This window comes from Herminiimonas sp. CN (assembly GCF_000622895.1).
GTDB lineage: Bacteria > Pseudomonadota > Gammaproteobacteria > Burkholderiales > Burkholderiaceae_D > AVCC01.
Window position 1 is genome coordinate 1 of record NZ_AVCC01000021.1, and the last position, 44,322, is coordinate 44,322.

Here is a 44,322-nt window from a genome sequence, read left to right on the forward strand (position 1 = left end):
ACGAGGCCGCTGGCTCGACACCAAGCATAAAAAAGACGAAACGGATCCGGAAAAACGCGCGGAACGGCTGTGGAGCAAGGCCGCCGCCGAGTCGATCGTCGCCGCCTGCCGCGGCAAGCAGGGCAGCGTCAGCGAAGAATCGAAGCCGACCACCTCGATGGCGCCGGCGCTGTTCGACCTGACCAGCCTGCAGCGCGAAGCCAACTCGCGCTTCGGCTTTTCGGCCAAGAACACGCTCGGACTGGCGCAGGCGCTGTACGAAAAGCACAAGGTGCTGACCTACCCGCGGACCGACTCGCGCCATTTGCCGGAAGATTATCTCGGCACCGTCAAGCAGGCGCTGGAAACCGTGTCGGAGAACCATAATTACCACCAGTTTGCCAAACAGATCCTGAACAAGGGCTGGGTCAAGCCGAACAAGCGGATTTTCGACAACAGCAAGATTTCGGATCACTTCGCGATCATCCCGACCACGCAAGCGCCGAAAAACCTGTCCGAGCCGGAACAGAAGCTGTACGACCTGGTCACCAAGCGCTTCATGGCGGTGTTCTTCCCGGCGGCCGAATTCCAGGTCACCACCCGCTATACTGAAGTCTCGGGCCACCAGTTCAAGACCGAAGGCAAGGTCATGACCAATCCCGGCTGGCTGGCGATCTACGGCAAGGAAACGGCCGAAAAAGACAGCGAAAATGCCGGCAATCTGGTGCCGGTGGCCAAGGGCGAAAAAGTCCTGACCGACAAGATTACGGCCAACGGGCTGGTCACCAAGCCGCCGGCGCGCTATACGGAAGCCACCTTGCTGTCGGCGATGGAAGGCGCCGGCAAGCTGCTCGACGACAATCTGCGCGAAGCGATGGCCGGCAAGGGCCTGGGCACGCCGGCCACGCGCGCGGCTATCATCGAAGGCTTGCTGACCGAGAAATACTTCCTGCGCGAAGGGCGCGAGATCATGCCGACCGCCAAGGCATTCCAGCTGATGACGCTGCTGCGCGGCCTCGGCGTGTCCGAGCTGACTTCGCCGGAGCTGACCGGCGAGTGGGAATACAAGCTGTCGCAAATCGAAAAAGGCCAGAAAAGCCGCGAAGAATTCATGCGCGAAATCGCCCAGATGACCCAGATCATCGTCAAGCGCGCGAAGGAATACGACAACGACACGATACCCGGCGACTACGCGACGCTGACTACGCCGTGCCCGCATTGCGGCGGCGTGGTGAAGGAAAATTACCGCCGCTTCGCCTGTACCAAATGCGAGTTTTCGATGAGCAAGACCCCCGGCAGCCGCCAGTTTGAGGTGGCCGAGGTCGAGGAACTGCTGAAGAACCGCACTATCGGCCCGCTGCAAGGCTTCCGCTCCAAGATGGGGCGCCCGTTCGCCGCCATCCTGCGCATTGTCCCGGATGAAGAGCACAAGAACCTGAAGATGGAATTCGACTTCGGCCAGAACGACGAGAGCGAAGATGGCGAAGGGGTCGATTTCAGCGGCCAGACGCCGCTCGGCGCCTGCCCGAAATGCGGCAGCGGCGTGTATGAAATGGGCCTCGGCTACGTTTGCGAAAAAACCGTCGCCAGGCCGAAAGCCTGCGATTTCCGCAGCGGCCGCATCATCTTGCAGCAGGAAATTCTGCCGGAGCAGATGGCCAAGCTGCTCAACGAAGGCAAGACCGACCTGTTGCCGGGCTTCATCTCGCAGCGCACCCGCCGCCCGTTCAAGGCTTTCCTGGTCAAGGGCAAGGACGGCAAGGTCAGCTTCGAGTTCGAGGAGCGCAAGGCCAAGGCGCCGGCCAAAGGCAAGGCGGCTGCAGGTGCGGACGCGGCTACGGCGGCAGATGCGGCGGATACGCAAACCGCGGCAACAATAAGGCCGGCAGCCAAGAAGGCCGCCGCCAAAAAAGCGCCGGCCAAGAAAGCCGCCGCCAAACCGGCGGTACGCAAGGCCGTTGCCAAGAAAACTGCTTAACGCGCAGTGTGCGCCGCTAGCGATGCATGGCGGGAGTATGGTAAGAAATTTGTAGTTTGCGTATGTATTTCTTGCGGTATTAAAAATACTCCTGATTTTTATTCAATTTTTGCCAATCGCCCGACACCATGCTCCACGACCCTGCTTCCCGCACTCCCGATCTGAAGGTGATCCTGATCGCCACCGGTCTGATTTTGACTCTGGCGATGGGGGTGCGGCACGGCTTCGGCTTCTGGCTGCAGCCGATCTCGCAGGCGCAGGGCTGGACCCGCGAAACCTTTTCGCTGGCAATTGCCTTGCAAAACCTGATGTGGGGCGTATTCGGGCCGTTCGCCGGCATGGCGGCGGACCGTTACGGCACCATGCGGGTGGTGCTGCTCGGGGCGCTGCTGTATGCGGCCGGCCTGGTCTGGATGGCGCTGGTGAGCGAACCGACCCTATTCGTGCTCGGTGCCGGCGTGTTGGTCGGGGGCGGCCTGGCCTGTACCGGCTTCGGCGCGGTCAGCGGCATCATCGCGCGCATCGCGCCGGCCGAGAAGCGTTCGTGGGCCTTCGGCATTTCGGGCGCGGCCAGTTCGTTCGGGCAATTCATGCTGATGCCGATCGAGCAGCGGATGATTTCCATCGCCGGCTGGCAAAACGCGTTCTATCTGGTGGCCGCGCTGTTGTTGCTGATAATGCTGCCGATGGCGCTGCGCCTGCGCGAACCGCGGCATGCTGCCGTCGACGAACACCAGCAAAGCATCACGGATGCGATCAGGGAGGCGTTCGCCTACCGGCCTTTCCTGTTGCTGGTGGCCGGCTATTTCGTCTGCGGCTTCCAGGTCGTGTTCATCGGCATGCATTTGCCGGCCTACCTGAAAGACAAGGGCATCCTGGACCCGAACGTGGCAGTGATTGCGCTGGCCCTGATCGGGCTGTTCAATATCTTCGGCTCGTTCGTGGCCGGCCATCTCGGCGGGCGGGTTCCCAAACGCTATTTGCTGTCCGGCATTTATGCCAGCCGCGCGCTTATCATCAGCCTGTTTCTGCTGGCGCCGCTGTCGCAATGGTCGGTGTATGTGTTTGCCAGCGCGATGGGATTTTTGTGGCTGTCGACGGTGCCGCTGACCAATGGCGTGATCGCCGGGATTTTCGGCGTGCGTTACCTGTCGATGCTGTCGGGCTTCGTGTTCTTCTCGCATCAGATCGGCAGTTTTCTGGGCGTCTGGCTGGGCGGCTATCTGTTTACGCTGCAGGGAAATTACAATACGGTCTGGATGATCACCATCGGGCTCGGGGTATTCGCCGCACTGGTCAACCTGCCGATCAACGAGCAAGCGATTGCGCGCAGCCGCGCCGCGCTGGCATGAGATGAAGCCGTTCCTCAAGCGCCTGCTGTTCGGACTCGCCGGCGCGCTGCTGCTGGCGCTGATCTTCGGTGCGTACCTGCAGCCGGACTTCGTGCTGGATCTGGCGAACCGGATTTATCTGTGTTTTTGATTTTGTTCATACAGAAGATTGGTATTTTTCAAGTGCCGCAAAATTCATGCGGTAAATACGGTATTTATTGACACACCCTTCAATATTGCAGGCATGGCCGGGCTGCCGGTGCACCGTTATTGTTCGACCAGCCGCAGATCGGCCAGCCAGGTACCGGCTGCTTTTGAGTCCGCCTCGCGTCCCGGTTCGCGCCATGGTTCGGCCAGCGCCGCACGTTCCCAATCGCGCATGCTGTCGTGTGCCAGCAAGCGCGCCAGATACGCCTGTGCCGCGCCGCTGGTCTGCAGGCCGTAAGTCTGGAAGCGGAATGCGACCGGCGCGAAGAAGGCGTCCACCGCAGTAAACTCCCGCCCCGCCAGATACGGCCCGCCGAAGCGCGCCAGCCCCTCTTCCCATAGTTCGCTCAAACGCGTAATGTCCGGCTGCAAGCCTGCTGCCGCCTGATTCACTTGCACCCGCACGCCGCAATTCATGCTGCAGACAGCGCGCAGCGCAGTAAACCCAGCATGCATTTCGGCACTGGCGCAGCGCGCCCAGGCGCGCGCCTGGGGATCGGCCGGCCACACGCCGAGATGGCGCTCGGCCAGATACTCGACGATGCCGAGCGACTCCCACACCGTGGTGGCACCATCGACCAGGCACGGCACCTTGCCGGTCGGCGAGAAGCTGCGGAAGTGTTCCCAGCTGGTGCCCGATATGCCGATCACATAGGGCATCAGCTGTTCGGTGAACGCAATTCCGAGCGTTTTCATCAATACCCACGGACGCAGCGACCACGCGGAATAATTCTTGTTGGCGATATAAAGCTGATACATGGGCTTCCTTCAGAACGTATTACGGGTTTGGACAGCGGTTAATGGCAGTTTGCCAGCCGCGCAGGGCGCGCCGTCGGGCGGCGCAGCAGCTTGCGCAGCCACGGCAGCGCATGAAATTTGGCCGGCTGGCGCGATTCGATGGTCAGCGCGCTATCGCCGTAGGCTTCCAGCAGCAGCACGCCGGCGTGCGGAAAGGATAGGCCGGCTCCGGGCATCAGCCAATAATCGTGACTATCGTTGCTGCGGGTGATCCACAGCATGCCTTGCCGGTTGGTCAGGCAGGCTCCCGCCGGCAGTTGCAGTTCAGTGACTGCGCCGGCGCGCATTTCCAACCGTTCTATGGAGAATTTACTTATCATATCGTTGTGGCGATCCATGATCTTGCTCCTTGAGGTAATGCCAGTTGAAGCGGCATGAAGTCATGATAGTGGGTGGCCGCAGTGCATTCCAGTGATACCTTTTCGCCAACCTGATAATAAAATTATCGTATGAGCCCAGCAGAAGCATTGCCGAGAATGCCAGCCTTGCCGGCCCTGCGCGCGTTCGAGAGCGCCGCGCGGCACAACAGTTTCAGCCGCGCCGCAGAAGAACTGCATCTGACCCACGGCGCGGTCGGCCATCAGGTGCGCGCGCTGGAAGAATCGCTCGGGGTGCAACTGTTTACCCGCGTCGGCCGCGGCCTGGCGCTGACGCCGGAAGGGCGGATGCTGGCCGAGCGGGTGCGCGCGGCCTGGCTCGAAATCGCCGCCGCGGCGCAGGACATCAGCCGTCGCGCCAATGCCGGCCAATTGACGATCAGCGTGATGCCGTCCTTCGCGGCGCGCTGGCTGGTGCCGCGCCTGGGGCGCTTCATCGAGCAGAATCCGGATATCCAGCTGGTGGTCCAGACCGCCGACCATCTGGTCGATTTTTCGCGCGAAGCGGTCGATATCGGCTTGCGCATGGGCAACGGCAACTGGCCGGAGCTGTGGTGCGAGCGCCTGTTCGGCGACATCTATTTCCCGGTTTGCGCGCCTGCTTTCAACCAGGGCAAGTTGCCTGAAGCAGCCAGTGAATTGCCGAGCCTGCCCTTGCTGAATTCGATGGGAGAGCCCTGGACGCCGTGGTTCGCGGCGGCCGGACTGGATGCGCCCGAGCCGCGCGGCGTGACTTACAGCGATTCGCACTCGCTGTTGCAGGCCGCCAAGGAAGGGCAGGGGATTGCGCTGGCGCGCCAAACCATGGTGGCCGACGACTTGCAACGGGGCGCGCTGGTGCGGCTGTTTGCGGTCAGCATCCCGAGTCCGGCTTCGTATTACCTGGTGTGCCCGCCGGCGCTGGCGCAAGCCGGCAAGGTGCAGCGCTTCCGGGCTTGGTTGCGGGAGGAGATCAAGGCGCAGGAACAAGAAACAGAATGACGCCGTCAGGCCGTCATATGTCGCGCTTGCCGCTGCGGTGCCGCATGTTCCGCCAGCTTGGCGGCGGCCTTGGCCGCTTTCGGCTTGGTGTGCGGCTGGTTGGCCTGTCCGGCATAATCGCTGGCCAGCGTCGCCGCAACGGTGGCGCCATCCTGCCCCTGCTCCAGCAGCCATTCACCGACCAGCGCGGCCAGTCGTTCCAGCGCGATGCGGTGGGTGGCGTCGGTTTTCGCGTAGATCCAGTCCGATAGCGCCATGAAGCGGGCGAACGGGCTGTATTCCAGAATCAGCGGCAGCGTATGGGCGAAGCGGCCGGAATTGGCCACCAGGTCCCAGTAGCGGGCGAAGCGCACCAGCCGCTGCATGGCGGCGAAGTCGATGCGGTCGGTGGCCAGGATGGTGTAGGGCGGCCGGGCGTCGAACACCATCTTGAAGGTTTCGGTATGGCGGATGATCGGGGTGCCGCGCAGGCGCTTCAGGATGCCGAACTGGATTTCGTGCGGCTGCAGCGCATGCAGCTGGTCGAAGCCGGCGGCGAAGCTGGCCATGTCCTCGCCCGGCAGGCCGGCGATCAGGTCGACATGCAGGTGGGCGTGCGAATGCTCGACCAGCCAGCGGATGTTGTCGGCCGCTTTCGCATTGTCCTGGCGGCGGCTGACCAGCGCCTGCACCTCGGGGTTGAAGCTCTGGATGCCGATCTCGAACTGCAGCGCGCCGGGCGGGAACTGCGCGATGCCGGCTTTCAGCGCATCCGGCAGGTGGTCCGGCACCAGCTCGAAGTGGGCGAACACCGGGTCTTGCGGGGCGGCCGCGATCTTGTCGAGGAAGAACTGCATGATCTTCAGGCTGGTCTTGATGTTCAGGTTGAAGGTGCGGTCGACGAACTTGAACAGCCGCGCGCCGCGCGCATGGAGCGACTCCAGCTCGGCCAGAAAGCGCTCCAGGTCGAACGGCCAGGCGGTCTTGTCCAGCGACGACAGGCAGAATTCGCACTTGAACGGGCAGCCGCGCGAGGCTTCCACGTACAGGATGCGGTGCTTCAGGTCGTGCTCCGAATACAGCGCGTACGGCAGCGCGATCTGATCCAGCGGCGGCTGCAGCCCGGCGTGGATCTTCATCAGCGGCTTGGGGCCGTTCAATACTTCGCGGCACAGCCTGGCAAAGCTGAGGTCGCCCCAGCCGGTGATCAGGTAATCGGCCGCCTGCACGATCGCCTGCTGCTGCGGCTCGTGCGACACCTCCGGCCCGCCCAGCATGATCACGATCTGCGGCGCGATCTGTTTCAGCATCGCCACTACGCGGGTGAGTTCCTCGACGTTCCAGATATACACGGCGAAACCGATGATGCGCGGCTGTTGCTGCAGCAGCTTTTCGACGATATCGGTGGTCTTGGCGCCGATCACGAATTCCTGCAGGCGGGTTTCCGGCTGCAGTTCGCCCATGTTGGCAAGCAGGTAGCGCAAGCCTAGCGAGGCGTGGGCGTAGCGGGCGTTCAGGGTCGACAGGATGATGGTCATGGCGGATGGTCCAATTGTGATTCCATTTAACTGTCATTCGTGCAACGGAATGAAGTTCGGTATTCCAGGCTCGGGGTGAGGCAATGGGTAACGCGCATGGTCGGCAGGCGAAATGCGTCAAGCCCGCATCATAACGGTTAAACAGCAAGGCGATACGCAATGCGCTACCATCCAGGTTAGCCGCAAGGCAATTGTCGCCGGCGGCTTTGCCTGCATATGCTGTTCCACTTCTGCGAAAGAATGATCCGATGAAACTGTATTTTTCTCCTGGCGCCTGTTCCCTCTCCCCCCGTATCGTGCTGCATGAAGCCGGCCTTGCGTTCGAGGCCGAAAAAGTCAACCTGAGCAAAAAAACTACTGCCGGCGGGCAAGATTACAGGAGCATCAATCCGAAGGGATCGGTGCCGGCGCTGCAACTGGACGACGGCCAGATCCTGACCGAAGGCCCGGCCATCGTGCAATACCTGGCCGACCTGGTGCCGGAAAAACAATTGGCGCCGGCAGCCGGCAGCATGGCGCGCTACCGTTTGATGGAGTGGCTGAATTTCATCGCCAGCGAACTGCACAAGGGTTTCAGCCCGCTGTTTAACCCGGAAGTGCCGGAACAGTCCAAGCAAATGGCGCGCGATGCGCTGGCAACCCGCTTCGAGATCGTGGCGCGCCAGCTGGCAAGCAGCGATTACTTGTTGGGCGCGCAATTCACGGTGGCCGATGCATACCTGTTTACGGTGCTGAACTGGGCTGGGTTCGTGCAGCTCGACATGAGCCGCTGGCCGGCTATTGCCGTCTTCCAGGCCCGCGTTGCGGCACGCCCGGCGGTGCATGCAGCGCTGCTGGAAGAGGACTTGATCAAGGCGTGATGCGGTTCCAGGCCGATTCCAAGCCGTTTTTCGCATCCGTAACCGACGTGAGGGCAGTTCGATCATGAAAAATTCGCAACGTATGCCTGCACTCTTCATCGGCCATGGCAGCCCGATGAATGCGCTGCAGAACAATCAATGCACCCAAAGCTGGCAGCGCCTGGGTGCTCGCCTCCCGCGCCCGCGGGCGATCCTGGCGGTGTCGGCGCACTGGACCACGCGCGGCACCGCGGTCACGGCGATGGCGGCGCCGCCGACGATCCACGATTTCGGCGGTTTTCCGCAGGCCTTGTTCGATATCGAATACCCGGCGGCCGGCGACCCAGTGCTGGCGGCGCGGGTGCGCGAACTGCTGGCGCCGCTTCCGGTGCAGCTGGACCAGTCCTGGGGCCTGGACCACGGCAGCTGGTCGGTGCTGTACAAGATGTATCCGGCGGCTGATGTGCCGGTGCTGCAGTTGAGCATCGACCTGACCCAGGATGCCGCGTTCCACCTCGATCTGGGCCGCCGGCTGGCGCTGTTGCGGGAGGAAGGCATGCTGATTCTCGGCAGCGGCAACCTGGTGCATAACCTGCGCGCGGTGGTCTGGGACGGCGCAGCGCCGGCCTTCGACTGGGCGCTGCGTTTCAACCGCACGATGCGCGACTGCCTGCTGGCCGACGACCGCGCGCAACTGCTGGCTGCCATGACGGATGGCCCGGATGCCCGGCTGGCGGTGCCGACCACCGAGCATTTCCTGCCGCTGCTGTACGCGCTCGGCAGCAAGCAGCCGGACGACACCGTGACGTTCTTCAACGATGTGGTCGAACTGGGCTCGATCGGCATGCTGTCGGCCGGGTTCGGCTTGCCGGCAGGGTTGGCGCTGGCCTGAATCCGGCGTAAAACTTTGCCGGGATACGGCCGATTCCGGCGGCCAGGCACTACACTGTCAGCCTGCCCGACTTTACCGATTGATCCGTCCCATGTCGCATCTGATTACCTTGTTGCGCGGCCGCGGCCGCGCGTTGCTGCTGCTGTGCGCTTTGGGCGCGGCTGCCGGCGCCGGATTTGCCGCCACCCCGGTCACCCAGCCTGCCGCTGCCGCGCCGGCGATCAAGCCGATTGCGGTGCCGAACATCGCCGCTGCCGCCGAGACTGCCGATGCGCTGCTGCGCGATATCGTCGCCGGCCTTGCGCCGACGCCGAAAGTGGCGGCCATCGACCGCGAACTGGGTTCTTTCGGGCGCGATTTCGATGCGACCGGAAAGGAAACCCGGCTGGCGCTGGGCGCGACCTACTCGCAGGAGCAGCTGCGCGAGCTCGATACCCGCTGGTTGTCGTTGCTGGCGCGGCTGGGCGCATGGGAAGAAACGCTGACCGGCCGCGCAGTCTTGCTCGAAAACAATTTGACCCAGCTCGACGGCCTGCAGCAGACCTGGCAGGCCACCCGCGACGCTGCGCGCGACAGCGGCGCGCCGGATGCGGTGCAGGCGCGGGTGCGCGCGGTGCAAACCGAGATCGAACGGGTGCAGCTGCTGGCGGACCAGGCGCGCTCCGAAATCCTGACGCTGCAAGCCCAGGTCAGCCGCTTCGAAGCGCGCGCGGCCGAGCAGCGGGCGCAACTCAAGCGCGCCACCGATGCCGCGCTGGAAAGCCTGCTGCTGCGCGACAGCGCGCCGATCTGGAGCGCCGAGCGCAGCGCCGGCGGCCAGATCGAGCGCCTGCAGGAATTCCGGCGGGCGATCCGCGCCAATCAGGAAACGATTGCGCAATACCTGCAGGCCAACCAGCCGAGCGGCGCATTTCTGCTGTTGCTGACGGTGCTGTTTACGGCCGGACTGTGGCGCATCCGCACCCAGGTGCGGCTGCGGACCCTGGCCGATCCCGCACTGGCCGGCACCGTATGGGTGTTCGAGCATCCGGGCGCGATCACGATCTTGCTGATGACCGTCGTCAGCCCGTGGGTGCTCAGATACGCGCCGCATGAGTTCAACCTGCTGTTGCTGGCGCTGGCGCTGCCGCCGACGATCGTGATCCTGCGCCGCCTGATCCACCGCAAGCTGGCGGCTTTCCTGTATGCGCTGCTGGTGCTGTACGTGGTCAACCGGCTGCGCGAAATGTTCGGCGCGGCGGTGCTGTGGGAGCGGCTGCTGTTCGAGCTGCAGCTGGCCGGCACGCTGCTGTTCCTGTTCTGGTTTTTGCGGCCGCGGCGGCTGGCGCAGATGCCGCCTGCGGTCAGCGCCGAGGCCGACTTCACATGGTCGCTGCGCATTGCGCGCGCGGCCACGCTGCTGTTTGCAGTGGCGCTGGCGGCGGAAGTGCTCGGCTATTCGCAGCTCGGCTACTTCCTGAATGCGGCCACGCTGAACGCGCTGTATGCGGGCGTGATTCTGTATGCGGCGCTGCGCGCGCTGGTCAGCCTGTCGACGCTGGCGCTGTACACCTGGCCGCTGCGTTCGCTGGCCATGGTGCGCCATTACAAGCCGTTGCTGGAACGCCGCCTGCAGCGCGCTGCGCACTGGCTGATTGTCGGCTGGTGGCTCGTCGCCGTGCTGGAACTGTTTGCCTTGCGCAAGCCGCTATTCGACTTCGTCCTCAAGACCCTGGCCAGCAAGAGCGCGATCGGTGCGCTGCATGTGTCGCTGGGCGACCTGCTGGCCTTCGGCGGCACCATCTGGGCCGCGTTCCTGCTGTCGCGGCTGGTGCGCTTCGTGCTCGAAGAAGATATTTTCCCGCGCATAGCGCTGGCGCGCGGCATCCCGTATGCGCTGTCGATGATGCTGCATTACCTGTTGCTGCTGACCGGCTTCATTCTGGCCATCGTCGCCACCGGCGTCGATCTGGACCGCTTCACGATCCTGATCAGCGCGTTCGGCGTCGGCGCCGGTTTCGGCCTGCAGGGCCTGGTCAACAATTTCATGTCCGGCCTGGTGCTGCTGTTCGAGCGCCCGATCAAGGTCGGCGACGCGATCGAAACCGGGCAACGCTCGGGCGAGATCAAGAGCATCGGGATTCGCGCCAGCATCCTGCGCACCTGGGACGGGGCCGAAGTGGTGGTGCCGAATGCGTCGCTGATTTCGAATGAGGTGGTCAACTGGACCTTGTCGGACCGCCAGCGCCGCATCGAAATTCCGCTCGGCGTCGCCTACGGCAGCGATCCGGAACAGGTGATCGCGCTGCTGATCGGGGTCGCCGCCGCGCATCCGGAAGTGCTGGCGCAGCCGGCGCCGGACGCCTTTTTCGAAGGCTTCGGCGCCGACGCGCTGAACTTCAGGCTGCGCTGCTGGGCCGGGCAGTACGACCGCACCGGCCCGATCCGCAGCCAGCTCTGCATCGCGGTCAGCAAGGCGCTGGCCGGCGCCGGCATCGAGCTGCCGTTCGCGCAACGCGACCTGCACCTGCGCAGCATGGACGAGCGCCTGCTGCAGCAGTTGCGCGGCGCGCTGCAAGAGCCGCCGCCATAACATCCTATACTTGGAGTATGCCTATTTTCATTGCGCTGTAGCATGTTTTTAAAGCGGCATGTAAAAATACAATATCCAGTATATTTCATCCCTGCGGCAGCGTCAGGAGCGCTTCCAGGCCGCCGTCTGGATGGTTGCGCAGCGTCAGGCTGCCGCCGTGCTGTTCGGCGATGTTGCGGGCGATGGTCAGGCCGAGGCCGGTACCGCCGCTCTGGCGCGAGCGCGAAGTTTCGATCCGGTAGAACGGCTCGAACACCCGCGCCAGCTGGTCGGGTGCAATGCCGGGGCCATGATCGCGGATGCGGATGGCGATTGTGCCGGCATCGCCGGCTTCAACCGCCACGCTGACCGCCGCCGACTGGCCGTACTTGACCGCGTTGTCGATCAGGTTGATCAGGCAGCGCCGCAGCGTGTTGGGGCGCGCCAGCACCGACTTGCCGGCGTGGCCCGACAGCGTGACCGGCTGGCCGGCATCCAAGGCGTCGCTGCAGACGCTGTCGAGCAGCGAATCCAGGTCGAGGCGCTGCATCGGCTCGGCTGAAGCCATGCTGCGCGCCAGTTCCAGCCCTTCGCGCACCATGTCCTGCATCGCCGACAGATCGTCGACCAGCTTGCTGCGCAGTTCAATGTCGGCCACCTTTTCCAGCCGCAGCCGCAGCCGCGTCAGCGGCGTTTGCAGGTCGTGCGTGATGGCTGCCAGCATCTGCGTGCGCTGCTGAATATGGTCGCGGATGCGGCCCTGCATCGCATTGAAGGCGCTGCCGGCCTGGCGGATTTCGCTGCTGCCGGCCAGCGCCAGCGGCGGGTGGTTCAGGTCGAGGCCAAGATCGAAGGCGGCCTGCGCCAGCTGCTTGAGCGGGCGCATCGTCATGCGCGCAACCAGGTACGCCAGCACTCCGATGCTGCACACGAACAGCGCCAGGTACAGCAGAAAGTCGCGGTGCAGCGGCGGCATGCCGTTGTGCGGCGGCAATATCGTCATGCGCAGCAGGGTGCCGTCGCGCAGCGTGATGCGGGCGATTTCGCAGCCCGGATTCCAGCCCGGCGGCGCGATGCTGCGCTCCCGGTGCGGCGGCTGGCAATCGGCCGCGCCGGGCTCGATCGACGCCACCCGAAAACCCTGCCCCAGGTGCGTGCCCAGCGCCTTGGCGAAGGCCGACGGGGCGGCCCGCTCGCGGGCGCCGGATTGGGCCGATTCGACCCGCAGGCCGATCCGCTTTGCGGTTTCCAGAAACGCTTGCCGGCTGGCTGCCGGCAGCGCATCCAGTGCCAGCGTCAACTGCTCGGCCCGTTCCACCTGATGCGCCTCGCGGAACTGGCCGATGGTGCGCTGGCGCTCGCTATCCGAGAGCCAGAACGTCAGCGCAATCGTGGCCAGCATGCCGCACAGCAGGATCAGGAACACGCGCCCGGTCATCGAATTGAAGAAATTCTTCATTGCGCACCTTCCGCGCGCACCGCAACCGCCAGCACATAGCCGCCGTTGCGCACGGTCTTGATGATTTGCGGCGAGCGCGCATCTTCGCCCAGCTTCTGGCGCAGGCGGCTGATCTGGATATCGATCGAGCGGTCGAACGGGTCGGCGTCGCGGCCCTGCGTCAGGTTCAGCAACTGGTCGCGGTTCAGGACCCGGTTCGGATGCTCGAGGAAAATCTTCAGCAGGCGAAATTCCGCGCCCGACAGCATCACCACCAGCTGCTCCGGACTCTGCAGATGGCGCGCGGTCAAATCCAGCGTCCAGCCGGCAAACTGCAGCCGCTCGGGGCTCTGCCCGGCCTGGCCGGGAGGCTGCGCATGGCTACGGCGCAGCACGCTGCGGATGCGCGCCAGCAGTTCGCGCGGCTCGAACGGTTTCGGCAGGTAATCGTCGGCGCCCATTTCCAGCCCCAGAATCCGGTCCAGCGGCTCGTTGCGCGCAGTCAGCATGATGACCGGCATCTGCGACTTGGCGCGCAGCTTGCGGCACAGCGTCAGGCCGTCGTCGCCCGGCAGGTTCAGGTCCAGCACGATCAGGTCGATTGGCGTTTCTTCCAGCGTCTTCCACATCGCGTTGCCGTTTTCGGCGCTGTGCGCGACATAGCCGTTGTTGCTCAGGTAATCCGCCAGCAGCGAGCGGATTTCACGATCGTCATCGACGATCAGGATGCGAGAAATGGGTTCCATAGGGGATAGATTATGGCGGCTGCCGCGCCCAGGGAAGCGGGATTTTGTATCTTCTTGTAATCATTACAGAATGATACAAATAATCGCCTTGCAGACACTTGCCAGATACATCGGCGGCGCAGAGTATGTTGCATGTGCAGTGCACATGTTCATCAACTAACGCACTTAAGAGGAAACACCATGCGACCATTTACCAAAAGCATCGTCATCGGCATGACCGTACTGGGCTTGGGCGGCACCGCGCTGGCGCAAATGCCACCGTCCGACAATGCCGCCAAGCCCGGCATGATGCAGGGCAAGAATGAAAAACGCGGCGACCGCATGCAGGAGTACATGGTCAAGCGCCAGGCGGCGCTGCACGCCAAGCTGAAGCTGAGCGCGGCCCAGGAACCGGCCTGGAAAACCTACATCGACGGCATGACGCTGCCCGCAGTGAGCCAGCGCCCGGACCGCGCCGCACTGAATAACATGCCGGCTCCCGAGCGGATGCAAGCGATGCTGGACCTGATGAAGCAGGGCCAGGCCCGGATGGAAAGCCACCTGGCCGCATTGAAGACGTTTTACGCGGTACTCACGCCGGAGCAGCAAAAAAATCTTCGATGCCGAGTTCGGCCAGGGCCGCGGGCATCGTCGCGGTCATATGTGGAGATAACCGCAACCTGTGACACCGGGCGGCGCCGTAAGGCGCCGTTTTTTTTGCGTTGCCGGCCGTGCGAATATGGATAGAATGCAGCAAAGCATAGTTGTGGTTATCAGGAGATGCGGCGCAATGTTTTTTTGCGCAGCATAAGACATCAACTTCACCAGGTTGCGCATTGACCATTCAATCGACCCTTGCTCCCGCGCAGCACTGCGACCTGCTGGTCGTCGGCGGCGGCATCAATGGCGCCGGCATCGCGCGCGATGCGGCCGGGCGCGGCCTGCGCGTGATCCTGTGCGAGCAGCACGATCTGGCGCAACATACCTCGTCGGCCAGCACCAAGCTGATCCACGGCGGCCTGCGCTACCTGGAATACGGCGAATTCAGGCTGGTGCGCAAGGCCCTGCAGGAGCGCGAGGTATTGCTGCGCGTCGCGCCGCACATCATCCGGCCGCTGCGCTTCGTGATGCCGCACGCTGCCGGCCAGCGTCCGGCCTGGCTGATCCGCGCCGGCCTGTTCCTGTACGACCATCTGGCCCGGCGCGACATCCTGCCCGGCTCAAGCGCCATTGCGCTGGCTTCGCATGCGGCCGGCGCGGCGCTGAAAGGCGCGTTCAGCCGCGCTTTCGAATACTCGGACGGCTGGGTCGACGATGCGCGCCTGGTGGTGCTGAATGCGCTGGACGCATCCGAGCGCGGCGCGCGGATATTGACGCGCACCAAATGCGTCGGCGCTGTCCGCAGCGCCGACGGCCGGCTGTGGCGGGCGACGCTGGAAAGCGCGCAATCCGGCCGCTGCGAAGTCGGCGCGCGCGCGATCGTCAATGCGGCCGGCCCGTGGGCCGCGCAGTTCGCCGCCGCGCTCGGGGCCAGCAGCAGGCACGGCTTGCGGCTAGTCAAGGGCAGCCACATCGTGGTGGCGCGCCTGTTCGAGCATCCGTATGCGTACATTTTCCAGAACCCGGACCGGCGCGTCATCTTCGCGATTCCGTATGAAAACGATTTCACGCTGATCGGCACCACCGACCTCGAATACAGCGGCGACCCCGGCGCGGTGCGGATCGATGCGGCGGAAGTGGCGTATCTGTGCCGGATGGCGAACCGCTATTTCAGGCAGCAAATTGCCGCCGGCGACGTGCTGCACGCGTATTCCGGCGTGCGCCCGCTGCTGGACGACAGCGCGCACAGCGCGTCGGCGCTGAGCCGCGATTATCTGCTGGAGTGCGACAATGCCGGCGCGCCGCTGCTGCACGTCTGGGGCGGCAAGATCACCACCTACCGCAAGCTGTCCGAACAGGCGCTGGCGCTGCTGCTGCCGCGGCTGGGGCTGGATGCGCCAGCCTGGAGCGCGGCTGTGCCGCTGCCGGGCGGCGACCTCGAACGCCCGGGCGGATTGATCGGGCATTACGATTTCGCCGCATTCCTGCAGCGCTTCCGGCACGCCTACCCGTGGCTGCCGGCCCGGCTGGCGCAGCGCTATGCCCATGCCTACGGCACCCGGGCCGAGCGCTTCCTGGCCGGCGCGCGGCAATTGTCCGATCTGGGCGTGGAGCTCGCGCCCGGCTTGTTTGCGCGCGAGGTCGAATATCTGCGCGACGCGGAGTGGGCCTGCAGCGCCGACGATGTGCTGTGGCGCCGCAGCAAATGCGGGCTGCACTGCCGGCCGCAGCATCTGGCGCAGTTGCAGGCATGGTTTGACGAGGGTACACGGATCTGAGGTGGGCTATGGCGTATTTGCTGGCGATGGATCAGGGAACGTCGAGTTCCCGCAGCATCATTTTCAATCAATCCGGCGTCATCGTGGCGCAGGCCCGGCAGGAGTTCCGGCAGCATTTTCCGCAGCCGGGCTGGGTCGAGCACGACCCGCTGGAGCTGTGGCAGAGCCAGATCGGCACCGCGCGCCGGGCACTGGCGGACGCCGGGCTGGCGGCCGGCGACATCAGCGCGCTGGGCATTGCCAACCAGCGCGAGACCACCGTGGTGTGGGAGCGCAGCAGCGGCCAGCCGATCTGCAATGCGATCGTCTGGCAGGACCGCCGCACCGAACCGATCTGCGCGGCGCTGCGCGTGCGCGGCCTGGCGGCGCCGATCCAGGCCAAGACCGGACTGGTGCTCGACCCGTATTTTTCCGGCACCAAGCTGCAGTGGATCCTGCAGCAGGTGCCGGGCGCACGGGCGCGCGCCGAACGCGGCGAACTGGCGTTCGGCACCGTCGATGCCTGGCTGATCTGGAACCTGACCGACGGCGGCGAACATGTCACCGATGTCACCAACGCCTCGCGCACCATGCTGTGGAACATCCACGACGGTTGCTGGGACGACGAATTGCTGGCCTGGCTGGAAATTCCGCGCCGGATCCTGCCGCAGGTGCGCCCGTCCAGCCATCGCTACGGCAGCAGCAGCGCGCACTGGCTGGGCGCGCCGGTGGCCATCGGCGGCGTCGCCGGCGACCAGCAGGCGGCGCTGTTCGGGCAGGCCTGCTTCAGCCCCGGCATTGCCAAAAATACCTACGGCACCGGCTGCTTCATGCTGCTGCATACCGGCGACGCCTGCGCCGCCTCGCAGCACGGCTTGATCAGCACCGCTGCCTGCCAGCTCGGCGCGCGCCCGCAATATGCACTGGAAGGCAGCGTCTTCATCGGCGGCGCGGTGGTGCAATGGCTGCGCGACGGCCTGGGCGCGATCCGGCAGGCGGCCGATATCGAGGCGCTGGCGGCTTCGGTGCCGGATGCCGGCGGGGTGGTGTTCGTGCCAGCGTTTACCGGCCTCGGCGCGCCGTACTGGGTGGCGTCGGCCAGGGGCGCGATTGTCGGCCTGAGCCGCGGCAGCACGATCGCCCACATCGCGCACGCGGCGCTGGAATCGATCGCGTTCCAGAGTGCCGCGCTGCTGGCGGCGATGGTGCGCGATGCGGTGTCGCCGATCGCCGCATTGCGGGTCGATGGCGGCGCGGCGGCGAACAACCTGCTGCTGCAGTTCCAGGCCGACCTGCTGGGGCTGCCGGTAATCCGGCCGCAAGTCACCGAAACCACCGCACTGGGCGCCGCCTATCTGGCCGGGCTGGCGGTCGGCGTGTATCAGGGCTTGCCGGAATTGAGCGCGCACTGGCGCATCGAGCGCACCTTCCTGCCCGCCATCAGCCGCGACCAGGCCGCGGCCCTGATGTGGAAATGGGAAGCCGCGATCGCGCAGGTGACGCCGGTCTGATGCGGTCGATTGCAGTAGAGCGGGAGCGGCAAGTCATGCTATAAATGGGGCGAGTTAACAACCAGCGAGCATCGATATGCTAATCACGTTCAAATCCAAGGCTGCGTCCGAAGTCGTCATGTACAAGGAACACGCAAAACGCATCCTCGATCTGCTGCACAAGGACGTCGAGCGCGGCGTCATCACCGCCGCCGAAACCGCCGGCGCGATCGTCAGGCTGGAAGCGGAAATCGCCGAAAGCCGGCTGCACCCGGTGTCGGAAGACGTGCAGCAGGACGTCGCCGCGCATCACGGCGACGCCGGCGACGACAACGAGCACGAGCCGATCGCAGTCGTCACCTTTTCGTCGCGCGCCTACCCGCTGCTGGAAATGCTGCGCGCAGCGCACAAGGACGGCCAGGACATCGTCTGGGGCGTTTGACGGCGCCGGGCGTGCTGCCCTGCGTTCGCAGTTACTGGTAAAATGCTGGGGTATATAAATAAATGCATGAATTTTCGCTTTAATTCATTGCGATTTTAAAAAATACATAATCCTAGTATTTTTAGTTGTGAAAAAACTGCAAACGCTTGCCTGGAATGCCCGGATAATCTGTGCCGCATTTGACGTTATCGTTGGCGCCAAACTTATTACGAAAAACCCTCGTGACAACATCCACCCTGAAAATCGATTCCCTGGCCTACTCGCTGCTGCGCGCCGCGCAAGCGGTCGCGCTGGTGCGCAGCGGCACCGCGTTGCCGCTGGCGCTGGCCAAAGTAATTGCGCAGAGCAATACGCCGGTAGCGGCGCGCGGCGCGATCCAGGACATTGCCTACCGCGCGATGCGCGGGCTCGGCCGCAGCGAAGTGCTGCTGTCGCTGCTGGCCAAGAAACAACCCGATCCGGCCATCCTGCACAGCCTGCTGTGCTGCGCGCTGGCCCTGATCGCGCCGCCCGACGATGCGGCCGAGGCGCTGCCTTACGAAGTCTTCACCGTGGTCGACCAGGCCGTGACGGCGGCGTCGTCGCATGGCGACATGGCGCATGCGAAGGGCATGGTGAATGCGGTGTTGCGGCGCTTCCTGCGCGAACGCGACGCCTTGCTGCAGCAGGCATTGCAGCAGCCGTCGGCGGTCTGGAACTATCCGGCCTGGTGGATCGCCGCCGCCCAGGCCGCCTACCCGAAACAATGGCAAGCGATCCTGCAGGCCGGCAATAGCGCGCCGCCGCTGACCCTGCGCGTGAACTGTCGCCAGACCACGATCGACGCCTATCTGGCCTTGCTGGAAACCAACGGCATGGCCGCGACCCGGATCGGCCCTTCCGCGGTGCGGCTGGAAAAGCCGCTGCCGGTGAGCCAGATTCCGGGTTTCATGGCCGGCCTGGTGTCGGTGCAGGACGCTGCCGCGCAACTGGCTGCGCCCTTGCTCGACGCGCAGGACGGGATGCGGGTGCTGGACGCCTGCGCGGCGCCGGGCGGCAAGACCGGCCATTTGCTGGAACTGGCCAAGATCGACCTGGTGGCGCTTGACAGCGACGCCAAGCGCCTGCCGCGGATCGAGGAAAACCTGCAGCGCCTGCGCCTGCAGGCCACCCTGAAGACCGGCGACGCCCAGGCCCGCTACTGGTGGGACGGCCAGCTGTTCGACCGCATCCTGGCCGACGTGCCGTGCACCGCGTCCGGCATCGTGCGTCGCCATCCGGACATCCGCTGGCTGCGCCGCAAGAGCGATACCGCGCAACTGGCAACGCTGTCCGGGCAGATCCTCGACAATCTTTGGCGCATGCTGCGCCCCGGTGGTAAATTGCTGTTTGTCACCTGTTCGGTCTGGCCGCAGGAGTCGCAGGCGCAGGCCGACGCGTTTGCGCTGCGCAACCAGGCCCGGCGCCTGGACGCTCCCGGCCAGTTGCTGCCGGCCACAGGGGAGCTGGACGATCACGATGGCTTGTTCTATGCCTTGTTTCAGAAAGCGTCCGACTGAATACGGTCGGATAATCGAGCAACTTCCGACAACTTTGAAGAACGGCCCGCAAACGCGTGACTAGACGCCTATTCCATCTGCTGACCTGCTGCCTGCTGGCCTTGCTGGCGCAGCTGCCGCTGGCGGCGCGCGCCGGCGATGCGGTCGAAATCGTGCAGGCCCAGCTGGAGGCGAGCGAAGACGGCTACCGGCTGCAGGCCAGTTTTGCGTTCGAGCTCAATCGCGGGCTGGAAGATGCGATCATGCGCGGCGTGCCGCTGTCGTTTACCACCGAAGTCGAACTGACGCAGCCGCGCTGGTACTGGTTCGACGAGAAAACCCTGCTGGCTTCGCGCACGGTGCGCATTTCCTACAATGTGCTGACGCGCCGCTATCACGCCGCCATCAGCGGCAGCCTGCAGCAGAGTTTTGCCACGCTCGACGATGCGCTGTCGCTGATCCGTCATCCGGGACGCTGGCTGGTAGCGGAAAAGGGCGAGCTGAAGGCCGGCCAGACCTACCGGGTCGCAGTGCGCATGCGGCTCGACGTGACGCAGCTGACCAAGCCGTTCCAGGTCAACGCGCTCAACAACAGCGACTGGCAAATGGCCTCCGACTGGAAGCGCTTCAATTTCAGGGCAGACGACAAGTGACGCGGCAGATGCGGTATCTGCTGGTGGCCGGCGGCGCCATCATGAGCATCCTGCTGTTCCTGCTGGCTTCGGCATCCGAGAATTCCTCCTTTTTCGAGCAGAATTATCCGTGGCTGCTGGGTTTGAACGCGCTGGTCGCAGTGCTGCTGCTGGGCTCGGTCATGGTGCTGCTGGCGCGCCTGTACAAGCGCTACCGGCGCGGCAAGTTCGGCTCGCGCCTGATGGCGCGGCTGGTATTGCTGTTCGCGCTGATGGGCATTCTGCCGGGGGCGCTGATCTATCTGGTGTCGGTGCAGTTCGTGTCGCGCTCGATCGAATCGTGGTTCGACGTGCGGGTCGAATCGGCGCTGGAATCGGGCCTGAACCTCGGCCGTGCGGCACTGGACGAATCGCTCAACGATCTGCAGTCGAAGGCCCGCAATGTGGCGCAGGAACTGGCCGACTTGCCGGACGCCGCGCTGTCGTCGCGGCTGTCGCGGCTGCGCGAGCAAAGCCAGGTCCAGGAAGCCACGGTGTTGAGCGCCGACGGCCGCGTGATCGCCACCGCGGGCGGCAGCCTGACCAGCCTGCTGCCGGATTTGCCGAGCGCCGCGGTGCTGCGCAGGGCGCGCCTGAGCCGCGGCTTTGCCGCCATCGAGGGCGGCGCCGACCCCGGCGCCGAACCGGATAAGAATGCGGCAAAAGATGCGGCTCAATATGCCGGTCCGAACCACGATGCGGGTGCCGCGCAGGCATTGCGGTTGCGGGTAGTGCTGCAGCTGCCGGCTTCGATGAGTTCGCTGTCGCTGCAGAGCGAGACTTACTTCCTGCAACTGTTGCAGCCGGTGCCGGCCCAGCTGGCGGCCAATGCCGAAGATCTGCGGGTGGCGTACAGTGAGTACCAGCAGCGCTCGCTGGCGCGCTCCGGCCTGCGCAAGATATATATCGTGACGCTGACGCTGACCTTGCTGCTGGCGATTTTCGCTGCCATCGTCAGCGCCTTCCTGATCGCCAGCGGCCTGGCCAAGCCGCTGCTGCTGCTGGCCGAGGGCACCAGGGCGGTGGCCGAGGGCGATTTGTCGCCGCGCCCGATCGTCGCCACCCCGGACGAGCTGGGTACCCTGACGCAATCGTTCAATGCGATGACGCGGCAATTGCTGGATGCACGCACTGCGGTCGAGCGCAACAGCGCGGCGCTGGAGCACGCGAAAGCCTATCTGGAGTCGGTGCTGGCGAACATGTCGGCCGGGGTGCTGGTGCTCGATACCGAATTCAGGCTGGTTTCCTGCAATGCTTCAGTCGAGCGCATTCTGCAGCAGCAACTGGACCAGGCGCTTGGGCAACCGTTGTCGCAGATCGCCGGGCTGGCCGCATTTTCAGACGCGGTGACCCGGGCTTTTTCAGAACAAAGCGCACAGACTGCCGCTGGCGATAGTGATGGCGGTAACCTGCACTGGCAGCAGCAGATCGAAATCCCGCGCCAGCCGGCCGGGGACGAGGCCGGGCACGCGATCACGCTGCTGGCGCGCGGCTCGAATTTGCCGCTCGACCAGGGCAACGGCTATGTGGTGGTGTTCGACGATATTTCAGACGTCATTTCGGCCCAGCGTTCGCTGGCCTGGGGCGAGGTGGCGCGCCGCCTCGCGCATGAAATCAAGAATCCGCTGACGCCGATCCAGCTCTCGGCCGAGCGCCTGCAGATGAAGCTGCACGGCAAGCTGTCGGCCGAGGATGCAGCGATGCTCGACAAGGGCACCGCCACCATCGTCAACCAGGTCACCTCGATGAAGCGGATGGTCGATAATTTCCGCGATTACGCCAGAACACCGCCGGCGGTACTGGTGCCGCTGGACCTGAATGCGCTGATCCGCGAAATCCTGCAGTTATACTTGAACGAGGATGCCAGCGACACCATCCACCTGTCGCTGGGCGCCGATGTGCCGGAAATCATGGGCGACCCGACGCAGCTGCGCCAAGTGGTCCATAATCTGTTGCAGAATGCCCAGGACGCGGTCAATGAGCGCGATGGCAAGGAAGGCGGCCCGGTGTCGCGCATCGATGTCAGGACCGAAACCATCCGTTACCAGGGCGCCGATGGCGGCAGCCGGACTGCGGTGCGGTTGTCGATCAGCGACAATGGCAGCGGTTTTCCGCCACGGATCCTGGCTTCCGCGTTTGAGCCTTATGTGACTTCCAAGCCGCGCGGCACCGGACTCGGCCTGGCCATGGTGAAAAAGATTGTCGATGAACACGGCGGCCGCATCGACATACAGAACCGCAACGACGACAGCGGCGCAACGATCCGGATCGTACTGCTTAAGTTGGCAGATGAGTTGGCAGATAAGCTGCCTGAAAAAACACCATCGTTACTGCGGTGATGGCGCCGGGTTAAAATAATGTTGCTAAAATATTACTAGGAAAACAATTCGTTATGGCTAATATCCTCGTCGTGGATGATGAAATGGGGATCCGTGAATTGCTTTCGGAAATTCTGAGCGATGAAGGTCATGCGGTCCAGCTGGCGGAAAATGCCGGGCAGGCGCGCCAGCAGCGCGCCGCCGGCGTGCCGGATCTGGTGCTGCTGGACATCTGGATGCCGGACACCGATGGCGTGACCCTGCTCAAGGAATGGCAGCGCGACGGCTTGCTGACGATGCCGGTCATCATGATGTCCGGCCACGCAACGATCGATACCGCGGTCGAGGCGACCCGCATCGGTGCCATCAACTTTCTGGAAAAGCCGATCTCGCTGCAAAAGCTGCTGAAGGCGGTTCAGCAGGGCTTGTCGAAGGGCAGCGACCCTGCGCGCATCGCTTCCTCCTTCGCAAAAACGATGCCGCCGCCCGCTCCCGAACCCGCCGCTGCGCCGGCCCAGGCGCCGGCACCCGGATCGGTTGCCGGGCATGCCGCACACGCGCTGCCGGCCACGGCAGAAATCAACGAAGCGCGGTTTTTCGCGATGACTCTTGAATTGCCGCTGCGCGAGGCGCGCGACGCCTTCGAGCGGGTGTATTTCGAATACCATCTGGGGCGCGAAGGCGGCAGCATGACGCGGGTGGCCGACAAGACCGGGCTGGAGCGCACCCATCTGTACCGCAAACTCAAGCAGCTGGGGATCGAATCGGTAAAAGCCGCCCGCAAGCTGCAGGGCGATGCGGTGCCGGATGCGGCGCCGGAATCCAATAATTAACGCGTGAACCGGCAGCCGCAAGCGGCCCTGGTGCGCGTCACGCTGGTGACCGGCGCCAGCGCCGCCGCGCGCGAGCAGGCCATCGCTCGTGCGATCCGGGCCGCAGCGCCGGCGCCAAACGGCAGCATCGCGCTGATCCTGGAGGGCTTGCCGGGCGGCCTGTCGCAGCAAACTGTCGCGCTCGATCCGCAGCACAATCCGGTTTTGGGCCAGACGGCCCGGATCGCTCCCGGCTGCATGTGCTGCGTCGGCAACCTGACGCTGAAGGTGACCCTGAACCGGATCCTGCGGCGTGCGCCGCAGTGCCTGTACATCAGCCTGGCCGGCGCCGCCCACATCGGGCAGCTGCGCGCTTTCCTGAGCCGGCCGCCGTACGATGTCCTGCTCAGGCTGGGCGACGATCTGGCGGCGGCCTAGTCGCTGTAGCGGATGGTCAGCGGCGCGTGGTCGCTAAAACGCTGCTCCTTGTAAATTGCCGCGCTGCTGGCGCCGCCGGCGATGCCGGGTGTGGCGATCTGGTAATCGATGCGCCAGCCGACGTTGTTGGCCCAAGCCTGGCCGCGGTTGCTCCACCAGGTGTAGGCTTCGCCGGTGGCATTCGGCTGCAGCCGGCGAAACACATCGACCAGTCCGATTTCATCGAATACGCGCGACAGCCAGGCCCGTTCCTCGGGCAGGAAGCCGGAGTTTTTCTGGTTGCTCTTCCAGTTCTTCAGGTCGATTTGCTGGTGCGCGATGTTCCAGTCGCCGCAGATGACGATTTCGCGGCCGCTGTTTTTCAATGCCAGCAGGTGCGGCAGGAAAGCCTCCATGAAGCGGAATTTGGCCAGCTGCCGCTCGTCGCTGGAAGAGCCGGACGGGCAATACAGCGAGATCACCGTCAGCGTGCCGAAATCGCATTCGACATAGCGGCCTTCGGCGTCGAATTCCGGGTTGCCGAAGCCGATGGTCACGCTTTTTGCCGGCATCCGGCTATAGATGCCGGTGCCGGAGTAGCCCTTCTTTTCCGCGTAGTGGAAGTAGCCGTGATAGCCGGGCGGGTTCAGGAATTCCGGCGTCATGTCGGCTGCCTGCGCCTTGAGTTCCTGGACGCAGACGAAGTCGGCATCCTGTTTCTGCATCCAGTCGAAAAAGCCTTTTTTGCTGGCGGAACGGATGCCGTTGAGATTGGCGGAAATGATGGTCGGCATAAAGTGCAGGCGTGTTTGATCAGCCGGCAGCATAACCGAAAGCCGGCAATCCCGCGCCGGGCAGCGGATTTGCTCAGCGCCATCAATCTGCCGCAATGGCTTTAAAATAGCGTTCTATTTGGTTAATCACTGACGTTGCTTGTCAGATCACAGCTGCCGGGGAGATTTCTTGAACAACTTGCGTCAACAATTCATTGCATTTTCGGTCGATGCCGGGGTGCTGCAATTCGGCCGGTTCGTCACCAAGGCGGGCCGCACTTCGCCGTATTTCTTCAACGCCGGCCTGTTCAACTACGGCCAGACCCTGGGCCGGCTGGCCGAATTCTACGCGCAGACGCTGCTTGATTCCGGGGTCGAGTTCGACATGCTGTACGGTCCGGCCTACAAGGGCATCACGCTGGCTTCGGCGACCGCGGTGGCGCTGGCCAACAAAGGCCGCAATGTGCCGTTCGCCTACAACCGCAAGGAGGCCAAAGACCACGGCGAGGGCGGCACCATCGTCGGCGCCAAGCTGGAAGGGCGGGTGGTGATCATCGACGACGTGATTTCAGCCGGCACTTCGGTGCGCGAATCGGTCGAACTGATCCGCGCCGCCGGCGCCCAGCCGTGCGCAGTGCTGATCGCGCTCGACCGGATGGAGCGTTCCGGGGGCGACGACGCGCTGTCCGCGCACTCGGCGGTGCAGGAAGTCAGCAACGCCTATCAGATGCCGGTGATTTCGATCGGCAACCTGGACGACTTGCTGGAATATATTTCGGCGGCCGGCGCCAGTTCGCAGCTGGCGCAATATGCGGATGCCGTGGCCGCCTACCGGCAGCGCTACGGGGTCTGATGTTCGGGCCGCAGGCGGCGCTTGTTCCTGCAATATACAGAATCCTGTATTTTTTGAATGCGCACAAAATACATGCGGAAAATCGCATGTATTTTGCTATACCCATGCTTTATGCCTCAAGCTTCTGCTTCAGCAGGGCATTCACCTGGGCCGGATTGGCCTTGCCCTTGGTGGCTTTCATCGCCTGGCCGATCAGCGCGTTGAAGGCTTTTTCCTTGCCGGCGCGGAAGTCCTCGACCAGCTTGGCGTTGTCGGCCATGACTGCATCGATGATGGTTTCCAGCGCGCCGCTGTCGGAAATCTGCTTCAGCCCCTTGGCTTCGATGATGCGGTCGGCGCTGTCGTCGTGCTCCGGGCCGGCCTCCCACATCGCCGCGAACACTTCCTTGGCGATCTTGTTGGAAATGGTGCCGTCGGCGATGCGCTGCAGCAGCAGCGCCAGTTGCGCGGCCGCTACCGGGCTGGCGGCGATCTCGATGCTCTCGCGGTTCAGGGTCGAGGCGACGTCGCCCATTAGCCAGTTGGCGGCGCTCTTGGCCTGCTCGCGGCCGGTCTTGGCTACCACCGCTTCGAAGTAGTGCGCCATCGCCTTCGATTGCGTCAGCACTGCCGCATCGTATTCGGACAGCGCGTAATCGTGCACGAAACGCTCGCGCATCGCGCCCGGCAGCTCCGGCATCGCGGCCCGGACCCGTTCGATCCACTCCGGCGCGATCACCAGCGGCGGCAGGTCGGGGTCGGGGAAGTAGCGGTAATCCTGCGCGTCTTCCTTGCTGCGCATCGAGCGGGTTTCCTTTTTGTCCGGGTCGTACAGCCGGGTTGCCTGCTGCACGCTGCCGCCGTCCTCGATCAGCTCGATCTGGCGCCGCACTTCGTAGTTGATCGCGTCTTCCATGAAGCGAAACGAGTTCAGGTTCTTGATCTCGCAGCGGGTGCCGTATTCCTTCTGTCCGAGCGGGCGCACCGAAACGTTGGCGTCGCAGCGGAACGAGCCTTCCTGCATGTTGCCGTCGCAAATCCCGAGCCACATCACCAGCGCATGCAGCGCCTTCGCGTAGGCCACCGCTTCGGCGGCGCTGCGCATGTCGGGTTCGGTGACGATTTCCAACAGCGGCGTGCCGGCCCGGTTCAGGTCGATCCCGGTCATGCCGTGATAATCCTCGTGCAGCGATTTGCCGGCGTCCTCTTCCAGGTGGGCGCGCGTCAGCTGCACTTCCCGCAATTCGGGCTTGCCGTCTATTTCCAGCATGAACGGCACGCGGCCGCCCTGCACCACCGGAATCTCGAACTGGCTGATCTGGTAGCCTTTCGGCAAATCGGGGTAAAAGTAATTCTTGCGCGCGAAAACCGATTGCGGCGCAACGGTGGCGCCAACCGCCAGCCCGAACTCGATTGCGCGCTCGACCGCGCCGCGGTTCATCACCGGCAATACGCCGGGCAGCGCCAGATCGACCGGGCAGGCCTGGGTGTTGGGTTCGGCGCCGAAACGGGTCGGCGCTGCGCTGAAAATTTTTGACTGGGTCGAGAGCTGGGCGTGTGTCTCAAGACCGATTACGACTTCCCACTGCATATTGTCTGTCCTTGCTGGCTGATTAAGCGTCTGTATCTGGGTGATCGGGCGGCGGGTCAGATTCCGGCCGGTGCGCGCTGGTGCCAGTCGGTCGCCTGCTGGAACTGATGGGCGACGTTGAGCAATTTTGCCTCGTCGAAATAGTTGCCGATGATCTGCAGGCCGACCGGGCGCTGCGCATTCTTGTCGCCCTGACCGAAGCCGCACGGGATCGACATCCCCGGCAGGCCGGCCAGGCTGGTCGACAGCGTGTAGATGTCGGCCAGGTAGTTCGCCACCGGGTCGTCGGCCTTGTCGCCGATATCCCAGGCCACGGTAGGCGCCACCGGCCCCATGATGACGTCGCACTGCGCGAACGCGTGCTGGAAGTCCTGCGCGATCAGGCGCCGGATTTTTTGCGCCTGCAGGTAGTAGGCGTCGTAATAGCCGTGGCACAGCACGTAGGTGCCGACCAGGATGCGGCGCTGGACTTCCTCGCCGAAGCCTTCGGCGCGGGTTTTCTTGTACATGTCCGACAGGTCTGTGTATTCCTTGGCGCGGTGGCCGTAGCGCACGCCGTCGAAGCGGGACAGGTTGGACGAGGCTTCGGCCGGCGCGATCACGTAATACACCGGGATCGACAGCGCGGTGTTCGGCAGCGCAATGTCGACCAGGGTGGCGCCGAGCTTCTCGTACTCGTGCAAGGCGATGCGGATCGCCTGTTCGACGTCGGCGGCCAGCCCGTTGCCGAAATATTCCTTGGGCAGGCCGATGCGCAAGCCCTGCAGCGGCCGCTGCAGGTCGCGGCTGTAGTCCTCAATGTCGCCGCCCTTGCCGCACTCGAGGCTGGTCGAGTCGCGCGCATCGAAGCCGGCCATGGCGCCCAGCAGCAGCGCGCAATCCTCGGCAGTCCTGGCCATCGGCCCGCCCTGGTCGAGCGAGGAGGCGAACGCGATCATGCCGAAGCGCGATACCCGGCCGTAGGTCGGCTTGATGCCGGTAATGCCGCACAGGGCGGCCGGCTGGCGGATCGAGCCGCCGGTGTCGGTGCCGGTGGCAGCCGGTGTCAGGCGCGCGGCAACGGCGGCGGCCGAACCGCCGCTGGAGCCGCCCGGGATCGCGCGCTTGTCCCACGGGTTCTTGACCGCGCCGAAGTAGGAATTCTCATTCGAGCCGCCCATCGCGAATTCATCGCAATTGAGCTTGCCCAGCGTCACCATGCCGGCGTTATTGAACTGTTCGACCACCGCCGCGTCGAACGGGCTGGTGTAGTTTTCCAGCATCTTCGAGCCGGCAGTCGAGCGCCAGCCGCGCGTGACGAAAATATCCTTGTGCGCAATCGGGATGCCGGTCAGCGCCGTGGCGTCGTTGCCGGCCAGGCGGACGTCGGCAGCGGCAGCCTGCTGCAGGGTCAGCGCCGCATCGACGTGCAGGAAGGCGTTCAGGTCGCTGTGCTTGATGCGTTCCAGGTGCAGCGTCGCCAGTTCGGTGGCGGAAATCTGTTTGGCCTGGAGCAGGGCCGAGAGTTGCTTGATGGTTTTGGTATGCATGAGGTCGGTATTCATTCAACGTGAAAGTCGCGGTGCGACTCACTTCGCTCCCCTCTCCCGCGGGCGGGAGAGGGGTTGGGGAGAGGGCGGTCGCGGCGTGGCGTCAGGGCTGCGGCTTATTCGATCACTTTGGGTACCAGATACAAGCCGTCCTGGATGGCGGGGGCGACTTGTTGATATTCTTCGCGCCGGCTGGGCTCGGTCGCTACGTCTTCGCGCAGCCGCAGCGCCAGATTCGGCATGTGGGCGGCGATCGGATGGCTCAAGGGTTCGATGCCGGCAGTGTCGATCGCGCGCATTTGCTCGACCAGGGCAAAGATCCCGTTGAGCTGCTCCAGCGATTTGGCGGCCTGGGCGTCGCCGAGTTCGAGTTGCGCCAGATGGGCGATGCGTTTGACGTCGGATAATGCTAGTGGCATGGTTGGCTGGGCGCCAGGGGCGCGTGAAAATGATGAAAAAAATACTCTAATGGCGACAAAACCCTGTCAAAACAACCTATTGCGCAGATGTTTTTGGACTGTAAGCGGCCGAGGTTCCGCTAAATTATAAGGTAGAATGGCAGGTTGTTGCCTTGCTGGCGCGGTGGTGGTATCGCTGCAGGCATCCATAGTTACCTCAAAATTCTTAAGCGCACTATTGTTGCGCATCAGGACAATTCATGTTTGGATTTTTACGCAGTTATTTTTCGAATGATCTGGCAATCGATCTGGGCACCGCCAACACGCTGATTTACGTGCGCGGCCAGAACATCGTGCTGGACGAACCCTCGGTGGTGGCGATTCGGCAGGAAGGCGGCCCGAACGGCAAGAAAACCATCATGGCGGTGGGCAGGGAAGCCAAGCAGATGCTGGGCAAGGTGCCCGGCAACATCGAAGCGATCCGGCCGATGAAAGACGGCGTAATCGCCGACTTCACCGTCACCGAGCAAATGCTCAAGCAATTCATACGCATGGTGCATGACACCAAGTTCTTCAAGCCGTCGCCGCGCATCATCATTTGCGTGCCGTGCGGCTCGACCCAGGTCGAGCGGCGCGCGATCCGCGAATCTGCGCTGGGCGCCGGCGCTTCCCAGGTATTCCTGATCGAAGAGCCGATGGCGGCCGCCATCGGCGCCGGCTTGCCGGTGTCGGATGCGACCGGTTCGATGGTGGTCGATATCGGCGGCGGCACCACCGAAGTCGGCATCATCTCGCTCGGCGGCATGGTCTACAAGGGGTCGATCCGGGTCGGCGGCGACAAGTTCGACGAAGCGATCGTCAATTACATCCGGCGCAACTACGGCATGCTGATCGGCGAGCAGACCGCCGAAATGATCAAGAAAACCATCGGCTCGGCTTTCCCGGGTTCCGAAGTCAAGGAAATGGAAGTCAAGGGGCGCAACCTGTCGGAAGGCATCCCGCGCTCGTTTACGATTTCCAGCAATGAAATCCTGGAAGCCTTGACCGACCCGCTCAACAACATCGTCTCGGCGGTCAAGAATGCGCTGGAGCAAACCCCGCCGGAACTCGGCGCGGACATCGCTGAAAAAGGCATGATGCTGACCGGCGGCGGCGCCCTGCTGAGCGACCTCGACCGCTTGCTGATGGAAGAAACCGGACTGCCGGTGCTGGTAGCGGAAGATCCGCTGACCTGCGTGGTGCGCGGCTCCGGCATGGCGCTGGAACGCATGGACAAGCTGGGTTCGATTTTTTCGCACGAATAAACAGTTCGATATCGGCAGCCTGAATGGGTGTATCCGGCTCCAGCTGTTGCAGCTTTGTTCGACTGCCGCTCTTAGATTGACTTGAATGCAATACAGCCCTCCACCCCTGTTCAAGCAAGGCGCATCGGCGCGCGTGAAGGTGGTATTTTTTGCCTTGCTCGCGATCGTTTTTCTGGTGGTTGATTCGCACCTGCGCTCGCTCGGCCTGATTCGCCAGGTAGTCGGCACTGTGCTGTATCCGTTGCAGATGGTGGCACTGATGCCGCGCGATGCCGCGTACCGGGTCGGCGATTATTTTTCCTCGGTTGCGACGCTGCAAAGTGAAGTCAAAGGCTTGCGGCTGCAGCAAATCCAGAACTCCCAGACCATCCAGCAATCAAACCAGCTAATGGCGGAGAATGCCCAGTTGCGCAAGTTGCTGGCGGCCGGCGAGCGCCTTCCGGTGCAGTCGGTGCTGGCCGAAATCCTGTACGACGCGCGCGACGCCTACAGCCGCAAGATCGTGATGAACCGGGGCGCGCAGCACGGCGTAGCGGCCGGGCAACCGGTGATTGATGATGCGGGCGTGGTCGGCCAGGTCACGCGGGTGTTCCCGTTTACTTCGGAAATCACCTTGTTGACCGACCGCGATCAAGCCATTCCAGTGATGAATGTGCGTAATGGCTTGCGCAGCGTTGCGTATGGCCGCGGTCAGTCCGGGCTGCTGGATTTGCGCTTCATTGCAACCAATGCCGACATCCGCAAGGGCGACATGCTGACGACTTCCGGCATCGACGGCATCTATCCGGCCGGTCTGGCGGTGGCGCAGGTGGTGCAGGTCGAGAGCAAATCGAACGATGCATTCGACCGCGTGACCTGCCAGCCGCTGGCCGGCATCAACCGCAACAAGCAGTTCCTGATCCTGCTGGCGCAAGCCACGCCGTCGATCTATGCGCCGCCGGCGGCGAACCCGAACAATGGCAAGCATGGCCAGAAAAACCTACAGGGCAAGCCAGACAAGGCGGCTGAAACTGCCAAGAAAGCCGCCGGCGCCGCTGTTGCGCCGAAATCACCGGAGCGTGCGCGATGACCATGAACCGCCCCCATTACATCCTGCTGCCGGCCAGCCCCGGCTTCATTGTTCTCAGCCTGATCGGTGCTTTCCTGCTGAATCTGCAGCCGCTGGGCGGCTGGATCGGCGTGCCCGATTTCGTCGCGCTGGTATTGGTGTTCTGGAGTATCCACCAGCCGCGCCGGGTGGGGATCGGGGTCGCCTTCCTGATGGGTTTGCTGATGGACGTGCACGACGCCGCCCTGCTGGGGGAAGATGCGCTGGCTTACACCTTGCTGTCGTATTTTGCCATTACGCTGCACCGCCGCGTGCTGTGGTTTCCGACCGTGTCGCAAATCTGGTACATCCTGCCGCTGTTGCTGATGACGCAACTGGTGCAGATGACGGTGCAACTGCTGGTCAGCGGTAAGCTGCCGGGCTGGACGTTTTTCCTGGAAAGCTTTGTTTCAGCCGCCTTGTGGCCGCTGGCGACATGGCTGTTGCTGGCGCCGCAGCGGCGGGCCATCGACCGGGACGACACGCGGCCGCTGTGAGGCTGGGCTGGATATGTGCGCGAACCGCCTTGCCGCTCGGATTCCCGTACCGGAACACGCATGACTGAATTCAAGAATACCGAACGCGAATTGCATTTTTTTCGGCTGCGGCTGACGGTGGCGGGCATCTTCGTGTTCGTCTGCTTTGCGCTGTTGCTGTCGCGCTTCGTCTGGCTGCAGGTCTACAAGCACGACGATTACGCGGCGCGGGCTGAAAACAACCGGATCTCGATCGTCCCGGTGGTGCCGAACCGCGGCTTGATCCTGGACCGCAATGGTGCCGTGCTGGCGCGCAATTATTCCGCGTACACGCTGGAAATCACGACTTCCAAGCTCGACCGCAAGCTTGACGACGTGATCGACGAGTTGGCGACGCTGGTCGATATTCAGGCCCGGGACCGTAAGCGGTTCAGGAAACTGCTGGACGAATCGAAGAAATTTGAAAGCTTGCCGATCCGCACCCGTCTTACCGACGAAGAAGTGGCCCGCTTCACCGCGCAGCGCTACCGCTTTCCAGGCGTCGATATCCAGGCCCGGCTGTTCCGGCAGTACCCTTTGAGCGCATCGGCCGCGCACGTGATCGGCTACATCGGCCGCATCAGCCAGAAGGATGCCGAGATCATCGATGATTCGGATGACGCCGCCAACTACAACGGCACCAGTTACATCGGCAAGGATGGGCTGGAAAAAAGCTACGAAAAAGTGTTGCACGGCAAGACCGGCTATGAAGAGGTCGAAATCACCGCCAGCGGCAGGGCGGTGCGCTCGCTCTCCAGAACGGCGGCGGTGCCCGGCAATAATCTGATCTTGTCGATCGACATGGAATTGCAGAAAATCGTCGAGGAAGCATTCGGCGACCGGCTCGGCGCGCTGGTGGCAATCGAGCCGGAAACCGGCGACGTGCTGGCTTTCGTGTCGCAGCCCTCGTTCGACCCGAACCTGTTCGTGGAAGGCATCGATCAGCAAAGCTGGGACGAGTTGAACAATTCGCCCGAACGGCCGCTGCTGAACCGTCCGCTGACCGGCACCTATCCGCCGGGTTCGACCTACAAGCCGTTCATGGCGCTGGCTGCACTGGAACTGGGCAAGCGCACGCCGGAGGCCGCGATTGCCGATCCCGGGTTTTTCGTCCTGGGCAACCATCAGTTCCGCGACGACAAGGAGGGCGGGCACGGCCGGGTGGATATGTACAAATCGATCGTGCAATCGTGCGACACTTATTACTACATGCTGGCCAACGACCTCGGCGTGGATACGATGCATGACTTCATGAAGCCGTTCGGTTTTGGCCAGCTGACCGGAATCGATCTGGAGCACGAGCGCACCGGCCTGCTGCCGTCCACCGCGTGGAAGCGCACTGCCTACAAGAAGCCGGCGCAACAAAAATGGTATGCGGGCGAAACGATTTCGCTCGGCATCGGCCAGGGATATAACGCCTTTACCATTTTGCAGCTGGCGCACGCAGTGGCCAACCTGGCCAACAATGGCGTGGTGATGAAGCCGCACCTGGTGAAGATGATGGAGAATGCGGACACCCGCGCGCGCACCCTGACGGTGCCCAAGGAGAGCTACCGGATCACGCTGGCGCAGAAGAATATCGACTTCATCAAAAAGGCCATGGTCGGCGTCACGCACGAGGGCACATCGTCGCGGGCGTTCGCCAATGCCGGCTATGAATCCGGTGGCAAGACCGGCACCGCGCAGGTGGTCGGCATCAAGAAAAACGAGAAGTACGATGCCCGGAAGATGGCTGCGCATTTGCTCGATCACGCACTGTATACGGCTTTTGCACCGGCCGACAAGCCGCGCATTGCGATTGCCGTGATCGTCGAGAACGGCGGTTTCGGGGCTGCCGCGGCGGCGCCGATCGTCAGAAAGGCGCTCGATTATTATCTGCTGGGCAAGCGGCCGGAAGACAAGGCGAATCCTGCTGCCGGCGGCAACAGCGCCGAGCGGAGCCCGCCTGCGCCAAACCCCAACCTGACACAGGATTAACCATGTTCATCCGTACACCGCGGCAGTTGCCGTCCACGCATCATGCTTGAGAAGCGCCACCCGTGGCAGGTCGTCAAGCCCTTCCTGAACGTATTCGACGGGCCGCTGGCGCTGATCATGTTCCTGATTCTGGCGACCGGGATCGTTACCGTGTATTCGGCCGGCATCGATTTTCCGGGCCGGATCGAGGACCATCTGCGCAATATCGTGATCGCGTTCGGCGTGTTGTGGGTCGCCGCCAACATCCCGCCGCAAACGCTGATGCGTTTTGCCGTGCCGGTGTATGCGCTGGGCATCAGCTTGCTGCTGGCGGTCGCCCTGTTCGGCATGGTCAAGAAGGGTTCGCGGCGCTGGATCGATCTCGGCGTGGTGATCCAGCCGTCCGAAATCATGAAGATTGCGATGCCGCTGATGCTGGCCTGGTTCTTTCAGCGGCGCGAAGGCATGATCCGCTGGAAGGAGTTCCTGATCGCCGGCCTGCTGCTGCTGGTGCCGGTCGGCCTGATCATGAAGCAGCCCGATCTGGGCACTGCGGTGCTGGTGCTGGCGGCCGGGTTCTACGTGATTTTCCTGGCCGGGCTGTCGTGGAAGGTGCTGCTGGGTCTGGTGCTGACGGTTGGCGCCAGCCTGCCGGTGGTCTGGACCCTGATGCACGACTATCAGCGCGCGCGCGTGATGATGCTGATCGATCCGACTCTCGACCCGCTGGGCAAGGGCTTTCACATCATCCAGTCGACCATTGCGGTCGGCTCCGGCGGCGTCATCGGCAAGGGCTGGCTGCATGGCACCCAGTCGCATCTGGAATTCATCCCGGAGCGCACCACCGATTTCATCTTTGCAGTCTTTTCCGAAGAATTCGGACTGATCGGCAATGCCTTCCTGCTCAGCCTGTATTCATTGCTGGTGATCCGCGGCCTGATGATCGCAGCCAATGCGCCGACCCTGTTCTCGCGTCTGCTGGCGGGGGCAATCACGCTGATCTTCTTCACCTATGCGTTCGTCAACATGGGCATGGTCAGTGGCATCCTGCCGGTGGTGGGGGTGCCGCTGCCCATGATGAGTTACGGCGGCACCGCGCTGGTGACGCTAGGGCTGGGCGCCGGCATCCTGATGAGCATCCAGCGCCATCGCAAGCTGATTCAAACCTAGCCGGCTTCCGGCGGAATCCCTATTTAATGGATTTTTGACGGGTATGGCTAGAAATACCTGCTTTTCTGCAGGTATTATATGCACAATATAAAAATACAATATGCGGTATGTATTTGCATAGAAATCTTCAAAACCGGCCGTGCGGGCATCATCGCCGGCCCCTAGCGGAGCATCCGATGCAGATCAAATCTTTCCAAGCTAGTCTGGCGCACCTCAAATCTGGCGCGCTACTGTTGGCGGCAACCCTGCTGTGGGGTTGCAGCAGCATGCCGAAGACGGCTGCGCCGGCCGCCGACCAGGGCGTTGCCGCCAAGTCCGTCCGCTCGAAGCAGGCTGCGCCGGCGCTGCCGGCGGCCGGCTCCGGCCGCGGCGGCTATTACAAGGACGACGGCCCGGGCGACAATCCGCCGGACGATCTGGATGCGATACCCGACGCCGAGCCGAAAGTCGAGCCGTATTTGGCCCGTGCCAACCGGCCGTATACGGTGTTCGGCCAGACTTATACGCCGGTTACCGCGGAAGTCCCGCTGCGCCAGCGCGGCATCGGCAGTTGGTACGGCAAGAAATTCCATGGCCAGAAAACCTCGTCCGGCGAACTGTACGACATGTACAAGATGACCGCCGCCCATCCGACCCTACCGATTCCGTCCTATGCGCGGGTCACCAACCTGCTCAACGGCAAGCAGGTGATCGTGCGCATCAACGACCGCGGCCCGTTCCATTCCAGCCGCATCATGGACCTGTCGTACACTGCGGCGCTGAAACTGGGCTATTTGGGCAAGGGTAGCGGCGAACTGGAAATCGAGCGCCTGCTGCCGGCCGATATCGCCCGCATCCGGAGCGAGAAACAGCAACTGGCGGCAGTGCCCGCACCTGCCGCACCGTTGCTGCCGGCCATGGCGGCGCAGCCGGCAGCCGGCGCGCATGGCGCTGACAGCGGTTTTTACCTGCAGCTGGGCGCTTACGGCCAGGCGTATAACGCACAATCGATGCGCGATCAGCTGGCGCAGAGCTGGTCCGATACCCTGCAGCCGATCGCGGTAGTCCAGGCAGGCGCGCTGTACCGCCTGTACAGCGGCCCGTACGCGAACCGCGGCGCGGCGCAGCAGGCCGCGCAAAAAGTGCAGTCCTCGGGCGCCGCGCTGCCGTTCATCGTGCAGCGTTAGCGTTAATCTTGCGCGCCGGTGGCGTCGATGTCGGCCAGGCACTCCCGCCCGCGCGGCGTGATGTCGAACCGGTCCGGTAGTGCAGCGCTGATGTAGCCTTTTTTGCCGAGGAAGGTGACGACCCCGGCCTCCAGTTTTGCCAGCGGATCTGCCGCTACTGCGCGCAGGCCGTCGATGCAGCTCTGGATAAACAGCGTTTGCTGGCCCTTTTCGGTCAGCGTCAGGCTGTTGTCCTTGCCGTACGCAAGGTATTTCAAGCCAGCCAGACGCTTGGCGTTTCTTGCCACGCACGCGCTGCTGCGGGCCGACCTGGGATTTTTGCTGATTTGCCCGAGTGCGTTAAATTCATCCTTGGTCAAACGATGGTTCATGCCAATTTCCTGTGAAAGAACTTGCTATCCGCTATTCTGCATTTTCAAAAAAATAAAATATACTGGCAGTCGTATTTTAAATAAATCATTAAAATACAGCGTGAATGGTGTATTTATTAACTATACTCCAGTGAAAATTAGTTTATTGGAGTCTGCTCCGATTCTGCCTTGAGGCGCAACGCCCGTTCGTACAGTGCGTTCTTCTTGTGTCCGGTGATCTGCGCGGCCAGCGCTGCGGCTTGCTTCAGCGGGCATTCGGCCAGCAGGATGCGCAGCACGCGTTCGGCCTCGGCGTCATCCTCGTCAGCTGCTGGCGGCGCGCCCTCCAGCAGCAGCACGTACTCGCCTTTCTGGCGATGCGTGTCGGCCGCTACCCAGGCAGCGGCGTCGGACAAAGGGCAGCGATGGATTTCCTCGAACAATTTGGTCAATTCGCGCGCAAATACGATCTGGCGCCGGGGGCAGAATGCCGCTGCCAGCGCATCGACCGTTTCATTGATGCGGTGCGGCGCCTCGTAAAAAATCAGGGTCGCAGCAGCCGCGCGCAGCTGTTGCAGGGCCAGCGCCCGGGCGCTGGCCCTGGCCGGCAAAAAGCCGACGAAATGGAACTGGTCGCATACTAGGCCGCTGGCCGACAGCGCCGCGATGGCGGCCGACGGGCCGGGCAAGGGCAGCACCCGCAAACCGGCCGCGCGCACCGCATCGACGATGCGCGCGCCGGGGTCGGAGACGGCCGGGGTGCCGGCGTCCGACACCAGCGCGATGCGCTCGCCGGCCTGCAGCCGGGCAATCAGCTTCTCGGCGACTGCGCGCTCGTTGTGCTGGTGGGCGGCGATCAGGTGCTTCGACAAGCCGTAGTGGCTCAGCAGGTGGCCGGTGTTGCGGGTATCCTCGCAGGCCACCGCATCCACCAGCGCCAGCGCGTGCAGCGCGCGCAGCGTGATGTCGGCGAAGTTTCCGATCGGCGTAGCCAGCACATATAATGTGGCCGCAGGATACGTTTGGCGCGCCACTTCATCCATCAGTGGCAGGGCGACCAGGGCATTAGGGGGAGCAGGATTCATTAGGAGTGGCCGATGTCGTACAAATGGATAAAAACGCTGTTGTTGTGCGGTGCGCTGGCGGGTTGCAGCAGTGTCAGCCTGGACCCGGTTTTCAACGACTGCCGCGTAGCGCCTGCATTGTGCGCGCCTGTGACGCCAAATACAACTGCGTCAGCGGCGGCGGTCAAGCCGGCCATGCGGCCCGAGCCGTTGCCGGCACCGCTCGTCTCCAGCGCCGAAACCAGCAGCGTGGCTACGCCGGAAATAACCATCCTGCGTCTGGAAAAAACGCTGTCGATGCGGATGCCGGTACGTATTGCGCTGCTGCTGCCGCTGCGCTCAGAAACTCTGGGAAAAGCGGCCGATGCGGTGCGCGCCGGCTTCATGGCCGCCTACGAGCGCGACCGGGAGGACGTCAGCGTCAGCGTGATCGGGACCGACGATGCTGCGCCGCAGACCCTGTCGGCCTACAATGATGCGCAAGCCGGCCACGACGTGATCGTCGGTCCGTTGTCGCGCGGCAGCGTAGCGGCAGTTGCACGCAGCGGCGCGGTACGGATTCCCGCCATCGTGCTGAACCAGCCGCTGCCGGCAGTGGAGTTGCCGCCGAACATGCTGGCGATGGGCCTGTCGGTCGAGGATGAGGCGCGCCAGGTCGCGCGCTGGGCCAGCGGCGAACATCCGGGCGCAAGCGCCTTCGTGGTCAGCACGAATATCGCCTGGCAACGCCGTGCCGCCCAAGCGTTTGCGGCCGAGTGGCAGCGCCTGGGCCTGGCGTCGCAATCAGTGGAGCTGGGACTGGCCGGCGGCTACCTGAGCGCGAACGGCCTGGACCAACTGCGCACTCGGCTGCAGAGCAGCGCAGCGCCGGCGCTGCTGTTGGTGTCAATGGATGCCGGCCTGACCCGGCAACTGCGGCAGGCCATCGGCACCGAAATTCCGCTCTACGGCACCTCGCAACTGAATCCTTTCGTCCGCGCCGGCAGCGATGCCGATCCGCTGCTCGAAGGGCTGCATCTGGTGGACATGCCGTGGCAGTTGCAGCCGGATCACCCGGCCGTGATGGCTTACCCGCGCCTGATCGCCGATGCCGACCGCAGAAATAATCCGGATCTGGAGCGCCTGTACGCGCTGGGCATCGACGCCTACCGGGTCGCCCGCGAAATCGCCGCCGGCCACGACCAATTTGAGATCGACGGCGTAACCGGCCGGCTGGCGGTGGCTTTCGGCCACGGCCAAGCCAGCATCGAGCGCATTGCGCTGCCGGCGGTGTATCAGGATGGGGCGATACTGCTGTTGCCGGGCACGCGCTAGCAGCATGGGCCTGTTCGATGCACTGCCGCGACTGCTTGGCGCCGAGCGCCGGACCGCGCGGCAAATCACCGGACAGGCCGGCGAGGATGCCGCGCTGGCGTACCTGAGCGCGCAGGGACTGGTGCTGTTGCAGCGCAATTTCCGTTGCAGGGGCGGCGAAATCGACCTCGTCATGCAGGACGACAAGGCGCTGGTGTTTGTCGAAGTGCGCCGGCGCGCCAATCTGCGCCACGGCGGCGCTGCGGCCAGCGTGACCCGCAGCAAGCAGGCGCGCCTGATCGTCGCCGCGCAGATCTATTTGCAGCGCTACCGGATGCCGCCGGCTTGCCGCTTCGACGTGATCGCGATCGATGGCGATCACCTGGAATGGCTGCGCAACGCGATCGACACCTGATCCCATTTCGACCACTGCTCTATAATCTCCGACATGATGACAAACCAACGAATTCTCGGCCACTTCCACGAAAGCGCCGAGCTCAAGATGCAGGCCGCGAATCAGCTGGCCGAGCCGATTGCGCAAGCGGTCGAGCTGATGTTCATGGCGCTGTCCAACGGCAACAAGATCCTGGCCTGCGGCAATGGCGGCTCGGCGGCCGATTGCCAGCATTTCGCCGCCGAACTGGTCGGCCGTTTCGAGCGCGAACGGTTGCCCCTGCCGGCGCTGGCGCTGACCACCGACAGTTCTATTTTGACTGCGGTGGGGAACGATTACGGCTACCGCGACATCTATGCCAAGCAGGTGCAGGCTTTCGGGCAATCCGGCGACGTCTTGCTGGCGATTTCGACCTCGGGCAATTCGGCCAATGTGATAGCCGCGATCGAGGCCGCGCTGGAGCGCGACATGCGGGTGGTGGCATTGACCGGCAAGGGCGGCGGCGCCATCGGCAAGCAGATCACCGATGCGGACGTGCATATCTGCGTGCCGCACGACCGTACCGCGCGGATCCAGGAAGTGCATCTGTTGACGATTCATTGTTTGTGCGACGGCATCGACGTTGCACTATTTGGGGGGGATGGTAATGATTGAACGGCAGTATGTGCAAATGCGTTGGCAACAATGGAAGCGCCCGCTGGCTACTGCAATCTTGTGCGTCAGCGTGCTGGCGAGCTTGCAGGGCTGCGTCGGCATGGTGGTCGGCGGTGCGGTGATGGGGACGCTGGCGGCGACCGACCGGCGCACGCTGGGAGCGCAAACCGAAGACAAGGCGATCGTGGTCAAGGGCGAAACCCGGATTCCGAACCTGATCGGCGATGCCGGCCATGTCAACGTCACCAGCTTCAACCGCCGGGTGCTGCTCACCGGCGAAGTGCGCGATGCCCAGACGAAGGCGGCAGTCGAACGCGAAGCGCAAGCGATCGAAGGCGTCAAGGCGGTGGTCAACGAGCTGGAGATCGCCGGCCCGACCAGCTTTACCTCGCGCTCGAACGACACCCTGATCACCGGCAAGATCAAGGCCTCCTTCGTCGACGCCCAGGACATGTATGCGAATTCGGTCAAGGTGGTGACCGAGCGCGGCAACGTCTATCTGCTGGGGCGCGTTACCCAGCGCGAAGGCGAGCGCGCCGGCAATATCGCCAGCGGCGTGGCCGGCGTGCAGAGGGTGGTGAAGGTGTTCGAATACATCAGCGAAGACGAACTGCGCTCGCTGTCGGCGGCGCAGGAAGCTGCAAACTGATGGCTGCGGCAGCCGGCGGCAAGGCTGGCTGCCGAATCGCTATAATTAGGTAACTCACCAATCACACCGGATACATACCCGATGGCATCTCCTGACAACAAATTTTCCCGCTTAGGCGCCCTGGCCTTGGCGGCGCTGCTGGCGGTCGCGCTGGCCGGCTGCGGCACGCCGGCGCCGGAAGTCACCTACACCAGCCTTTCCGGCGAGAAAATCACTTCCCAAAGCCTGCGCGGCAAGGTGGTGATGGTCAATTTCTGGGCCACCTCCTGCACTACCTGCGTCAAGGAAATGCCGGAGATGGTCAAGACCTACAACAAGTTCCAGGGCAAGGGGCTGGAATTTCTGGCCGTTGCGATGAGCTACGATCCGCCGAACTACGTGCTGAACTACGCCCAGACCCGCAGCCTGCCGTTCAAGGTCGCGCTCGATGCCGACGGCGCGCTGGCCAAGGCCTTCGGCGACATCAAGCTGACCCCGACCACCTTCGTCATCGACAAGAAGGGCAACATCCTGAAGCGCTACGTCGGCGAGCCCGACTTTGCCGAACTGCACCAGTTGCTGGACAAGGCGCTGGCGGCCTGACTCTGCCGCCACCCAATAAAAAGCGCCGGACAGGCGCTTTTTTGTTTTCCGACGTTGCCATATACCAACCATGGTATTTTTAACTGCCGCGCATTATGTATGAGGCAATGGCAGGCATTTAATGCATACTCCAGTTATTGTCAGATCAGCTTGGAGAATTTCGAGGTGGTGGCCTGGCTCAGGTACTTGTCGAACACCATGCCGACTGCGCGCACGAACAGCCGACCCTTGGGCGTCACCTGGATGCTGTCGGCATCGACCGTGATCAGGCCGGCTTCCTGGTACTGGCCCAGCAAGCCCAGCTCGGGCGCAAAGTAGGTCACGAAATCGATGCCGTAGGCGCGGTTGATGGCGGCGAAATCGACCGGCCCGCTGCACATCAACTCCATGATCACCTGGCGCCGCAGCACGTCGTCCATCGACAGCGCATAGCCGCGGTCAATCGGCAGCACGCCGCGGTCGATGCACTCGTAGTACGCATTCACGGTGCGCACCGCCTGGCTGTAGGAGTGGCCGACCTTGCTGATGGCCGACACGCCCAGGCCGACCAGGTCGCAGTCGGCGCGCGTGGTGTAGCCCTGGAAATTGCGGTGCAGGCTCTTGTCCAGCCGCGCCAGGTTCAGCTCGTCGCCCGGCTTGGAGAAATGATCGAGGCCGATATACACGTAGCCGGCGTCCAGCAGGCGGCGCATCGACAGCAGGAAAATCTGCAGCCGCTCCTCGGCCGAAGGCAGGTCGCTGCCGACGATCAGGCGCTGGGCCTTGAAGCGGCTCGGCAAATGCGCGTAGTTGTAGAGCGCGATGCGGTCCGGCGACAGCGCGATGATGCTGTCGAGGGTATGGTCGAAGCTCTCCAGCGACTGCTTCGGCAGGCCGTAGATCAGATCGGCGTTGACCGACACGAAGCCGGCCTTGCGGCTGGCGCTGACGGCCTTCTCGACCATCGCGAGCGGCTGGATCCGGTTCACCGCCTGCTGCACCGCCGGGTCGAAATCCTGCACCCCGAAGCTGGTGCGGTTGAAACCCAGTTCGGCCAGCAGCGCCATGGTGTCGTCGTTGACGGTGCGCGGATCGATCTCGATCCCGAGTTCGGCATCCGGCAGGAAATCGAAATGGCGGCGCAGCATCTGCATCAGCTGGCGCAATTCGTCCGGGCTCAGGAAGGTCGGCGTGCCGCCGCCGAAATGCAGTTGCGCGGTCTGCCGGTCGGGGCCGATGCGGGCCGCCACCAGCGCCATCTCCCGCTCCAGATAGCGCAGGTATTCGGCCGCCCGGCCGTGTTCCTTGGTGATGATCTTGTTGCACGCGCAGAAATAGCACAGCGACTCGCAAAACGGAATGTGCACATACACCGACAGCGGCGGGTTGCTGCCGGTGTTGGCGGCGCGCTGCTCCAGCTGCGCATCGTAGGACTGCGCATTGAATTCGGCATGGAAGCGATCGGCGGTCGGATACGAGGTATATCGCGGACCTAAAGTATCGAAGCGGCGGATCAGCTGTTCTGAAATTTCTATATCGGGCGATGCAGGGTTCATGGAGTTACCTATCGGATACGAAGTATTGTCAATGGTGCGCCAGCTGATGCTGGTCGATAGCGCAAAAGGCCTATTTTACGCCACCTGCAGCACCGATCCGGCACTGCTTGAGAGCCTGCCACCGGCACGTTGTTTGCGGAAGACACTCTTCGGCAATACGGTAGTTTGCTTCAAGTCGCTAAAGGCAGCGATACGAGGAATCCCAGGCTACGGCGTTTTCACGATCGTGGCAGCCGGCGAGCTTGAGTGTCATGTTCGGAGTCTCACGCGGATAACCAACAAGCGCACACATCTCCGGGCTGTCTGCCGTTTCGGCAGTCGCTATTGGCGCAACCTCGTGCGAGCGCGGGCATAACTATCCGACTCCGGCACTCGGCATGACGGCGCGGTGCGTGGCGTTTAACACTTCGGATCGGCATAGCCAAGCCATTGCCGATTGCGCGCAATATCGATGCGAATACCATGCCATTCAGGAGCAATTCGTAAGGCCTGTGACGAGTTGGGCGGATCAGGCGGCAGCAAGCAAAATATAAATTTCCATCAGAAATATTTTTTTCATTAAATAATTTTTTGATGTAGCATGAGCCTGAAATAATTTTGTTGATGTAGGTCAATAAAAAGATAACGTAATGATATCCAAAACCATTGGAAAAAATTTTTGGGGACCGCAATGACTGTCAATATCAGTACCAATACTGCGTTTCTGGATCCGCAATGTTATCGGACGCAACGCCCTCCCCCGGTAGTGTCGCTACGTCCCTCTGGCGCGGCCCTGGAATTTCTCGTCTTCACCCTGGGCCAGGAAGAATACGGGATCGATATCCAGAAAGTCCAGGAGTTGCGCGGCTACGATGCGGTGACCCGCATCGCCAACAGCCCCGACTTCATCAAGGGTGTCGTCAATCTGCGCGGCGTCATCGTGCCGATCCTCGACATGCGCATCAAATTCAGCCTCGGCGCTCCCGCTTACGACCAGTTCACGGTGGTCATCATCCTCAACATTGCCGGCCGCACCGTCGGCATGGTGGTCGATCGCGTGTCGGATGTGATCACGCTGACGGCGGCGCAGATGAAACCGGCGCCGGAGATCGGTGGAACGCTCGATACCGACTATCTGATCGGCCTGGGCACGCTGGATGACCGGATGCTGATTCTGGTCGATATCGGCAGACTGATGTCCGGCACGGAAATGGCATGCAGCGCCGGGACAGCGCGACAGCGTATTCACTAAAGTATCAACTAAATATTATAAAGACAACCAGTATGAACAATTTCAAAATATCGACCCGCCTGATCACCCTGATTGGCATCATGTCCGCGCTGCTGATTGCCATTGGCAGCGTGGGTCTGTCCGGCATCGGCCAGTCCAACGACGCGCTGAAGTCGGTATACGAAAACCGCACCGTAGCCGCGGGCCAGATTGCCGACATCCAGAGCGATTTGCTGGAGAACCGCCTGGCGATTGCCGTCTCGCTGGTGACCCCGACCCCCGAGTTCATCGCGAAGCAAACTGCCAAGATCGAGGCCAATATCGCCCACATCGGCAAAGTATGGGAAGCCTTCATGGCCACCACCCAAACCGCTGAGGAAGTGACCCTCGCCAAGAAATTTGCCGAGGATCGCGCCAGATTCGTGCAAGAAGGCTTGCTTCCGACCATAGCCGCCTTGCGCGCCAATGACGTGAACGCAGCCGGCCGGCTGGTGGTGGAGAAAATCCGACCGACGTATCAGCCGGTGGGCGAAGGCATCGATGCCCTGATGAAACTCCAACTCGACGAAGCCAAAAAAGAATACGAAGCTGCAGTAGCCCGCTACGCAACGATCCGCATGGTGTCGATCGCTT

At 63.1% G+C, this 44,322-nt stretch carries 42 protein-coding genes; 30 read left to right on the forward strand and 12 right to left on the reverse strand.

Annotated elements, in window-relative coordinates; translation table 11 throughout:
- From HMCN_RS0106655 to HMCN_RS19985, 3 genes are all read left to right on the forward strand, one after another.
- Positions 1 to 1,957, forward strand: a 1,957-nt coding sequence (locus tag HMCN_RS0106655; RefSeq protein ID WP_025916648.1) for a DNA topoisomerase III, incomplete at its 5' end; no start/stop codon positions are given.
- A gap of 128 nt (positions 1,958 to 2,085) precedes the next feature.
- Positions 2,086 to 3,309, forward strand: a complete 1,224-nt coding sequence (locus tag HMCN_RS0106660; protein ID WP_025916649.1) for an MFS transporter — start codon at positions 2,086 to 2,088, stop codon at positions 3,307 to 3,309.
- A 1-nt stretch (position 3,310) separates the two neighbouring features.
- Entirely contained in the window at positions 3,311 to 3,439 is a 129-nt protein-coding gene (locus tag HMCN_RS19985; RefSeq protein WP_255342426.1) for a hypothetical protein, read from the forward strand.
- Between the two features lie 116 nt (positions 3,440 to 3,555).
- Here the strand turns inward: HMCN_RS19985 and HMCN_RS0106670 are convergent, their stop codons facing one another.
- Both HMCN_RS0106670 and HMCN_RS0106675 read right to left on the reverse strand, forming a co-directional pair.
- Complete coding sequence (locus tag HMCN_RS0106670; protein WP_025916650.1) at positions 3,556 to 4,254, reverse strand: glutathione S-transferase family protein; 699 nt, start codon at positions 4,252 to 4,254, stop codon at positions 3,556 to 3,558.
- Positions 4,255 to 4,292: 38 nt separating this feature from the next.
- Positions 4,293 to 4,631: a DUF2917 domain-containing protein gene (locus tag HMCN_RS0106675; protein WP_035626143.1), complete on the reverse strand. Its 339-nt coding sequence runs from the start codon at positions 4,629 to 4,631 to the stop codon at positions 4,293 to 4,295.
- A gap of 111 nt (positions 4,632 to 4,742) precedes the next feature.
- Between HMCN_RS0106675 and gcvA the strand changes: the two genes are divergently transcribed.
- Positions 4,743 to 5,651: a transcriptional regulator GcvA gene (gene gcvA / locus HMCN_RS0106680; RefSeq protein WP_025916652.1), complete on the forward strand. Its 909-nt coding sequence runs from the start codon at positions 4,743 to 4,745 to the stop codon at positions 5,649 to 5,651.
- A 5-nt stretch (positions 5,652 to 5,656) separates the two neighbouring features.
- Here gcvA and HMCN_RS0106685 read toward each other — a convergent pair whose 3' ends face one another.
- Positions 5,657 to 7,168 (reverse strand): B12-binding domain-containing radical SAM protein, encoded by a 1,512-nt coding sequence (locus HMCN_RS0106685; RefSeq protein ID WP_025916653.1) that lies wholly within the window; start codon positions 7,166 to 7,168, stop codon positions 5,657 to 5,659.
- A gap of 248 nt (positions 7,169 to 7,416) precedes the next feature.
- Here HMCN_RS0106685 and gstA point away from each other — a divergent pair, with 248 nt between their 5' ends.
- The 3 genes from gstA to HMCN_RS18255 all read left to right on the forward strand — a co-directional run bounded on the left by gstA (position 7,417) and on the right by HMCN_RS18255 (position 11,471).
- The gene (gene gstA / locus HMCN_RS0106690) at positions 7,417 to 8,028 is read left to right on the forward strand and encodes a glutathione transferase GstA (RefSeq protein ID WP_025916654.1); all 612 of its coding nucleotides are present in this window, start codon (positions 7,417 to 7,419) and stop codon (positions 8,026 to 8,028) included.
- Positions 8,029 to 8,092: 64 nt separating this feature from the next.
- Entirely contained in the window at positions 8,093 to 8,899 is an 807-nt protein-coding gene (gene ygiD / locus HMCN_RS0106695) for a 4,5-DOPA dioxygenase extradiol (protein WP_025916655.1), read from the forward strand.
- Between the two features lie 91 nt (positions 8,900 to 8,990).
- Positions 8,991 to 11,471, forward strand: a complete 2,481-nt coding sequence (locus HMCN_RS18255; RefSeq protein WP_025916656.1) for a mechanosensitive ion channel family protein — start codon at positions 8,991 to 8,993, stop codon at positions 11,469 to 11,471.
- An 85-nt stretch (positions 11,472 to 11,556) separates the two neighbouring features.
- Here HMCN_RS18255 and HMCN_RS0106705 read toward each other — a convergent pair whose 3' ends face one another.
- Together HMCN_RS0106705 and HMCN_RS0106710 are read right to left on the reverse strand one after the other, a co-directional pair.
- Positions 11,557 to 12,909, reverse strand: coding sequence for an ATP-binding protein (locus tag HMCN_RS0106705; RefSeq protein ID WP_025916657.1), 1,353 nt, complete (start codon positions 12,907 to 12,909; stop codon positions 11,557 to 11,559).
- Complete coding sequence (locus HMCN_RS0106710; RefSeq protein ID WP_025916658.1) at positions 12,906 to 13,634, reverse strand: response regulator; 729 nt, start codon at positions 13,632 to 13,634, stop codon at positions 12,906 to 12,908. The genes HMCN_RS0106705 and HMCN_RS0106710 overlap by 4 nt, the downstream gene beginning before the upstream one ends.
- 180 nt (positions 13,635 to 13,814) lie before the next feature.
- Between HMCN_RS0106710 and HMCN_RS17420 the strand changes: the two genes are divergently transcribed.
- The 9 genes from HMCN_RS17420 (at position 13,815) to HMCN_RS0106755 (ending at position 23,658) form a co-directional block, all read left to right on the forward strand.
- On the forward strand, positions 13,815 to 14,360 hold the full coding sequence (locus HMCN_RS17420) for a Spy/CpxP family protein refolding chaperone (protein WP_025916659.1): 546 nt from the start codon (positions 13,815 to 13,817) through the stop codon (positions 14,358 to 14,360).
- A gap of 95 nt (positions 14,361 to 14,455) precedes the next feature.
- Entirely contained in the window at positions 14,456 to 15,991 is a 1,536-nt protein-coding gene (gene glpD / locus HMCN_RS0106720; RefSeq protein ID WP_025916660.1) for a glycerol-3-phosphate dehydrogenase, read from the forward strand.
- 8 nt (positions 15,992 to 15,999) lie between these two features.
- The gene (gene glpK / locus HMCN_RS0106725; protein ID WP_025916661.1) at positions 16,000 to 17,481 is read left to right on the forward strand and encodes a glycerol kinase GlpK; all 1,482 of its coding nucleotides are present in this window, start codon (positions 16,000 to 16,002) and stop codon (positions 17,479 to 17,481) included.
- A 76-nt stretch (positions 17,482 to 17,557) separates the two neighbouring features.
- Positions 17,558 to 17,902: a DUF1840 domain-containing protein gene (locus HMCN_RS0106730; RefSeq protein ID WP_025916662.1), complete on the forward strand. Its 345-nt coding sequence runs from the start codon at positions 17,558 to 17,560 to the stop codon at positions 17,900 to 17,902.
- Positions 17,903 to 18,123: 221 nt separating this feature from the next.
- The gene (gene rsmB / locus HMCN_RS0106735; RefSeq protein ID WP_025916663.1) at positions 18,124 to 19,440 is read left to right on the forward strand and encodes a 16S rRNA (cytosine(967)-C(5))-methyltransferase RsmB; all 1,317 of its coding nucleotides are present in this window, start codon (positions 18,124 to 18,126) and stop codon (positions 19,438 to 19,440) included.
- Positions 19,441 to 19,496: 56 nt separating this feature from the next.
- A complete protein-coding gene (locus HMCN_RS0106740; protein ID WP_025916664.1) occupies positions 19,497 to 20,072 on the forward strand; it encodes a DUF4390 domain-containing protein in 576 nt (191 codons plus the stop codon).
- Complete coding sequence (locus tag HMCN_RS0106745) at positions 20,069 to 22,429, forward strand: PAS domain-containing sensor histidine kinase (protein WP_025916665.1); 2,361 nt, start codon at positions 20,069 to 20,071, stop codon at positions 22,427 to 22,429. Before HMCN_RS0106740 ends, HMCN_RS0106745 begins: the two co-directional genes overlap by 4 nt.
- 53 nt (positions 22,430 to 22,482) lie before the next feature.
- On the forward strand, positions 22,483 to 23,241 hold the full coding sequence (locus HMCN_RS0106750; protein ID WP_025916667.1) for a response regulator: 759 nt from the start codon (positions 22,483 to 22,485) through the stop codon (positions 23,239 to 23,241).
- A gap of 3 nt (positions 23,242 to 23,244) precedes the next feature.
- Entirely contained in the window at positions 23,245 to 23,658 is a 414-nt protein-coding gene (locus HMCN_RS0106755) for a hypothetical protein (RefSeq protein WP_025916668.1), read from the forward strand.
- On the opposite strand, the gene HMCN_RS0106760 is transcribed toward HMCN_RS0106755, so the two are convergent.
- Positions 23,655 to 24,431 (reverse strand): exodeoxyribonuclease III, encoded by a 777-nt coding sequence (locus HMCN_RS0106760; RefSeq protein WP_025916669.1) that lies wholly within the window; start codon positions 24,429 to 24,431, stop codon positions 23,655 to 23,657. The genes HMCN_RS0106755 and HMCN_RS0106760 overlap by 4 nt on opposite strands.
- Positions 24,432 to 24,600: 169 nt before the next feature.
- On the opposite strand from HMCN_RS0106760, the gene pyrE reads away from it, so the two are divergent.
- Positions 24,601 to 25,263: an orotate phosphoribosyltransferase gene (gene pyrE / locus HMCN_RS0106765; RefSeq protein ID WP_025916670.1), complete on the forward strand. Its 663-nt coding sequence runs from the start codon at positions 24,601 to 24,603 to the stop codon at positions 25,261 to 25,263.
- A 109-nt stretch (positions 25,264 to 25,372) separates the two neighbouring features.
- On the opposite strand, the gene gatB is transcribed toward pyrE, so the two are convergent.
- From gatB to gatC, 3 genes are all read right to left on the reverse strand, one after another.
- On the reverse strand, positions 25,373 to 26,833 hold the full coding sequence (gatB, locus tag HMCN_RS0106770) for an Asp-tRNA(Asn)/Glu-tRNA(Gln) amidotransferase subunit GatB (RefSeq protein WP_025916671.1): 1,461 nt from the start codon (positions 26,831 to 26,833) through the stop codon (positions 25,373 to 25,375).
- Between the two features lie 56 nt (positions 26,834 to 26,889).
- Positions 26,890 to 28,362, reverse strand: coding sequence for an Asp-tRNA(Asn)/Glu-tRNA(Gln) amidotransferase subunit GatA (gene gatA / locus HMCN_RS0106775; protein WP_025916672.1), 1,473 nt, complete (start codon positions 28,360 to 28,362; stop codon positions 26,890 to 26,892).
- A gap of 116 nt (positions 28,363 to 28,478) precedes the next feature.
- Positions 28,479 to 28,781, reverse strand: a complete 303-nt coding sequence (gatC, locus tag HMCN_RS0106780) for an Asp-tRNA(Asn)/Glu-tRNA(Gln) amidotransferase subunit GatC (RefSeq protein WP_025916673.1) — start codon at positions 28,779 to 28,781, stop codon at positions 28,479 to 28,481.
- Between the two features lie 239 nt (positions 28,782 to 29,020).
- Between gatC and HMCN_RS0106785 the strand changes: the two genes are divergently transcribed.
- From HMCN_RS0106785 to HMCN_RS0106810, 6 genes are all read left to right on the forward strand, one after another.
- Entirely contained in the window at positions 29,021 to 30,064 is a 1,044-nt protein-coding gene (locus HMCN_RS0106785) for a rod shape-determining protein (protein ID WP_025916674.1), read from the forward strand.
- A gap of 85 nt (positions 30,065 to 30,149) precedes the next feature.
- Positions 30,150 to 31,133: a rod shape-determining protein MreC gene (gene mreC / locus HMCN_RS0106790; protein ID WP_025916675.1), complete on the forward strand. Its 984-nt coding sequence runs from the start codon at positions 30,150 to 30,152 to the stop codon at positions 31,131 to 31,133.
- A gap of 2 nt (positions 31,134 to 31,135) precedes the next feature.
- Entirely contained in the window at positions 31,136 to 31,648 is a 513-nt protein-coding gene (gene mreD / locus HMCN_RS0106795; RefSeq protein WP_025916676.1) for a rod shape-determining protein MreD, read from the forward strand.
- Between the two features lie 60 nt (positions 31,649 to 31,708).
- Entirely contained in the window at positions 31,709 to 33,643 is a 1,935-nt protein-coding gene (gene mrdA, locus HMCN_RS0106800; RefSeq protein WP_025916677.1) for a penicillin-binding protein 2, read from the forward strand.
- 42 nt (positions 33,644 to 33,685) lie between these two features.
- The gene (gene rodA / locus HMCN_RS0106805) at positions 33,686 to 34,792 is read left to right on the forward strand and encodes a rod shape-determining protein RodA (RefSeq protein ID WP_369792139.1); all 1,107 of its coding nucleotides are present in this window, start codon (positions 33,686 to 33,688) and stop codon (positions 34,790 to 34,792) included.
- A 176-nt stretch (positions 34,793 to 34,968) separates the two neighbouring features.
- Complete coding sequence (locus tag HMCN_RS0106810) at positions 34,969 to 35,958, forward strand: septal ring lytic transglycosylase RlpA family protein (protein ID WP_025916679.1); 990 nt, start codon at positions 34,969 to 34,971, stop codon at positions 35,956 to 35,958.
- A 2-nt stretch (positions 35,959 to 35,960) separates the two neighbouring features.
- Here the strand turns inward: HMCN_RS0106810 and HMCN_RS0106815 are convergent, their stop codons facing one another.
- Both HMCN_RS0106815 and rsmI read right to left on the reverse strand, forming a co-directional pair.
- Positions 35,961 to 36,329 (reverse strand): hypothetical protein, encoded by a 369-nt coding sequence (locus HMCN_RS0106815; protein ID WP_025916680.1) that lies wholly within the window; start codon positions 36,327 to 36,329, stop codon positions 35,961 to 35,963.
- Between the two features lie 137 nt (positions 36,330 to 36,466).
- Positions 36,467 to 37,393: a 16S rRNA (cytidine(1402)-2'-O)-methyltransferase gene (rsmI, locus tag HMCN_RS0106820; RefSeq protein WP_025916681.1), complete on the reverse strand. Its 927-nt coding sequence runs from the start codon at positions 37,391 to 37,393 to the stop codon at positions 36,467 to 36,469.
- Positions 37,394 to 37,405: 12 nt separating this feature from the next.
- On the opposite strand from rsmI, the gene HMCN_RS0106825 reads away from it, so the two are divergent.
- The 5 genes from HMCN_RS0106825 to HMCN_RS0106845 all read left to right on the forward strand — a co-directional run bounded on the left by HMCN_RS0106825 (position 37,406) and on the right by HMCN_RS0106845 (position 40,944).
- Positions 37,406 to 38,686: a penicillin-binding protein activator gene (locus HMCN_RS0106825; RefSeq protein ID WP_238552002.1), complete on the forward strand. Its 1,281-nt coding sequence runs from the start codon at positions 37,406 to 37,408 to the stop codon at positions 38,684 to 38,686.
- Positions 38,687 to 38,690: 4 nt separating this feature from the next.
- Complete coding sequence (locus tag HMCN_RS0106830; RefSeq protein WP_025916683.1) at positions 38,691 to 39,080, forward strand: YraN family protein; 390 nt, start codon at positions 38,691 to 38,693, stop codon at positions 39,078 to 39,080.
- Between the two features lie 36 nt (positions 39,081 to 39,116).
- On the forward strand, positions 39,117 to 39,713 hold the full coding sequence (locus tag HMCN_RS0106835; protein WP_025916684.1) for a phosphoheptose isomerase: 597 nt from the start codon (positions 39,117 to 39,119) through the stop codon (positions 39,711 to 39,713).
- Between the two features lie 16 nt (positions 39,714 to 39,729).
- On the forward strand, positions 39,730 to 40,362 hold the full coding sequence (locus tag HMCN_RS0106840; RefSeq protein ID WP_238552005.1) for a BON domain-containing protein: 633 nt from the start codon (positions 39,730 to 39,732) through the stop codon (positions 40,360 to 40,362).
- A gap of 81 nt (positions 40,363 to 40,443) precedes the next feature.
- Positions 40,444 to 40,944, forward strand: coding sequence for a TlpA disulfide reductase family protein (locus tag HMCN_RS0106845; protein WP_025916686.1), 501 nt, complete (start codon positions 40,444 to 40,446; stop codon positions 40,942 to 40,944).
- A gap of 140 nt (positions 40,945 to 41,084) precedes the next feature.
- Here the strand turns inward: HMCN_RS0106845 and hemN are convergent, their stop codons facing one another.
- A complete protein-coding gene (gene hemN, locus HMCN_RS0106850) occupies positions 41,085 to 42,479 on the reverse strand; it encodes an oxygen-independent coproporphyrinogen III oxidase (RefSeq protein WP_081801438.1) in 1,395 nt (464 codons plus the stop codon).
- Positions 42,480 to 43,149: 670 nt separating this feature from the next.
- Here hemN and HMCN_RS17430 point away from each other — a divergent pair.
- Both HMCN_RS17430 and HMCN_RS0106865 read left to right on the forward strand, forming a co-directional pair.
- Complete coding sequence (locus HMCN_RS17430; RefSeq protein ID WP_025916688.1) at positions 43,150 to 43,710, forward strand: chemotaxis protein CheW; 561 nt, start codon at positions 43,150 to 43,152, stop codon at positions 43,708 to 43,710.
- A 32-nt stretch (positions 43,711 to 43,742) separates the two neighbouring features.
- Positions 43,743 to 44,322 (forward strand): Tar ligand binding domain-containing protein (locus HMCN_RS0106865; RefSeq protein ID WP_025916689.1); only part of this gene is annotated, 580 nt, incomplete at its 3' end.

What these genes read in the sequence shown, in the direction of transcription:
- mreD (WP_025916676.1), top strand. Translation starts at nt 31,136, where the DNA reads ATGAACCGCCCCCATTACATCCTGCTGCCGGCCAGCCCCGGCTTCATT.
- HMCN_RS18255 (WP_025916656.1), top strand. Translation starts at nt 8,991, where the DNA reads ATGTCGCATCTGATTACCTTGTTGCGCGGCCGCGGCCGCGCGTTGCTG.
- gatB (WP_025916671.1), bottom strand. Translation starts at nt 26,833, where the DNA reads ATGCAGTGGGAAGTCGTAATCGGTCTTGAGACACACGCCCAGCTCTCG.
- HMCN_RS0106705 (WP_025916657.1), bottom strand. Translation starts at nt 12,909, where the DNA reads ATGAAGAATTTCTTCAATTCGATGACCGGGCGCGTGTTCCTGATCCTG.
- rsmI (WP_025916681.1), bottom strand. Translation starts at nt 37,393, where the DNA reads ATGAATCCTGCTCCCCCTAATGCCCTGGTCGCCCTGCCACTGATGGAT.
- mrdA (WP_025916677.1), top strand. Translation starts at nt 31,709, where the DNA reads ATGACTGAATTCAAGAATACCGAACGCGAATTGCATTTTTTTCGGCTG.
- glpK (WP_025916661.1), top strand. Translation starts at nt 16,000, where the DNA reads ATGGCGTATTTGCTGGCGATGGATCAGGGAACGTCGAGTTCCCGCAGC.
- HMCN_RS0106785 (WP_025916674.1), top strand. Translation starts at nt 29,021, where the DNA reads ATGTTTGGATTTTTACGCAGTTATTTTTCGAATGATCTGGCAATCGAT.
- gatA (WP_025916672.1), bottom strand. Translation starts at nt 28,362, where the DNA reads ATGCATACCAAAACCATCAAGCAACTCTCGGCCCTGCTCCAGGCCAAA.
- HMCN_RS19985 (WP_255342426.1), top strand. Translation starts at nt 3,311, where the DNA reads ATGAAGCCGTTCCTCAAGCGCCTGCTGTTCGGACTCGCCGGCGCGCTG.
- HMCN_RS0106830 (WP_025916683.1), top strand. Translation starts at nt 38,691, where the DNA reads ATGGGCCTGTTCGATGCACTGCCGCGACTGCTTGGCGCCGAGCGCCGG.
- HMCN_RS0106710 (WP_025916658.1), bottom strand. Translation starts at nt 13,634, where the DNA reads ATGGAACCCATTTCTCGCATCCTGATCGTCGATGACGATCGTGAAATC.
- HMCN_RS0106810 (WP_025916679.1), top strand. Translation starts at nt 34,969, where the DNA reads ATGCAGATCAAATCTTTCCAAGCTAGTCTGGCGCACCTCAAATCTGGC.
- HMCN_RS0106815 (WP_025916680.1), bottom strand. Translation starts at nt 36,329, where the DNA reads ATGAACCATCGTTTGACCAAGGATGAATTTAACGCACTCGGGCAAATC.
- gstA (WP_025916654.1), top strand. Translation starts at nt 7,417, where the DNA reads ATGAAACTGTATTTTTCTCCTGGCGCCTGTTCCCTCTCCCCCCGTATC.
- HMCN_RS0106825 (WP_238552002.1), top strand. Translation starts at nt 37,406, where the DNA reads ATGTCGTACAAATGGATAAAAACGCTGTTGTTGTGCGGTGCGCTGGCG.
- HMCN_RS0106840 (WP_238552005.1), top strand. Translation starts at nt 39,730, where the DNA reads ATGCGTTGGCAACAATGGAAGCGCCCGCTGGCTACTGCAATCTTGTGC.
- ygiD (WP_025916655.1), top strand. Translation starts at nt 8,093, where the DNA reads ATGAAAAATTCGCAACGTATGCCTGCACTCTTCATCGGCCATGGCAGC.
- HMCN_RS0106730 (WP_025916662.1), top strand. Translation starts at nt 17,558, where the DNA reads ATGCTAATCACGTTCAAATCCAAGGCTGCGTCCGAAGTCGTCATGTAC.
- HMCN_RS0106685 (WP_025916653.1), bottom strand. Translation starts at nt 7,168, where the DNA reads ATGACCATCATCCTGTCGACCCTGAACGCCCGCTACGCCCACGCCTCG.
- HMCN_RS0106835 (WP_025916684.1), top strand. Translation starts at nt 39,117, where the DNA reads ATGACAAACCAACGAATTCTCGGCCACTTCCACGAAAGCGCCGAGCTC.
- HMCN_RS0106760 (WP_025916669.1), bottom strand. Translation starts at nt 24,431, where the DNA reads ATGCCGACCATCATTTCCGCCAATCTCAACGGCATCCGTTCCGCCAGC.
- HMCN_RS0106750 (WP_025916667.1), top strand. Translation starts at nt 22,483, where the DNA reads ATGGCTAATATCCTCGTCGTGGATGATGAAATGGGGATCCGTGAATTG.
- HMCN_RS0106675 (WP_035626143.1), bottom strand. Translation starts at nt 4,631, where the DNA reads ATGGATCGCCACAACGATATGATAAGTAAATTCTCCATAGAACGGTTG.
- HMCN_RS0106845 (WP_025916686.1), top strand. Translation starts at nt 40,444, where the DNA reads ATGGCATCTCCTGACAACAAATTTTCCCGCTTAGGCGCCCTGGCCTTG.
- gcvA (WP_025916652.1), top strand. Translation starts at nt 4,743, where the DNA reads ATGAGCCCAGCAGAAGCATTGCCGAGAATGCCAGCCTTGCCGGCCCTG.
- HMCN_RS0106660 (WP_025916649.1), top strand. Translation starts at nt 2,086, where the DNA reads ATGCTCCACGACCCTGCTTCCCGCACTCCCGATCTGAAGGTGATCCTG.
- mreC (WP_025916675.1), top strand. Translation starts at nt 30,150, where the DNA reads ATGCAATACAGCCCTCCACCCCTGTTCAAGCAAGGCGCATCGGCGCGC.
- HMCN_RS17420 (WP_025916659.1), top strand. Translation starts at nt 13,815, where the DNA reads ATGCGACCATTTACCAAAAGCATCGTCATCGGCATGACCGTACTGGGC.
- HMCN_RS17430 (WP_025916688.1), top strand. Translation starts at nt 43,150, where the DNA reads ATGACTGTCAATATCAGTACCAATACTGCGTTTCTGGATCCGCAATGT.
- HMCN_RS0106670 (WP_025916650.1), bottom strand. Translation starts at nt 4,254, where the DNA reads ATGTATCAGCTTTATATCGCCAACAAGAATTATTCCGCGTGGTCGCTG.
- rodA (WP_369792139.1), top strand. Translation starts at nt 33,686, where the DNA reads ATGCTTGAGAAGCGCCACCCGTGGCAGGTCGTCAAGCCCTTCCTGAAC.
- hemN (WP_081801438.1), bottom strand. Translation starts at nt 42,479, where the DNA reads ATGAACCCTGCATCGCCCGATATAGAAATTTCAGAACAGCTGATCCGC.
- gatC (WP_025916673.1), bottom strand. Translation starts at nt 28,781, where the DNA reads ATGCCACTAGCATTATCCGACGTCAAACGCATCGCCCATCTGGCGCAA.